The 56,384-nt window shown below is 61.2% G+C and carries 51 protein-coding genes and 1 other RNA gene (2 of these 52 only partly in view); 23 read left to right on the plus strand and 29 right to left on the minus strand.

The genetic code is table 11. The features are described 5' to 3' along the window. From KCG87_RS01535 to KCG87_RS01550, 4 genes are all read right to left on the minus strand, one after another. Positions 1–785, minus strand: the 5' portion of a protein-coding gene (locus KCG87_RS01535; protein WP_098966156.1) for a sulfonate ABC transporter substrate-binding protein. It extends 196 nt beyond the left edge of the window; only the first 785 of its 981 coding nucleotides appear in the window; it begins with the start codon at positions 783–785; its stop codon lies off the left edge, out of view. 89 nt (positions 786–874) lie between these two features. Continuing rightward, positions 875–1,468 (minus strand): NADPH-dependent FMN reductase, encoded by a 594-nt coding sequence (ssuE, locus tag KCG87_RS01540; protein WP_096797603.1) that lies wholly within the window; start codon positions 1,466–1,468, stop codon positions 875–877. A gap of 331 nt (positions 1,469–1,799) precedes the next feature. Further along, positions 1,800–2,438, minus strand: coding sequence for a peroxiredoxin (locus KCG87_RS01545; protein ID WP_007967980.1), 639 nt, complete (start codon positions 2,436–2,438; stop codon positions 1,800–1,802). A 297-nt stretch (positions 2,439–2,735) separates the two neighbouring features. Next, entirely contained in the window at positions 2,736–4,085 is a 1,350-nt protein-coding gene (locus KCG87_RS01550) for an OprD family porin (RefSeq protein WP_097089590.1), read from the minus strand. Between the two features lie 364 nt (positions 4,086–4,449). Here KCG87_RS01550 and tauA point away from each other — a divergent pair, with 364 nt between their 5' ends. After that, the gene (gene tauA / locus KCG87_RS01555; protein WP_135296798.1) at positions 4,450–5,445 is read left to right on the plus strand and encodes a taurine ABC transporter substrate-binding protein; all 996 of its coding nucleotides are present in this window, start codon (positions 4,450–4,452) and stop codon (positions 5,443–5,445) included. A gap of 122 nt (positions 5,446–5,567) precedes the next feature. Here tauA and argA read toward each other — a convergent pair whose 3' ends face one another. Both argA and argE read right to left on the minus strand, forming a co-directional pair. Next, complete coding sequence (gene argA / locus KCG87_RS01560) at positions 5,568–6,866, minus strand: amino-acid N-acetyltransferase (RefSeq protein WP_210556378.1); 1,299 nt, start codon at positions 6,864–6,866, stop codon at positions 5,568–5,570. 267 nt (positions 6,867–7,133) lie between these two features. Next, on the minus strand, positions 7,134–8,288 hold the full coding sequence (gene argE, locus KCG87_RS01565) for an acetylornithine deacetylase (protein WP_134784915.1): 1,155 nt from the start codon (positions 8,286–8,288) through the stop codon (positions 7,134–7,136). A 156-nt stretch (positions 8,289–8,444) separates the two neighbouring features. Here argE and KCG87_RS01570 point away from each other — a divergent pair, with 156 nt between their 5' ends. Continuing rightward, the gene (locus tag KCG87_RS01570; RefSeq protein WP_096796143.1) at positions 8,445–9,815 is read left to right on the plus strand and encodes a CYTH domain-containing protein; all 1,371 of its coding nucleotides are present in this window, start codon (positions 8,445–8,447) and stop codon (positions 9,813–9,815) included. A 121-nt stretch (positions 9,816–9,936) separates the two neighbouring features. Here the strand turns inward: KCG87_RS01570 and KCG87_RS01575 are convergent, their stop codons facing one another. Further along, positions 9,937–10,401 (minus strand): Lrp/AsnC family transcriptional regulator, encoded by a 465-nt coding sequence (locus KCG87_RS01575; protein WP_027610503.1) that lies wholly within the window; start codon positions 10,399–10,401, stop codon positions 9,937–9,939. Between the two features lie 126 nt (positions 10,402–10,527). Here KCG87_RS01575 and KCG87_RS01580 point away from each other — a divergent pair, with 126 nt between their 5' ends. The 3 genes from KCG87_RS01580 (at position 10,528) to KCG87_RS01590 (ending at position 13,127) form a co-directional block, all read left to right on the plus strand. After that, positions 10,528–10,866: a hypothetical protein gene (locus KCG87_RS01580; RefSeq protein ID WP_027610502.1), complete on the plus strand. Its 339-nt coding sequence runs from the start codon at positions 10,528–10,530 to the stop codon at positions 10,864–10,866. 90 nt (positions 10,867–10,956) lie between these two features. Beyond that, positions 10,957–12,741 (plus strand): GspE/PulE family protein, encoded by a 1,785-nt coding sequence (locus KCG87_RS01585; protein ID WP_210556376.1) that lies wholly within the window; start codon positions 10,957–10,959, stop codon positions 12,739–12,741. Positions 12,742–12,806: 65 nt separating this feature from the next. Further along, entirely contained in the window at positions 12,807–13,127 is a 321-nt protein-coding gene (locus KCG87_RS01590) for a DUF2388 domain-containing protein (RefSeq protein ID WP_177409030.1), read from the plus strand. Between the two features lie 186 nt (positions 13,128–13,313). On the opposite strand, the gene gcvP is transcribed toward KCG87_RS01590, so the two are convergent. After that, a complete protein-coding gene (gene gcvP, locus KCG87_RS01595) occupies positions 13,314–16,187 on the minus strand; it encodes an aminomethyl-transferring glycine dehydrogenase (RefSeq protein ID WP_210556374.1) in 2,874 nt (957 codons plus the stop codon). A 156-nt stretch (positions 16,188–16,343) separates the two neighbouring features. Here gcvP and KCG87_RS01600 point away from each other — a divergent pair, with 156 nt between their 5' ends. Continuing rightward, the gene (locus KCG87_RS01600) at positions 16,344–17,486 is read left to right on the plus strand and encodes a DegT/DnrJ/EryC1/StrS aminotransferase family protein (protein WP_098966167.1); all 1,143 of its coding nucleotides are present in this window, start codon (positions 16,344–16,346) and stop codon (positions 17,484–17,486) included. Positions 17,487–17,542: 56 nt separating this feature from the next. On the opposite strand, the gene gcvH is transcribed toward KCG87_RS01600, so the two are convergent. From gcvH to KCG87_RS01640, 8 genes are all read right to left on the minus strand, one after another. Then, positions 17,543–17,926 carry a glycine cleavage system protein GcvH gene (gene gcvH, locus KCG87_RS01605; RefSeq protein WP_098966169.1) on the minus strand — a complete coding sequence of 128 codons (384 nt, stop codon included), beginning with the start codon at positions 17,924–17,926 and terminating at the stop codon, positions 17,543–17,545. A 49-nt stretch (positions 17,927–17,975) separates the two neighbouring features. Beyond that, a complete protein-coding gene (gene gcvT / locus KCG87_RS01610) occupies positions 17,976–19,058 on the minus strand; it encodes a glycine cleavage system aminomethyltransferase GcvT (protein WP_027610497.1) in 1,083 nt (360 codons plus the stop codon). Positions 19,059–19,214: 156 nt separating this feature from the next. Beyond that, the gene (locus KCG87_RS01615; RefSeq protein WP_210556372.1) at positions 19,215–20,831 is read right to left on the minus strand and encodes an iron ABC transporter permease; all 1,617 of its coding nucleotides are present in this window, start codon (positions 20,829–20,831) and stop codon (positions 19,215–19,217) included. 244 nt (positions 20,832–21,075) lie between these two features. Then, positions 21,076–22,080 (minus strand): extracellular solute-binding protein, encoded by a 1,005-nt coding sequence (locus tag KCG87_RS01620; protein ID WP_135296801.1) that lies wholly within the window; start codon positions 22,078–22,080, stop codon positions 21,076–21,078. A gap of 220 nt (positions 22,081–22,300) precedes the next feature. Continuing rightward, positions 22,301–23,518, minus strand: a complete 1,218-nt coding sequence (locus KCG87_RS01625) for a 2-octaprenyl-3-methyl-6-methoxy-1,4-benzoquinol hydroxylase (protein ID WP_171061890.1) — start codon at positions 23,516–23,518, stop codon at positions 22,301–22,303. 109 nt (positions 23,519–23,627) lie between these two features. Then, positions 23,628–24,815 (minus strand): 2-octaprenyl-6-methoxyphenyl hydroxylase, encoded by a 1,188-nt coding sequence (gene ubiH, locus KCG87_RS01630; protein ID WP_098966175.1) that lies wholly within the window; start codon positions 24,813–24,815, stop codon positions 23,628–23,630. Continuing rightward, complete coding sequence (gene pepP, locus KCG87_RS01635; protein WP_098966177.1) at positions 24,812–26,146, minus strand: Xaa-Pro aminopeptidase; 1,335 nt, start codon at positions 26,144–26,146, stop codon at positions 24,812–24,814. The genes ubiH and pepP overlap by 4 nt, the downstream gene beginning before the upstream one ends. 27 nt (positions 26,147–26,173) lie before the next feature. Then, positions 26,174–26,734: a YecA family protein gene (locus KCG87_RS01640; RefSeq protein WP_098966178.1), complete on the minus strand. Its 561-nt coding sequence runs from the start codon at positions 26,732–26,734 to the stop codon at positions 26,174–26,176. A gap of 134 nt (positions 26,735–26,868) precedes the next feature. On the opposite strand from KCG87_RS01640, the gene KCG87_RS01645 reads away from it, so the two are divergent. From KCG87_RS01645 to KCG87_RS01660, 4 genes are all read left to right on the plus strand, one after another. Continuing rightward, the gene (locus KCG87_RS01645) at positions 26,869–27,078 is read left to right on the plus strand and encodes a TIGR02449 family protein (protein WP_103483758.1); all 210 of its coding nucleotides are present in this window, start codon (positions 26,869–26,871) and stop codon (positions 27,076–27,078) included. Next, positions 27,075–27,392: a cell division protein ZapA gene (locus KCG87_RS01650; protein WP_007967943.1), complete on the plus strand. Its 318-nt coding sequence runs from the start codon at positions 27,075–27,077 to the stop codon at positions 27,390–27,392. The genes KCG87_RS01645 and KCG87_RS01650 overlap by 4 nt, the downstream gene beginning before the upstream one ends. Before the next feature lie 30 nt (positions 27,393–27,422). Continuing rightward, positions 27,423–27,601: non-coding RNA, 6S RNA (gene ssrS, locus KCG87_RS01655), on the plus strand. Between the two features lie 80 nt (positions 27,602–27,681). Beyond that, positions 27,682–28,287 carry a 5-formyltetrahydrofolate cyclo-ligase gene (locus KCG87_RS01660; RefSeq protein WP_095137625.1) on the plus strand — a complete coding sequence of 202 codons (606 nt, stop codon included), beginning with the start codon at positions 27,682–27,684 and terminating at the stop codon, positions 28,285–28,287. 35 nt (positions 28,288–28,322) lie between these two features. Here KCG87_RS01660 and KCG87_RS01665 read toward each other — a convergent pair whose 3' ends face one another. Further along, complete coding sequence (locus KCG87_RS01665; RefSeq protein WP_003229308.1) at positions 28,323–28,478, minus strand: hypothetical protein; 156 nt, start codon at positions 28,476–28,478, stop codon at positions 28,323–28,325. A 197-nt stretch (positions 28,479–28,675) separates the two neighbouring features. Here KCG87_RS01665 and KCG87_RS01670 point away from each other — a divergent pair, with 197 nt between their 5' ends. From KCG87_RS01670 to KCG87_RS01685, 4 genes are all read left to right on the plus strand, one after another. Further along, positions 28,676–29,125: an EVE domain-containing protein gene (locus tag KCG87_RS01670; protein ID WP_210556370.1), complete on the plus strand. Its 450-nt coding sequence runs from the start codon at positions 28,676–28,678 to the stop codon at positions 29,123–29,125. 121 nt (positions 29,126–29,246) lie between these two features. Further along, complete coding sequence (locus KCG87_RS01675; RefSeq protein ID WP_210556368.1) at positions 29,247–30,212, plus strand: efflux RND transporter periplasmic adaptor subunit; 966 nt, start codon at positions 29,247–29,249, stop codon at positions 30,210–30,212. Next, positions 30,209–32,935, plus strand: coding sequence for a ribosome-associated ATPase/putative transporter RbbA (rbbA, locus tag KCG87_RS01680; protein ID WP_210556365.1), 2,727 nt, complete (start codon positions 30,209–30,211; stop codon positions 32,933–32,935). The genes KCG87_RS01675 and rbbA overlap by 4 nt, the downstream gene beginning before the upstream one ends. Continuing rightward, positions 32,935–34,053, plus strand: a complete 1,119-nt coding sequence (locus KCG87_RS01685) for an ABC transporter permease (RefSeq protein ID WP_210556363.1) — start codon at positions 32,935–32,937, stop codon at positions 34,051–34,053. The genes rbbA and KCG87_RS01685 overlap by 1 nt, the downstream gene beginning before the upstream one ends. Positions 34,054–34,069: 16 nt before the next feature. Here the strand turns inward: KCG87_RS01685 and KCG87_RS01690 are convergent, their stop codons facing one another. Then, on the minus strand, positions 34,070–34,477 hold the full coding sequence (locus KCG87_RS01690) for a flagellar basal body-associated protein FliL (protein ID WP_027610485.1): 408 nt from the start codon (positions 34,475–34,477) through the stop codon (positions 34,070–34,072). A gap of 150 nt (positions 34,478–34,627) precedes the next feature. On the opposite strand from KCG87_RS01690, the gene KCG87_RS01695 reads away from it, so the two are divergent. Then, entirely contained in the window at positions 34,628–35,605 is a 978-nt protein-coding gene (locus KCG87_RS01695) for an NADPH:quinone oxidoreductase family protein (protein WP_115985873.1), read from the plus strand. A 71-nt stretch (positions 35,606–35,676) separates the two neighbouring features. Here the strand turns inward: KCG87_RS01695 and KCG87_RS01700 are convergent, their stop codons facing one another. Then, positions 35,677–36,291 carry an energy transducer TonB gene (locus KCG87_RS01700; protein ID WP_098966189.1) on the minus strand — a complete coding sequence of 205 codons (615 nt, stop codon included), beginning with the start codon at positions 36,289–36,291 and terminating at the stop codon, positions 35,677–35,679. Positions 36,292–36,468: 177 nt separating this feature from the next. Continuing rightward, the gene (locus KCG87_RS01705) at positions 36,469–37,098 is read right to left on the minus strand and encodes a flagellar basal body-associated protein FliL (RefSeq protein WP_134784926.1); all 630 of its coding nucleotides are present in this window, start codon (positions 37,096–37,098) and stop codon (positions 36,469–36,471) included. A gap of 226 nt (positions 37,099–37,324) precedes the next feature. Here KCG87_RS01705 and glpT point away from each other — a divergent pair, with 226 nt between their 5' ends. Then, positions 37,325–38,674, plus strand: a complete 1,350-nt coding sequence (gene glpT / locus KCG87_RS01710) for a glycerol-3-phosphate transporter (protein ID WP_027610481.1) — start codon at positions 37,325–37,327, stop codon at positions 38,672–38,674. Here the strand turns inward: glpT and KCG87_RS01715 are convergent. Continuing rightward, positions 38,650–39,318, minus strand: a complete 669-nt coding sequence (locus KCG87_RS01715; protein WP_098966192.1) for a gamma-glutamylcyclotransferase — start codon at positions 39,316–39,318, stop codon at positions 38,650–38,652. The two genes, glpT and KCG87_RS01715, sit on opposite strands and share 25 nt — an antisense overlap. A 354-nt stretch (positions 39,319–39,672) precedes the next feature. On the opposite strand from KCG87_RS01715, the gene KCG87_RS01720 reads away from it, so the two are divergent. Further along, entirely contained in the window at positions 39,673–40,146 is a 474-nt protein-coding gene (locus KCG87_RS01720; RefSeq protein ID WP_139055148.1) for a sn-glycerol-3-phosphate transporter, read from the plus strand. Between the two features lie 62 nt (positions 40,147–40,208). Here KCG87_RS01720 and KCG87_RS01725 read toward each other — a convergent pair whose 3' ends face one another. The 6 genes from KCG87_RS01725 to KCG87_RS01750 all read right to left on the minus strand — a co-directional run bounded on the left by KCG87_RS01725 (position 40,209) and on the right by KCG87_RS01750 (position 47,573). Further along, complete coding sequence (locus KCG87_RS01725; protein WP_047596694.1) at positions 40,209–41,177, minus strand: CDP-6-deoxy-delta-3,4-glucoseen reductase; 969 nt, start codon at positions 41,175–41,177, stop codon at positions 40,209–40,211. Beyond that, positions 41,177–42,643: a 4-hydroxy-3-polyprenylbenzoate decarboxylase gene (gene ubiD / locus KCG87_RS01730; RefSeq protein WP_003229330.1), complete on the minus strand. Its 1,467-nt coding sequence runs from the start codon at positions 42,641–42,643 to the stop codon at positions 41,177–41,179. Before ubiD ends, KCG87_RS01725 begins: the two co-directional genes overlap by 1 nt. 69 nt (positions 42,644–42,712) lie before the next feature. After that, positions 42,713–44,713 (minus strand): acyltransferase family protein, encoded by a 2,001-nt coding sequence (locus KCG87_RS01735; RefSeq protein ID WP_210556362.1) that lies wholly within the window; start codon positions 44,711–44,713, stop codon positions 42,713–42,715. A 195-nt stretch (positions 44,714–44,908) separates the two neighbouring features. Beyond that, positions 44,909–46,168, minus strand: coding sequence for a transcription termination factor Rho (gene rho / locus KCG87_RS01740; RefSeq protein WP_003229334.1), 1,260 nt, complete (start codon positions 46,166–46,168; stop codon positions 44,909–44,911). 247 nt (positions 46,169–46,415) lie between these two features. Then, positions 46,416–46,745 carry a thioredoxin TrxA gene (gene trxA, locus KCG87_RS01745; protein ID WP_003177349.1) on the minus strand — a complete coding sequence of 110 codons (330 nt, stop codon included), beginning with the start codon at positions 46,743–46,745 and terminating at the stop codon, positions 46,416–46,418. Between the two features lie 120 nt (positions 46,746–46,865). Next, entirely contained in the window at positions 46,866–47,573 is a 708-nt protein-coding gene (locus KCG87_RS01750; protein ID WP_210556360.1) for an FCD domain-containing protein, read from the minus strand. Positions 47,574–47,829: 256 nt separating this feature from the next. On the opposite strand from KCG87_RS01750, the gene KCG87_RS01755 reads away from it, so the two are divergent. The 5 genes from KCG87_RS01755 to ppx all read left to right on the plus strand — a co-directional run bounded on the left by KCG87_RS01755 (position 47,830) and on the right by ppx (position 52,414). Beyond that, entirely contained in the window at positions 47,830–48,615 is a 786-nt protein-coding gene (locus KCG87_RS01755) for a transporter substrate-binding domain-containing protein (RefSeq protein WP_139055146.1), read from the plus strand. A gap of 22 nt (positions 48,616–48,637) precedes the next feature. Then, a complete protein-coding gene (locus KCG87_RS01760) occupies positions 48,638–49,306 on the plus strand; it encodes an amino acid ABC transporter permease (protein WP_202369147.1) in 669 nt (222 codons plus the stop codon). Further along, positions 49,303–49,953 (plus strand): amino acid ABC transporter permease, encoded by a 651-nt coding sequence (locus KCG87_RS01765; RefSeq protein WP_007968438.1) that lies wholly within the window; start codon positions 49,303–49,305, stop codon positions 49,951–49,953. Before KCG87_RS01760 ends, KCG87_RS01765 begins: the two co-directional genes overlap by 4 nt. Next, the gene (locus tag KCG87_RS01770; protein ID WP_210556358.1) at positions 49,940–50,677 is read left to right on the plus strand and encodes an amino acid ABC transporter ATP-binding protein; all 738 of its coding nucleotides are present in this window, start codon (positions 49,940–49,942) and stop codon (positions 50,675–50,677) included. Before KCG87_RS01765 ends, KCG87_RS01770 begins: the two co-directional genes overlap by 14 nt. Before the next feature lie 234 nt (positions 50,678–50,911). Then, positions 50,912–52,414: an exopolyphosphatase gene (ppx, locus tag KCG87_RS01775; RefSeq protein WP_134784933.1), complete on the plus strand. Its 1,503-nt coding sequence runs from the start codon at positions 50,912–50,914 to the stop codon at positions 52,412–52,414. A gap of 263 nt (positions 52,415–52,677) precedes the next feature. Here the strand turns inward: ppx and ppk1 are convergent, their stop codons facing one another. Together ppk1 and hemB are read right to left on the minus strand one after the other, a co-directional pair. Continuing rightward, the gene (gene ppk1, locus KCG87_RS01780) at positions 52,678–54,903 is read right to left on the minus strand and encodes a polyphosphate kinase 1 (RefSeq protein WP_041072035.1); all 2,226 of its coding nucleotides are present in this window, start codon (positions 54,901–54,903) and stop codon (positions 52,678–52,680) included. A gap of 18 nt (positions 54,904–54,921) precedes the next feature. Continuing rightward, on the minus strand, positions 54,922–55,935 hold the full coding sequence (gene hemB / locus KCG87_RS01785; protein WP_210556357.1) for a porphobilinogen synthase: 1,014 nt from the start codon (positions 55,933–55,935) through the stop codon (positions 54,922–54,924). Between the two features lie 207 nt (positions 55,936–56,142). Between hemB and KCG87_RS01790 the strand changes: the two genes are divergently transcribed. Continuing rightward, positions 56,143–56,384: the beginning of a DedA family protein gene (locus KCG87_RS01790; protein ID WP_027610469.1), read on the plus strand. The gene runs 409 nt beyond the window's last position; only the first 242 of its 651 coding nucleotides appear in the window; it begins with the start codon at positions 56,143–56,145; the stop codon falls past the right edge of the window.

Here is a 56,384-nt window from a genome sequence, read left to right on the forward strand (position 1 = left end):
GCCGGCAGGCCGAGCAGCGGCGCGACCTGCTGGGTCACGTCTTCAGGGTTGGCTTTGGACCACTCGCCGACAGCGCGCACTTCTTCGACGAGGGTCTTGATCACCTCGGGATTTTTCTGCGCGTAAGGTTTGGTCGCGAGGTAGAACTGATGGTTGTCGACGATGCCTTTACCGTCACGCAGGGTGTGCGCTTGCAGCTGTTTCTCGGCAGCTGCCTGGTACGGATCCCAGATTACCCAGGCATCGACGCTGCCACGCTCGAACGCGGCGCGAGCATCGGCCGGCGGCAGGAACACGGTCTGGATATCGGAGTATTTGAGGCCGGCATCTTCCAATGCGCGAACCAGCAGGTAGTGCACGTTGGAGCCTTTGTTCAGGGCGACTTTCTTGCCCTTGAGATCCGCTACCGATTTGATTGGCGAGTCTTTCGGTACGAGGATCGCTTCGCTGTTCGGCGCTGGCGGTTCGTAGGCGACGTAGAGCAGATCAGCGCCGGCAGCCTGAGCGAATACCGGAGGGGTTTCGCCGGTAACACCGAAGTCGATCGAGCCAACGTTCAGGCCTTCCAGCAGTTGCGGGCCGCCGGGGAATTCAGTCCATTGCACGTCCACGCCTTGTGCGGCCAGACGCTTTTCCAGAGTGCCTTTGGCCTTGAGCAGCACCAGCGTGCCGTACTTCTGATAACCGATCCGCAATGTCTCGGCTTGAGCTTGAGTAATGGCGCCGAAGGACACAGCCGCAGCAAACAGAGCGACCAGACCACGACGCAAAAATACAGTGCGCATAGCGCTCTCCTTTTTGCTGTTGGGTTTTGGCTGCACCTGCTTGGCCGTTAGCGGCTGAGTAAGGTGAGTGGAGCAAATTCGGGTAAGGCTCAAATGCTCCAGCGAGCACTCAATAAACGTTCATTCAACAGGCCCGGCTCCAGCGGTTTCGGCCGGCGAGCCATGGCACTGACAAACTGATCCAGCGCTTCATGCAGACGCTGTTCCAGCGCTGGCGCCAGTTGCGCTTGGGCGCTGCCTTCGCCGTAAGCGATCTGGCTGTCCTCGGCAAAAATCCCTTGAAGCATTTCCTGGGCCTTCAATGCCGACAGCACAGGCTTGAGCGCGTAATCGACCACCAGCATGTGGGCGATGCTGCCGCCGGTGGCCATCGGCAGAACAATCTTGTGGTTCAAGGCGCGTTCGGGCAGCAGATCGAGTACGGTCTTCAGCGCCCCGGAAAACGACGCCTTGTAGACCGGCGTGGCGATCAGCAGGCCGTCAGCGTTTTCAATCTGCGCCAGCAGGTCGAGCACCTTCGGGCTGTCGAAGCGGGCGTGGAGCAAATCTTCGGCCGGGAAGTCCCGCACCTGATAACTCACCACTTCCACCCCTTGCGCCTGCAACCAGCGTTGCGAGCGCTCAAGCAACACTCCTGAGCGGGAGCGCTGGCTAGGACTGCCACCGAGTGAGACGACCAGCATTGAGACAATTCCTTAAGCGTTACAGGCGATTCGCGGGTTGCGATCTCGCTTCGATGGAAGTGACCTTACCAGCTGATTTATATATCCATAAATCATATTTATTCATTTGGTTATGCGTTTAAGAGATATGCGATTTGCTTTGTTCCGGGCAAAAAAACAGGCCGTGAAAACGGCCTGAAATCCCCTGCTTTGTGGTTCTGGATTCTCAATTCTGTGTTGCTTGGACTGACGCCTTCGCGAGCAAGCCCGCTCCCACAGGGGAACGCATTTCAAATGTAGGAGTGAGCCTGCTCGCGATGACGGTGGTGGCTACACCGCCAATCTCACTGATTCACTTGTTCGGCTGCGGCGTCAGGCGCAGGTATGGCTTGACCGCGCGATAACCCTTGGGAAAGCGCCGCTTGATCTCTTCCTCATCCTTGAGCGACGGCACGATCACCACCTCTTCACCGTCCTGCCAGTTGGCCGGAGTTGCCACTTTGTAGTTGTCGGTGAGTTGCAGCGAATCGATCACCCGCAGGATCTCGTGGAAGTTGCGCCCGGTACTCGCCGGGTAGGTGATGGTCAGGCGAATCTTCTTGTTCGGATCGATGACGAACAGCGAACGCACGGTCAGGGTGTCGTTGGCATTCGGATGGATCAGGTCATAGAGATCGGAAACCTTGCGATCGGCGTCGGCCAGGATCGGGAAGTTGACGATCGTGTTCTGGGTTTCGTTGATGTCTTCGATCCACTTGTGGTGCGAGTCCACTGGGTCGACCGACAGCGCGATGGCTTTGACGCCGCGCTTGGCGAACTCATCCTTGAGCTTGGCGGTGAAGCCCAGCTCGGTGGTGCACACCGGGGTGAAGTCGGCCGGGTGGGAGAACAGCACGCCCCAGCTATCGCCCAGCCACTCGTGGAAACGAATCTTGCCGGCGCTGGAATCCTGTTCGAAGTCGGGGGCGATGTCGCCGAGTCTGAGGCTCATGGTGCTGCTCCTGATGAGTTGTTGGAGAACTCAACTGTAGCTCGTGATTCGCCATCATGAAAAAGAATAAATAACTAGATATTTAGCACTTAAAGGAATATTAAACATCATTCACTGGACGCTCGCCCGCATCGCGACGAACATCGCCCTCAAGGTTCGAGAAGGCCTTGAGTAGCTGCAAAAGAGGGGAATTTCGGGCCAGGCTTACGGGGGTGAGCCCTGACCCGAAAATGCAAAAGCCCCGTCCGGCGCGATGCCGGACGGGGCTTTTTTTACATCAACAGCTTGAACGCGCTATTACAGCAGCGGGATCGAGTAGCTGACGATCAGGCGGTTTTCGTCCTGGTCGCGTTGACCTGGGATGTCGTTGCGCCAGGTAGCGTTTTTCCACATGAAGCCCAGGTTCTTGGCCGGGCCTTCAGGAATAACGTAACCGATGGTCAGATCGCGTTCCCACTCGGAAGCACCGGTACCGTTCTCACGACGGTTGGAGCCAACGGTGTCGATATCATCGCCACGCAGGTAGACCAAACCGGCGGTCAAGCCAGGCAGGCCGACTTTGGCGAAGTCATACGAGTAGCGTGCTTGCCAGGTTTTCTCGCCGGCACGACCGAACTTCTGGATCTGCATGTCGGTGATGGTGTAGTTCGACGAACCGTCGCCCTGGTTCAGCCAAGGGAAGTCGGAGCTGCCGTTGGAAACCTGGTAGCCGCCACCGAAGGTGTGGCCTTCAACGGTGTACAGGAACAGGCCGCTGTACAGATTGTTGTCGATCGGGCCTTTGCCGCTGACGTTGCCGACGTAGTTACCGTTACCGAAGTAGGCTGCGGTGTTGCCATTGGCGCCGTCGTCGCTGCTGTGGAAGTAGCGGAAGTCAGACTTCAGCACGCCCGGGCCGATTGCCCAGTTGTGAACCAGACCCAGGAAATGTTGCTTGTAGAAGTCTTCCAGGTTGCCGTAGTAGTACTGGGCAGTCAGGTCCTTGGTGATTTTGTAGTCACCACCGGCGTAGTAGAACTTGTTGCTGTTGGCAACGCGAGCGTTCGCACCACCAACGGACAGGTTCTCGTTGTTGCTGGAGTTACGACCTTTCACTGCTTCGATCTGACCAGCGACCAGGGTCAGGTCCTTGATCTCGCCGGAAGTGATCTGGCCACCCTGCCAGGTTTGTGGCAGCAGACGACCGTCGTTTGTCACGATGACCGGGTTCTTCGGCTGCAGGGTACCCAGCTTCAGTTCGGTCTGGGAGATCTTGGCCTTGGCGGTCAGGCCCAGGCTCGAGAAGTTATCAACAGCTTCGCCGTTGGACTTGCTCGGGAACACAGTGCCACCGTAGGAAGTCGAGGTTGCACCGTTGGTGCCGCCGCCCGAATCCAGGCGCACGCCCAGCAGGCCGATGGCGTCGATACCGAAGCCTACGGTGCCTTGGGTGTAACCGGAGATGAAACGCAGATCGAAGCCTTGGCCCCATTCTTCGTTCTTGTTCTGCGCGCCAGCCGCTTTGGTGCCGGAGTCACGGTTGTCATTGTTGATGTAGAAGTTGCGCAAGCCCAGAGTGGCTTTGCTGTCTTCGATGAAACCGGCGGCGCCTGCCTGCTGCGCCATAACCCCTACGGCCACAGCCAGGGCCAAGGTGGACTTGTTCATGTAAAGCTCCTCTCGTTTCTAATTCTTGTGTTCCTGGCCCGGGGTCTGATGCCCTGGATCCTAAGATGCGCGATTAGCGCCAGACCGTGACTGACAAGTCAATCGTAACCTTGTGTGTCTACGACCAAGGTCTAATCGCAGTGATTTGGTCCGTGCAGAGTAAAGATTTCCTGATAAACCCAAAAAGAATTTATTCATTCTTTTTCATATCATTCGGGAATATGGCCACTATCTAGCCACCTTCGCCCGGATACAACGTATCGGCGACTAAGCTCATTCCTAAATGGTATTTGTTAGCCTTTTTTTATATCGATTAGCTTTGGCGCAACCCCAATTCGTCAAACCCTATCGAAAAGGCGACGCCATGATGGCTAAACGCGCACTATCTAGTCAATTTGTTACAGTTTGTGTGTCGACGCTGATTTGTTTTTCCGCGCAGGCTGCCAACCTCACCATCGGTTATCAAACCGGGATCGACCCCAGCAAAGTCCCCCAAGCCGACGGCACTTACGAAACAACCATCGGCCAGAAGATCGACTGGCGACGCTTCAATAGTGGCCCGGAAGTTGTGACAGCCATTGCCTCCGGCGATGTGCAGATCGGCAACCTCGGCTCCAGCCCTCTGGCCGCGGCCGCTTCACGCAATCTGCCGATCGTCGCCTTCATTGTTTCAGCGCAGATCAATGCCGCCGAGGCCTTGGTGGTGCGTAATGGCAGCGGCATCAATAGCCCGCAGGATCTGGTCGGCAAGACCATCGCCACGCCCTTCGTTTCCACGTCCCATTACAGCCTGCTCGGCGCACTCAAGCACTGGGGCCTGGACACCTCGAAAGTCAAAGTGGTGAACCTGCAACCGGCGGAAATCGCCGCAGCCTGGAAGCGTGGGGATATCGATGGCGCATTTGTCTGGTCACCTGCACTGGGCGAAATCCGCAAGACCGGCAAGACCCTGACCGATGCTGCACAAGTCGGCCAATGGGGCGCCCCGACGTTCGAAGTCTGGGTCGCGCGCAAGGACTACGCCGAGAAACATCCTGAGGTGGTAGCCAAATTTGCCAAAGTCACTTTAGACGCGTTTGCCGATTACGCCAGCCATAAAGACAGCTGGACGGCCGACTCGGCGCCGGTACAGAAAATCGCCAAATTGACCGGTGCCAACGCCGCCGACGTGCCGGAATTGCTCGCAGGTTCGGCGTTCCCTGATGCCAAGGCGCAGCAATCAACTGCACTGCTGGAAGGCGGTACGGCGAAGGCGATTGGTGAGACGGCGAAGTTTTTGAAGGAACAAGGCAAGGTCGAGACGGTGCTGCCGGACTACTCGCCGTACGTCAGTGCGAAGTTTGCAACCGAAAACAATTGAATAGGTGGTGAGGGGATTCATCCCCAATGGACTGCGCAGCAGTCCCCTGCTTTTGGTGAAGCGGGGCCGCTGCGCGGCCCATCGGGGATGAATCCCCTCACCACAAGAATCCCTCGGTATCTTCAGAGGGTCTTTTCGAAGATCTTCGAGTTGCGCTGATAGTTGTACAGCGACGCCCGCGCCGCCGGCAGGCGCTCGACACTGCTAGGTTCGAACCCGCGCTCGCGGAACCAGTGCGCCGTGCGGGTGGTGAGGACGAACAGGGTTTTCAACCCTTGCGCCCGGGCACGGGTCTCGATGCGCTCCAGCAGCTCATCGCCGCGACCACCGTGGCGATACTCCGGATTCACCGCCAGGCACGCCAGCTCACCGGCATCCGAATCGGCAATCTGGTACAACGCCGCACAGGCGATGATCATCCCTTCGCGCTCGACCACGCTGAACTGCTCGATCTCGCGCTCCAGCACTTCGCGCGAACGACGCACCAGAATCCCCTGCTCTTCCAGCGGACTGATCAAATCGAGCAAACCACCGACGTCTTCAATCGCCGCCTCGCGCACCAGTTCGAATTGCTCCTGAGCGACCAGTGTGCCGCCACCGTCGCGGGTGAACAGTTCGGTCAGCAGCGCGCCGTCTTCGGCGTAGCTGACGATATGGCTGCGCGCGACACCGCCACGGCAAGCCTCGGCAGCAGCATCCAGCAGTTCCGCCTGATAGTTATTGCCCAGACGCGCCAGATGCGCAGGCACCTGTTGCGGACGCAGTTCGCGCACCAGTTTGCTGTTCTCGTCGATCAGACCGAGGTCGGCGCCGAACAGCAGCAGCTTGTCGGCACCGAGGTCGATGGCGGCGCGGGTGGCGACGTCTTCGCAGGCGAGGTTGAAGATTTCCCCGGTCGGCGAGTAGCCCAGCGGCGACAGCAGCACGATCGAACGCTCGTCGAGCAGACGATTGATGCCTTTGCGATCGACCCGGCGCACTTCACCGGTGTGGTGATAGTCGACACCTTCAAGCACACCGATCGGCCGGGCGGTAACGAGGTTGCCGCTGGCCACCCGCAAGCGCGAGCCCTGCATCGGCGACGAGGCCATGTCCATCGACAGCCGCGCTTCGATAGCGATGCGCAGCTGACCGACCGCGTCGATCACGCACTCCAGCGTCGCCGCATCAGTGATGCGCATGCCGTGGTGGTAGTGCGGGGTCAGGCCGCGCGCAGCGAGGCGGGTTTCAATCTGTGGACGCGAACCGTGGACCAGCACTAGGCGCACGCCGAGGCTGTGCAACAGCACCAGGTCGTGGACGATGTTGCCGAAGTTCGGATGCTCAACGCCGTCGCCGGGCAGCATGACGACGAAGGTGCAGTCGCGGTGGGCATTGATGTAAGGGGACGCGTGACGAAGCCAATTGACGTATTCGGGCATGAACCTGGGCCTGTAATAAATAGCAGCCGAAAAAAGGGCGAAACGGAAAACGCACAGCGGGCTGATGGTTATCGTCGGAACAGGCTTGGCGACACGCGCGCTCTCCTCATGAATACGGGTTGGGGTGCTGGCAATTTACAGCGTTTGGTCTGACAAAACACCGTCCCCCCTGTGGGAGCGGGCTTGCTCGCGAAAGCGGTGAGTCAGTCGACATCGATGTACCTGATACAGCGCTTTCGCGAGCAAGCCCGCTCCCACAGGTGGACATCATCGTTTGTCCGGGTTCAGGCAGTAATGTTCAATCAACTGCCGCAATAGCTGCACGGTAGGCTGCAAACGTGACATTTCAAGGTATTCGCCGGGCTGGTGTGCACAGGCGATGTCGCCGGGGCCGAGCACGATGGTTTCGCAGCCAAGGCGCTGAAGATAAGGCGCTTCGGTGCCGAACGCTACTGCTTCGGCACTGTGACCGGTGAGCTTTTCGGCGATGCGCACCAATTCGGCGTCTTCGGCCTGCTCGAATGGCGGCACTTCCGGGAACAACGGCTGGTAGTCGATCTTCACCTGATGACGTTCCGCAACCGGATTGAGCTTGCGCAGAATCTCCGCACGCAGGACTTTCGGGTCCATGCCCGGCAACGGGCGCAGATCGAACTCCAGCGAACACTGGCCGCAGATGCGATTCGGATTGTCGCCGCCATGAATACAGCCGAAGTTCATGGTCGGCTGTGGAACACTGAACTGCGGGTTGTTGAATTCACGCTGCCATAGCAGACGCAAACCGCGCAGCTCGCCAATGGCATCGTGCATCGCTTCGAGGGCGCTGTGGCCGAGGCGCGGATCCGACGAATGGCCGCTCTGCCCGAGGATATCGATGCGCTCCATCATGATGCCCTTGTGCATGCGGATCGGTTTGAGCCCGGTCGGCTCGCCGATCACCGCCGCACGGCCCAGTGGCTTGCCGGCCTCGGCCAGCGCCCGGGCACCGGACATCGAGCTCTCTTCATCACAGGTGGCGAGGATCAGCAGCGGTTGCTTGAACGGCTGGTCGAGCAGCGGCTGCACGGCCTCGATGATCAGCGCGAAAAAACCCTTCATGTCGCAACTGCCCAGCCCGACCCAGCGGCCATCGACTTCGGTGAGTTTCAGCGGATCGGTCTGCCACAGCGCATCGTCGTACGGCACCGTGTCGCTGTGCCCGGCCAATACCAGACCGCCGGGGCCACTGCCAAAACTGGCGAGCAGGTTGAATTTGCCGGGGCTGACCTGCTGGATATCGCAGCTGAAGCCCAGATCCCCCAGCCAACCGGCAAGCAAATCGATCACCGCCCGGTTGGACTGATCCAGGCTCGGTTGGGTGCAACTGACCGACGGTGCGGCGATCAGTGCCGCGAACTGGTCTTGCATGGATGGCAAAGGCATCGCTGACTCCAACTCCCGATTTGAAGTCCATCATAGAGCCATCCGGCGCTCGGAATAAACCGCCGCAGGGCGTAGGAAGTTTGAGTCCTGTACACTGCACGGCCTTGGCAGCCACACATTCCCCCGGCTGCGCTCCCGATCCTGGATTTTCCGGCCATGCAGAAAGAAACCGAAATCAAACTCCGCGTCAGCCGCGAAACCCTCGCTGCCCTGCGCGAGCACCCGCTCCTGAAAAAACGCAACAAAAATGGCTGGGAACGCCGTGAGTTGATGAACCAGTACTTCGACACCCCCGAGCGCGACCTGGCTCAGGCCAAAGTCGCCCTGCGCCTGCGCAAGGACGGTGACGAAGTGATTCAGACCCTCAAGACCCGTGGTCAGAGTGTTGCCGGTCTGTCCGAGCGTAACGAGTACGACTGGAAATTGCCCAAAGCCAAGCTCGACGTGAAGAAACTCGATGGCGAATGCTGGCCCGAGTCGCTGGCCGAGCTGGACAAGAAAACCCTGAAGCCGATCTTCACCACCGATTTCGTCCGCGAGCGTGCGGAAATCGCCTGGGGTCGCGGCAAGGCCAAAGTGGTGATCGAAGCCGCGCTGGACCTCGGTCACGTGGTGGTCGGCAAACAGAAAGAAGAAATCTGCGAGCTGGAACTGGAACTGCGCGAAGGTGAGCCTGCCGCGTTGCTGGAACTGGCCGCCGAACTGGCCGAAACCCTGGCCCTGATGCCGTGCGACATCAGCAAGGCCGAACGCGGCTACCGTCTGTACGACGCCAACAGCTACTCGCTGAGCCTGCCCGCGCCGCAACTGACCCCGGAAACCCAACTCGACGACGCCTTCGCCGCGCTGGCCTGGCACTTGCTCGGCAGCAGCCAGCGTCTGGCCGAACAATATCGCTTCAACGGCCACTGGCGCCTGCTGCAGGACTGGGTCGAGAACCTCGCGGAAATGCGCGCCCTGCTCAGCAGCCTCGGCCAGGCCGCACCGCGTCCGGCCACTCACGACCTGCGCGTGGCGCTGGATGCACTGCTGGAAGACTGGCGCCCGCTGGTGCAGGTCGGCATCGAAGACGAAGACGTACGCAAGGCCGCGCCGGAGCAATTCCTCGAAGAACTGGAAGACCCACGCTGGGGCCTGTTCTCGCTGACTGTTTCGCGCTGGCTGCTGGCCCGCACCTGGGCCGCCGAGCGCAACACCCGCGGCAACCGCCAGGGCGCCGCGCAACTGCACAGCTGGCTGCCGCGCATGCTCGGCGAAGAAGCCACGTCCCTGCAACTGCAGCGCTATCAGCAGCAGCCGGAAGATCTGGCCGAGCAACTGCCGCGCATCGAACGCATCCAGGTCTGGCTGCACCATGCGCGTAACGTGCTGGAGATCGCGGAAATGGATCGCCTGTACGGCGAGCTGAACAAACTGGCGCAACTGGCCAACGAGCCGACGATCACTGACGAACTGCTCGATGCGCGCAAGCAGCAGGCGATTGCGGTTTATCAGAATCGTGCGTGGAAAATGCTGCTGCGTATGTAATGACTGTGTGGTGAGGGGATTCATCCCCGATGGACTGCGCAGCAGTCCCTGCTTTCTACTAAAGCGGGGCCGCTTCGCGACCCATCGGGGATAAATCCCCTCGCCACGGAGGCCATCCGTGCTAGACCGGGAGGCTGGTCGTCGACTTGATCTCCGACAGCGCCACAATCGAGTTCACCTCCTGAATCCCTGGCACCAGCGACAGCTTTTCGAAGAAGAATCGCTCATACGCCTCGATGTCCGCCGCGACAATGCGCAACAGAAAGTCCACCGCGCCCATCAACACATAACACTCCAGCACTTCCGGAAAACCGCGAATCGCCTCGGTGAATTCGGTGAAGTTCGAACGCCCGTGGGCGTTGAGTTTGATCTCGGCGAAGATCTGCGTGTTCAGGCCGATCTTCTTGCGATCAAGCAAGGTCACCTGACCGCGAATGATCCCCTCCTCCTTCATCCGCTGAATCCGCCGCCAGCACGGCGATTGCGACAGCCCCACCTGCTCGGCGATCTGCGCGCTGGACAGTGACGCGTCCTCTTGCAGCAGGGCGAGAATCCGCCGGTCGTAGCTGTCCAGCTCGCTATGCATAATCAATCCTCAAAATGATCATTTTGCGAATCGTTCTAGTCGAGCAATCCGCGAATCCGCTCATCTTAGACAAGAAATACCCGGCATCGAATGTAAAAATTCCTCCACTGACTCTGGAGACCGGACATGCCTCACCTCGAAGCCGTGAATACCCCTGCGCCCCGCGCCGATGTGTGGAACGTCAACAATGCCCACTGCTGTGCACGTTATCAGTTGCTCGCCGAAGCCGAGCCGGATCTGTTGGTGCGGGTGCTGAATCTGTTTGCGCTGCAATTCCTCACGCCGCAACAGGTCCACGTCGAGCGGCTCGACGATCTGCTGTCGATCGATATCGTCATTGATGGTCTGAGCTGGCATCGCGCCCAGGTGATTGCGGAAAAACTTCGTAACCTGATCAGCGTCTGCTCGGTGAACCTGCAAGACGCCGACACGGCGTGGTCTGCTTCGGCCCAGGCGGCCGGCTGACAAATCCGGCAACGGCTTTGTCGGGTAGTGGCCCAACAGTCTGCGGGGCCACGACTATCCTTTGCGCACAGTCGTTCAAAAGGAGCCCGCATGTCCGTTCAACTCGCCACTCAGGACCGCTGGCTGGATCTCAACGATGTGTTGCGTGAACTGGTCGCCCAGGGTTTTATCAGCCAGGACTCGGCGGAGCAGGCGCTCAACGCCCGCCGCCGCCACGCGACCCACGGCCAGCAACATCCGCTGGAGTTCATCGCCAGCCAGCAATTGGATGACCTCAGCCGTCCAGGCAAACATCTGGACCTGGAAAGCCTGATCCTGTGGCTGGCGCAGCAGGCCGGCCAGCCGTACATGCGCATCGACCCGTTGAAGATCAACGTAGCCGCCATCACCCCGCTGATGTCCTACGCCTTTGCCCAACGGCACAAGATTCTCGCGGTGGCGGTCGACCGCGATGCGGTGGTCGTGGCCAGCGCCCAGCCCTACGTCACCGGTTGGGAGGCTGACTTGACCCACGTGCTGAAGCTGCCGATCAAACGGGTGGTCGCCAACCCGGTGGACATCCAGCGCTTCAGCGTCGAGTTCTTCCGCCTCGCCAAATCGGTCAGCGGCGCCAACAACGCCGATCAGCAAAACGGCAACCTCGGCAACTTCGAACAACTGCTCAACCTCGGCGCCAGTGATCAGGAACCGGACGCCAACGACGCGCACATCGTCAACATCGTCGACTGGCTGTTCCAGTACGCCTTCCAGCAGCGCGCCAGCGATATCCACATCGAACCGCGCCGCGAACAGGGCACCGTGCGTTTCCGCATCGACGGCGTGCTGCACAACGTCTATCAATTCCCGCCGCAGGTGACCATGGCGATCGTCAGTCGCCTGAAAAGCCTCGGGCGGATGAACGTCGCCGAGAAGCGCAAACCCCAGGACGGCCGGGTCAAGACCAAGACCCCGGACGGTGGCGAGGTGGAGCTGCGGCTCTCAACGCTGCCCACCGCGTTTGGCGAAAAAATGGTCATGCGGATCTTCGACCCGGAAGTGCTGCTCAAGGACTTCGATCAGTTGGGCTTTTCCGCCGACGACCTGCGCCGCTGGCAGGACATGACCCGCCAGCCTAACGGCATCATTCTGGTCACCGGACCAACCGGCTCGGGCAAGACCACCACGCTGTACACCACACTGAAAAAACTGGCGACGCCGGAGATCAACCTCTGCACCATCGAAGACCCGATCGAAATGGTCGAGCCGGCGTTCAACCAGATGCAGGTGCAGCACAACATCGACCTGAGCTTCGCCGCCGGCGTGCGCGCGCTGATGCGGCAAGACCCGGACATCATCATGATCGGCGAGATCCGTGACCTGGAAACCGCAGAAATGGCGATTCAGGCGGCACTCACCGGCCACCTGGTGCTGTCGACCCTGCACACCAACGATGCCCCCAGCGCGATCAGTCGGCTATTGGAACTCGGCGTGCCGCACTATCTGATTAAAGCCACGGTGCTCGGGGTCATGGCCCAGCGTCTGGTGCGCACCCTGTGCCCGCACTGCAAGGCGCCGCTGACGCTGGAAGAGGAAGACTGGCAAACCCTGACCCGGCCCTGGCAGGCGCCGCTGCCGGGCAATGCGCAACGCGCTATCGGTTGCCTGGAGTGTCGCGACACCGGTTATCGCGGACGCGCCGGGGTCTACGAAATCATGCAGTTGAGCGATAGCCTCAAAGCGCTCATCACCCCGGACACCGACCTCACCGCCATCCGCCGGCAAGCCTTCAAGGAAGGCATGCGCAGCCTGCGCCTGTCGGGTGCGCAGAAGGTCGCGGCGGGACTGACCACCCTTGAAGAAGTGCTGCGGGTTACACCGCAGAGTGAGCAGAAATAGGCCACTACGGAACCGGATTGGCGAATCGTTATCCAACGCCGTAGTTAACCCCCAGGAGTCACTCAATCATGCGTCTCAAACTTGCTGTCGCCACCGTTGCCTTGCTGTCCCTTCCCGTTGGTTCAGCGATGGCCGACAGCTTTTGGCGTAACGTCATTTCGTCCGGCGCCACCACCGGTTCGACCTACCTGACCTTCAAGGATCACAAGCTGATCGTTGCCGCACAGGACGATGCCGGCAGCTTCGTTGCCAGCGATGGCGGCATCCGTGGGCCGTACCTGGAAGCAGCGATGCAGAAAGTCCGCGCCGACAATCCGGGCCTGCAGGCCACGGACATGGAACTGGCGAATGCGATTCTGGCGAAGAACGCAGTGGCCTCCGAGTAAGTCCGGCGCCAACAAAAATGCCGCTCGATCGAGCGGCATTTTTTTTCCTGTAATTTCGAATTCACCACACCCCCTGTGGGAGCGGGCTTGCTCGCGAAGGCGGTGGGTCAGACGCATCCATTTTTCTGACACGACGCCTTCGCGAGCAAACCCGCTCCCACTATGGCTCTGCGTGTTGCCTGAAGATCAGCGGTAATCGTCTACCGGGACGCAGGCACAAAACAGATTGCGATCCCCATAAACGTTATCCACCCGATTCACCGCCGGCCAATACTTGTGCGCCTTGGTATGCGCATCCGGGGTGATCCCCTGCTCGATGCTGTAAGGCCGCTCCCACACTCCGGTGACATCCGCCAGGGTATGCGGCGCGCGCTTGAGCGGGTTGTCTTCCGCCGGCCAGTTGCCGTTCTGCACTTCGGTGATTTCTGCGCGGATGCTCAGCATGGCGCCGATAAACCGATCGAGTTCGGCCTTGGACTCGCTCTCGGTCGGCTCGACCATCAACGTCCCTGGCACCGGGAATGACATGGTCGGCGCATGGAAGCCGTAGTCCATCAGACGCTTGGCGACATCTTCTTCGCTGATCCCGGTCTGTGCCTTCAAGGGCCGCAGGTCGAGAATGCATTCGTGAGCGACCCGCCCGTTGCGCCCGGTGTACAACACCGGGAATGCGCCGGATAAATGCTGCGCCAGATAGTTCGCGGCGAGGATCGCCACTTCGCTGGCATCCGCCAGTTGCGGCCCCATCATCGCGATGTACATCCAGCTGATCGGCAAAATGCTCGCACTGCCCCACGGCGCCGCGCTGACCGCGCCGTTCTGCGGCAGCGGGCCGTCAATCGGCACCACCGGGTGATTGGCAACGAACGGCGCCAGATGCGCGCGAATACCGATCGGCCCCATGCCCGGCCCGCCACCGCCGTGGGGAATGCAGAAAGTCTTGTGCAGGTTCATGTGCGACACGTCGGCGCCAATGTCCGCCGGCCGCGCCAGCCCAACCTGGGCATTTAGGTTGGCGCCGTCCATGTACACCTGCCCGCCGTGCTGGTGGATAACTTCGCAGATTTCGCTGATGCCCTCCTCATACACACCATGGGTCGATGGATAGGTCGCCATCAGGCACGACAACTTGTCCCCCGCCGCGGCAGCCTTGGTTTTCAGGTCGTCCAGATCGACGTTGCCGGCCTCGTCGCACTCGACGATCACCACGCGCATCCCGGCCATCTGCGCCGAGGCCGGGTTGGTGCCGTGCGCCGAGGACGGGATCAGGCAAATGTCCCGCCCGCCCTGCTGCCGGCTCTCGTGATATTTGCGAATTGCCAGCAGCCCGGCGTACTCGCCCTGAGCGCCGGAGTTGGGCTGCATGCAGATCGCATCGAACCCGGTGATCGCGCACAACCAGCGCTGCAGTTCTTCAATCATCAAGGTGTAACCGACCGCCTGTTCCCGTGGCGCGAACGGGTGCAGATTGGCGAACTGCGGCCAGGTGATCGGGATCATCTCGCTGGTGGCGTTGAGTTTCATGGTGCAGGAGCCCAGTGGGATCATCGACTGGTTGAGCGCCAGATCCTTATTCTCCAGTTGCTTGAGGTAGCGCAGCATCTCGGTTTCGCTGTGATGCGCGTTGAACACCGGGTGGCGCAGGTACGGCGTGTTGCGCTGCAGGTGGTCGGGAATGCCGGAAACCAGTGCTTCTGCGTCAATGTCGTCGACGTTCAAACTATGATCGGCACCGAGCAGCACGTCGAACAGTTTGGCCACCGTGTTTTCATCGCAAGTCTCGTCGAGGCTCAAGCCGACTCGGCCACGGCCGAGAATCCGCAGGTTGATCTGCGCAGCCTTGGCGCTATCGATGATCGCGCTCTGCGCGCCGCCAACCTCGAGCGTGAGGGTGTCGAAAAACTGTGCGTTGACCCGCGCAATACCATGGCGCTCAAGGCCCGCCGCCAGGATGCAGGTCAAGCGGTGCACGCGCTGGGCGATGCGTTTCAAGCCTTGCGGCCCGTGATACACCGCGTAGCAACTGGCGATGTTGGCCAGCAGCACCTGCGCGGTGCAGATGTTCGAGTTGGCTTTCTCGCGGCGAATATGTTGCTCACGGGTTTGCAGGGCCATGCGCAACGCGACGTTGCCACGAGCGTCTTTCGACACGCCGATGATCCGCCCCGGAATCGCCCGTTTGTACTCCTCGCGGCTGGCAAAAAACGCCGCATGCGGGCCACCGTAGCCCATCGGTACGCCAAAGCGCTGGGACGAACCGAACACCACATCCGCGCCCAGTTCACCCGGCGGTGTCAGCAGCAACAGGCTCAGCAGATCGGTGGCGACACACGCTAACGCCTGCTGCGCGTGTAACTGATCGATGACCGGACGCAGATCACGGATCTCGCCGTGAGTGTCGGGATACTGCAGCAACGCGCCGAACACCTGATGCTGGTTGAGGTTATCCACAGCGTCGATGATCAGCTCGAAGCCGAAACCTTCGGCGCGGGTTTGCACCACGGAGATGGTTTGCGGATGACAGTTCTCATCGACGAAAAACAGATTGCTCTTCGACTTCGCCACACGCTTGGCCAGCGCCATGGCTTCTGCAGCGGCGGTGGCTTCGTCGAGCAAAGAGGCGTTGGCCAGTTCAAGACCGGTGAGGTCGATGGTCAGTTGCTGAAAATTCAACAACGCTTCGAGACGGCCCTGGGCGATCTCCGGTTGATACGGGGTGTACGCGGTGTACCAGCCGGGATTTTCCAGCACGTTGCGCAGGATGACGGTCGGCGTCAGCGTGCCGTGGTAGCCCATGCCGATCAGGCTGGTCCAGACCTGATTCTGCTCGGCGTAACCGCGCAGCTTGGCCAGCGCCGCCTGCTCATCAAGGGCCGGCGGCAAGTCCAGCGCCCGATTCAGGCGAATGCCCGGCGGCACCGTCTGCTCGATCAGTTCGACCCGGCTGCCCAGACCGAGGCTGTCGAGCATCGCCTGCTGTTCGGCGGCGTCGGGGCCCAAATGGCGGCGCAGAAAGGCTTCGGGGTCGCGTAACTGGCTCAAGGATGGCAACTGGGACATGACGGGCTCTCTCTTGGCTGGCGCTCGGCGTCAATGCAACACGGTCAAACCAGCATAGCAGCCGATCCCGACGCGCACGGCTTGGCGGCAGAGGGGGTTCCGGGGCATGCTGTAGCGCCTGCATCAGGCGTCCAACTTTCGGATGATCGAATCCTCATGAGCCAACTGCCGTTCCTGCCGTTTTCCAAACCTGTCATTGATGAAGCCACGATTGCCGCCGTCGGCGATGTGCTGCGCTCCGGCTGGATCACCAGCGGGCCGAAGGTCCAGGCCTTTGAAGCACAACTGTCGGAATACTTCGGAGGGCGCCCGGTGCGCACCTTCAACTCCGGCACCTGCACCATGGAAATCGCCTTGCGCATCGCCGGCATCGGGCCGGGTGACGAAGTGATCACCACGCCGATTTCCTGGGTCGCCACCGCCAACGTGATCCTCGAAGTCGGCGCCACACCAGTGTTTGCCGACATCGATCCGGTGACCCGCAACATCGATCTGGACAAGCTCGAAGCGGCGATCACCCCACGCACCAAAGCAGTGATTCCGGTGTACCTCGCCGGCCTGCCGGTGGACATGGAACGCTTGTACGCCATCGCCCGCAAACACAACTTGCGCATTGTCGAAGACGCCGCTCAGGCCCTGGGTTCGAGCTGGAACGGCCAGCGCATCGGCGCCACCGGCGATTTCGTGTCGTTCAGCTTTCAGGCGAACAAGAACGTCACCTGCTCCGAGGGCGGCTGCCTGGTGCTGAACACCCCGGAAGAGGCGCGGCTGGCGGAGAAGTACCGCCTGCAGGGCGTGACCCGCAACGGCTTTGATGGTCTGGACGTCGATGTGCTCGGTGGCAAGTTCAACATGACCGACATCGCCGCCACCATCGGCCTCGGCCAGTTCGCCCATATCGAGGCGCTGACCGCCCATCGTCAGGAACTGGCCCGGCACTACTTCAAATGTTTTGGCGATGACTTTGAAGCGACTTATGGCGCCCAACTGCCACCGGCGGACTTCACCCAGAGCAACTGGCACCTGTTCCAGCTGGTCCTGCCGGAGCGCAAGGACGGCTTGCCGGCCCGCGCCACGTTCATGGAGCAGATGCAGGCCAAAGGCATCGGCATCGGCTATCACTACCCGCCGATCCACTTGCTGAGCCTGTACCGCGAGCGCGGGTTCAAGGAAGGCATGTTGCCAGTTGCCGAGCGCGTTGGACGCTTGATCGTGTCATTGCCGATGTTCACCACCATGACCAAGGACGACGTCGAGCGTTCGGTGGCGGCAGTGAAAGCGGTATTGCGCGACGCCTGATCAACGCCTACAAAAAAGCCCCGAGAGATCGGGGCTTTTGCAGTATTACAGTCTGCTTATTCGCCGATGGCAGCCTTGTAGGCAGCAGCGTCCAGCAGCTTGTCCAGCTCGGCCTTGTCGCTTGGCTGGAGCTTGAAGATCCATGCGGCGTACGGATCGTTGTTCAGCTCTTCCGGCGAGTCAGCCAGCGTTTCGTTGACCGCGATCACTTCACCGCCGATCGGGGAGTAGATGTCGGACGCGGCCTTCACCGACTCGACAACACCGGCAGCCTCACCGGCAGCAAACACCTTGCCGACTTCGGCCAGTTCAACGAACACCACATCGCCCAGCGCTTCCTGCGCGTGATCGCTGATGCCCACGGTAACGGTGCCGTCGGCTTCCAGGCGTGCCCATTCATGACTTTCGGCAAAACGCAGTTCGGCGGGGATATTGCTCATGCTCGGTGTCCTCAAGAAAATTGTCAGCGGTCAGGCCCGCCGGAAAAGGTCAGATCAAGGTTTTACCATGGCGCACGAAGGTCGGTTTGACCACTCGTACCGGATACCACTTGCCACGGATTTCCACTTCGGCGCGGTCGGCGGTAGCCATCGGTACACGCGCCAGGGCAATCGATTTGCTTAGCGTAGGAGAGAAACTACCACTGGTGATCTCTCCTTCGCCAACATCGGCGATACGAACCACTTGATGGGCGCGCAAAACACCGCGCTCCTCAAGCACCAGACCCACCAGTTTGTGCGCAACGCCGGCGGCTTTTTCCGCTTCCAGCGCCGAGCGACCGATGAACTGCCGCGAAGCCGGTTCCCAAGCGATGCTCCAGGCCATATTGGACGCCAGCGGCGAGACATCCTGATGAATGTCCTGGCCGTAGAGGTTCATCCCGGCTTCGACCCGCAACGTGTCGCGGGCGCCGAGGCCGATTGGCGAAATACCGGCACCGACCAGATCGTTGAAAAATCCCGGCGCCTGCTCGGCCGGCAAAGCGATTTCCAGGCCGTCTTCACCGGTATAACCGGTGCGGGCGATGAACCAGTCGCCATCGACTTCGGCTTCGAACGGTTTGAGGTGCTGGATCAGTGCGGCGCGGGACTGGGTCACCAGTTCGGCAATCTTCTGCCGGGCCTGCGGGCCTTGAATGGCGAGCATCGCCAGATCCTGACGCTCGTGCAGATGCACGTCGTAACCGGCGACCTGCGCCTGCATCCACGCCAGATCCTGGTCGCGAGTGGAGGCGTTGAACACCAGACGATAACGGTCTTCGAGGCGATAGACGATCATGTCGTCGACGATGCCGCCACGTTCGTTGAGCATCGTGCTGTAGAGCGCGCGGCCGGGGCGATGCAGGCGTTCGACGTCATTGGCCAGCAAATGCTGCAGCCAGGCCTTGGCCTGGGGGCCGTCAATGTCGATAACGGTCATATGGGAAACATCGAACACCCCGCAATCGCGGCGCACCTCGTGGTGTTCCTCGACCTGCGAGCCGTAATGCAGTGGCATGTCCCAACCGCCAAAATCGACCATCTTCGCGCCGAGGGCGAGATGCAGGTCATACAGAGGCGTACGCTGTCCCATGGGTTTCTCCTTCCGGGCGTGGCGAAGGTGCGGACAGCCGCTGTACGGGGTGAAAGCCTCGAAATAGAAGGCTTTCAGCCGATTTCAGCGAACGGGTCTGTCAGACGAACCGCACCGAATGCCGCGCATTGTAGCCGCATGATTCAGGACTGACGACTAAGTGTTTCGGTGCGCCGAGCGGCGGATCAGGCCGATGACCGGTAACAGGCCGACCAACACCAGGGTCAGCGCCGGCAGCGATGCCCGCGCCCACTCCCCTTCACTGGTCATTTCGAAGATCCGCACCGCCAGCGTGTCCCAGCCAAACGGGCGCATCAGCAGGGTCGCGGGCATTTCCTTGAGCACATCGACGAACACCAGCAACGCCGCGCTCAGTGTGCCGGGCAGCAACAGCGGCAGATACACTTTGAAAAACAGTCGCGGCCCACTGACACCCAGACTACGTGCCGCTTCGGGCAATGAAGGCCGTATACGCGCCAGACTGTTTTCCAGTGGTCCGTAGGCCACCGCGATAAAGCGCACCAGATAGGCCATCAGCAACGCCGCCAGACTGCCCAGCAGCAATGGCTTGCCGGCGCCGCCGAGCCAGCCCGACAGCGGAATCACCAGTTCGCGGTCGAGATAACTGAACGCCAGCATGATCGACACCGCCAGCACCGAACCCGGCAGCGCATAACCAAGATTGGCCAGACTGACCCCGGAACGGATTGCCCGGGTCGGCGCCAGACGTCGGGCAAACGCCAGCAACAGCGCGACGCTGACGGTGATCAACGCCGCCATGCCGCCCAGATACAGGGTGTGCAGGATCAGCCCGGCATAACGCTCATCGAGATCGAAGCGCCCGCGCTGCCAGAACCATACGAGCAGTTGCAGCAACGGAATCACGAACGCGCAGGCAAACACCAACGTGCACCAGCCGGTCGCCGCGAACGCCTTTAGCCCGCGCAGCTGATACAACGCCTTGACCCTGGGGCGCTCGTTGCTCGCCCGGTTGGCGCCACGGGCGCGCCGCTCTCCGTACAGCACCAGCATCACCACCAGCAGCAACAGGCTCGCCAGTTGTGCGGCGCTCGGCAGGCTGAAGAAGCCGTACCAGGTCTTGTAGATGGCGGTGGTGAAGGTGTCGAAGTTGAACACCGACACCGCGCCGAAATCCGCCAGCGTCTCCATCAGCGCCAGCGCCACACCGGCGCCAATCGCCGGACGCGCCATCGGCAACGCCACCCGCCAGAACGCCTGCCATGGCGATTGCCCGAGTACCCGCGCCGCCTCCATCAAGCCTTTGCCCTGCGCGAGAAACGCGGTGCGCGCCAGCAGGTAAACGTACGGATAAAACACCAGCACCAGCACCACGATCACCCCGCCGGTAGAGCGCACGCGCGGCAGGCGCAAGCCGCTGCCGAACCACTCACGCAGCAGGGTCTGCACCGGGCCGGCGAAGTCCAGCAGGCCGACGAAGACGAACGCCAGCACGTAGGCCGGGATGGCGAACGGCAGCATCAGCGCCCAGTCGAGCCAGCGCCGTCCGGGGAATTCGCAGAGGCTGGTGAGCCACGCCAGACTGACACCGAGCAGCGTCACACCGACGCCAACGCCGAGCACCAGCGTCAGGGTGTTGCCGAGCAGGCGCGGCATCTGGGTTTCCCACAGGTGCGACCAGATCTGCTGATCGATGGTCTGCCACGACAGCAGCAGGACACTCAGGGGCAACAGCACCAGCGCGGCAATGGCGAGGACGATGGGGTACCAGCGGCGTTGGGCGGGTTGGGCCACTTTTGGGACTCTGAGGGGTGGTTGGTGGTTCTGATTCAGGTGTTTCAGCTCGAGATTGCTGCCCTCACCTAACCCTCTCCCGGAGGGAGAGGGGACTGAACGTGGTGACCTTTCGATTTACGCCGACCTGATACATCGAGCCGAGCTCCGGTCTTGAAAGCCATGGAGATCGGCTCCCTCTCCCCCCGGGAGAGGGCTGGGGTGAGGGCAGCGATCTTGAGCGAACACAGCGACCGGCAAATACTCAGTTCCAACCCGCCCGATCCATCATGCGGATCGCTTCCGCCTGACGCTTGCCCGCCACTTCCACCGGCAAGGTGTCAGCGACGAACTTGCCCCACGCCGCCACTTCTTCCGAAGGTTTCACTGCCGGGTTGGCCGGGAACTCCTGGTTGACGTCGGCGAAGATTTTCTGCGCTTCAGGTGTGGTCATCCATTCGACCAGCGCCTTGGCTGCTTCCGGGTGCGGTGCATGTTGGGTCAGGCCGATACCGGACAGGTTTACATGCACGCCGCGATCGGCCTGATTCGGCCAGAACAGTTTCACCGGCAGGTCGGGCTTCTGCTTGTGCAGGCGCCCGTAGTAGTAGGTGTTGACGATGCCGACGTCGCACTGCCCGGCGTTGATCGCTTCCAGCACCGCAACGTCGTCGGAGAACACATCGGTGGACAGGTTGTTGACCCAGCCCTTGAGGATCTTCTCGGTCTTCTCGGCGCCGTGCACTTCGATCATGGTCGCGGTCAGCGACTGGTTGTAGACCTTCTTCGCCGTGCGCAGGCACAGACGCCCTTCCCAATTCTTGTCGGCCAACGCTTCGTAGGTGGTCAACTCGCCCGGTTTCACCCGTTCGGTGGAATAGGCGATGGTCCGCGCGCGCAGGCTCAGGCCGGTCCAGGCGTGGCTGGAGGAGCGGTATTGCGCGGGAATGTTGCTGTCGATGGTCTTCGAGGTGAACGGCTGGAGGATGCCCATCTGTTCGGCCTGCCAGAGGTTGCCGGCATCCACGGTGAGCAGCAGGTCGGCGGTGGCGTTTTCGCCCTCGGCCTTGATCCGCTGCATCAGCGGCGCTTCCTTGTCGGTGATGAACTTGATCTTCACCCCGGTTTTCGCGGTGTAGGCGTCGAACACCGGTTTGATCAACTCATCGATACGCGAGGAGTAGACCACCACCTCGTCGGCGGCCTGGGCGGCAGTGCTGCCGATCAGGGTCAGGGCCAGTGCGGTCAGGAGACGCTTGGGTGCCAACATGGGAGTGATCTCTCGGTCGGAAAATGTGGGCCAAATGATAAGGACTCACATTTACCAGCTCAATCGAACACTTGGGCAAGGAGTTACCAGATGTTGCACAAGCTGAAATTCATGGCGTCGGTTCTGGCCCCTTCGCGAGCAAGCCCGCTCCCACCCCTGAAATGTATTCCAATGTGGGAGCGGGCTTGCTCGCGAAGAGGCCATCAGCCTCAAACAAATCTCAGGGTTTGGCCAGTACCGGCAGATCCCCGGTCAACCCCAGCGCCTCACGCACAAACAACGCCTTGGCCTCCGGCATCTGCTCCACCAGTTTCAATCCGGCGTTGCGCAACCAGCGCACCGGCAACGGGTCAGCCTGGAACAAGCGCTCGAAGCCCTCCATCGCCGCCATCAATGCCAGGTTGTGCGGCATGCGCCGGCGCTCGTAGCGGCTCAGCACCTTCACATCCGCCAGCCGTTCGCCGCGTTCCGCCGCTTGCAACAGCACTTCAGCCAGCACCGCCGCATCGAGGAAACCCAGGTTCACACCCTGCCCGGCCAACGGGTGAATGGTGTGCGCGGCGTCGCCGATCAGTGCCAGGCCTTCGGCCACGTAGCGTTTGGCGTGGCGTTGACGCAAAGGCACGCACAGCCGTGGATCAGCACTGACGACTTCGCCCAGGCAACCTTCAAAGGCTCGCTCCAGCTCACGACAGAATGCCGCTTCATCCAGCGCCATCAGGCGTTCGGCTTCACTTGGCGTTGTCGACCAGACGATCGAGCACCAGTCCTGCTGCCCGTCACGCTCCAGCGGCAGAAACGCCAGCGGCCCGTGATCGGTGAAACGCTGCCACGCGGTCATCCGGTGCGGCTTGCTGCTGCGCACGCTGGTAACGATGGCATGGTGCAGGTAATCCCACTCGCGAGTAGCGACGCCGGTCAGACGGCGTACCGCCGAATTGGCGCCGTCCGCCGCAATCACCAGCGGCGCACGCAACTGCCGACCATCGGCCAGAGTCAGAAGCCAGTCGTCACCGGAGCGGCGCATCTGTTCCAGCCGTGCGTTGGCCAGCATGCCCAGATCGCAATCGTGCAAACGATCGAGCAAGGCATCCTGCACCACGCGGTTTTCGACGATATGGCCGAGCACTTCGGCATGCACACTGCTCGCCGAGAAATGAATCTGCCCGGTGCCGCTGCCGTCCCACACGTGCATGTCGGTGTACGGGCTGCTGCGGCGCTTGGCGATGCCGTCCCAGACGCCAAGGCGTTCGAGTATCCGCTGGCTGGCCGCCGACAAGGCGCTCACTCGCGGCTCGAACGGCGCGGCGGCGTCGAACGGTTTGACGCTCAGCGGGCTGCCGTCGAGCAGCAACACTTCCAGGCCGCTGTCCTGCAACGCCAACGCGAGGGCGCTGCCGACCATTCCGGCTCCGACAATCAGCAGATCTGCGCGCATTTCCATGCTTTAAGCCTGTCTCGCTGGCGGCATACGCCGCCCGTAAAGGGTTTTAGCCAGCGCGCCAGTTGGCGGCGCGCTGCTGAAAGTGAAAGTGCCGACCCGCCGCTCAAGCATCCGGCCGCGTCCCCAGCCCCATGGCCTGACGAGCAAACCAGCGCTTGGCCGGTGGCAACAGATCGAGACCGAGCAGGCCGATGTTGCGGCCCAGCGAGATCAGCGGCTGGGTGCTGCCGAACAGCCGGGTGACCTGATCGGAGAAGCCCACGGTGAGCTCCTGATCCAGACGCTGCCGCTCGCGATAGGCCTGCAAGGTGGCGAAGTCGCCCAGCGGTTTGTCGCTGGCGAGCAGTGCGGCAGCCAGTGCATCAGCATCCCGCAGGGACAGGTTGAAACCTTGTCCGGCAATCGGGTGCAGGCTGTGCGCGGCATTGCCGAGTACGGCCAAATGCGAGCGCACCTGCTCTTCGGCCTCGACCAGTGACAACGGATACAGATGCCGCGCGCCGACCTGTTTCAAGGTGCCGAGGCGGTAGCCGAACACGCCTTGCAGTTCGCTGAGGAAATCGCGCTCGCTGAGGTCTGCCAGGCGTTGCGCATCCATGCCCAGGCGGGTCCAGACCAGTGCGCAACGGTTGTCCGGCAGCGGCAGCAAGGCCATCGGCCCTTCGTCGGTGAAGCGCTCGAAGGCCATGCCGTTGTGTGATTCGCTCGGGGTGATGTTGGCGATCAGCGCGCTCTGGTTGTACGGACGCTTGCGCACGTTGATGCCCAGTTGTTCGCGCAGACCGGAGCGACCACCATCGGCGAGCACCGCCAGATCGCACTCGACGGTGGTTTCATCATTGAGGGTCAGGCGATAGCCGTCAGGCAGCGGCTCCATGCGCGTGACTTCCGCCGGGCAGCGCCAACTGATCACGTCTTTGTCCAGGTGCTGCCACAGGCACTGGCCGAGCCAGGCGTTTTCCACCACGTAGCCGAGTGCCGGCACGCCCTCTTCCATCGCCGACAGACGGGCGGTGGAGAAGCGGCCACGGTCGGACACGTGAATCTGTTTGATCGGCTCGGCGCGGCGGGAAATCTCCTGCCACACGCCCAGCCGTTGATAGATCTGCCGGGAACCGAAGGACAGCGCCGACGAACGTGCGTCGTAGCTCGGCTGCCAGCTGTCGCCGGGGGCGAACGGTTCGATCAGGACGATTTTCCAGCCACGCGCCTTGGCCCCGGCCTGCAAGGCCAACGCCAGGCTGGCGCCGACCAGGCCGCCACCGATGATTGCCAGATTGACTCGACTCATGCCGCGTGTGTCCGTGCTTGCGCCATCAGCGCTTCGATTTCGGCAACGGTTTTCGGTACGCCGCTGGTCAATATTTCACAACCGGTCTTGGTCACTACCACGTCATCCTCGATGCGCACGCCAATGCCGCGCCATTTCTTCGCTACGTGCTGGTTGTCCGGGGCGATGTAGATGCCCGGCTCCACGGTCAGCGCCATGCCGACCTCCAGCACCCGCCATTCGCCGCCGACTTTGTACTCGCCAACGTCATGTACATCCATGCCCAGCCAATGGCCGGCACGGTGCATGTAAAACGCTTTATAGGCTTCGGTCGCGATCAACTCATCGACCTCGCCTTGCAGGATTCCGAGCTTGACCAGGCCTGCGGTAATCACCCGTACCGTGGCTTCGTGCGCCTGGTTCCAGTTTTTGTTCGGGGCGATTTCAGCGAATGCGGCTTCCTGCGAGGCCAGCACCAGTTCGTAGATCGCTTTCTGCTCGGCGGAAAACTTGCCGTTGACCGGCCAGGTGCGGGTGATGTCGCTGGCGTAGCAGTCGATCTCGCAACCGGCGTCGATCAACACCAGATCGCCGTCCTTGAGCAGCGCGTCATTCTGCTGGTAATGCAGGATGCAGCTGTTGCGCCCGGCAGCGACGATCGAACCATAGGCCGGCATCTTCGCCCCGCCCTTGCGGAATTCGTAATCGAGTTCGGCTTCGAGGCTGTATTCGTACAGTCCCGGCCGGCTGGCCTGCATCGCGCGGATATGCGCCTGAGCGGAAATCCGTGCGGCTTCGCGCATCACCTTCACTTCTGCCGCCGATTTATACAGGCGCATGTCGTGCAGCAGGTGATCCAGGGCAACGAATTCGTTCGGTGGCTGGGCGCCGAGGTGCGCCTTGGAGCGGATCACGTTGATCCAGTCCATCAGATGGCGGTCGAACTCCGGGTTGCTTCCCATCGCCGAATACACCCGGTCGCGGCCTTCGATCAGGCCCGGCAGGATGTCGTCGATGTCGGTAATCGGGAACGCGTCGTCAGCGCCGTAATCACGGATTGCGCCTTCCTGGCCGGCGCGCAGGCCGTCCCATAACTCGCGTTCGGCATTGCGCTCGCGGCAGAACAGCACGTACTCGCCGTGCTCGCGGCCGGGCATCAGGACGATGACCGCCTGTGGCTCGGGGAAACCGCTGAGGTACTGAAAGTCGCTGTCCTGACGGTAGACGTGCTCGACGTCGCGGTTGCGGATCGCGACTGCGGCGGCGGGCAGGATCGCGATGCTGTTGGGTTCCATCTGCGCCATCAGGGCCTTGCGGCGACGGCTGTATTCCGCTTTGGGGATATGGATCATGGGCAGATGGCTTTCCCTGGCACGCGATTAATGCAGCGACGGCTTGGCGGCTGGCGGCACGTCGGCTTTCTTGGTTTCCGAGAACAGCAGCAGCGGCGCGACGCGCAGGTATTCCATGACTTCCATGTAGTCGCTTTCGCCGTCTTCGGATTCTTCCAGAGCGTCTTGCACCTGGGAGATCGCCGCCAGATCCTGCAGCACTTCGGTGGCTTCAGTGCTGAGCATGCTGCTGTCGCGGCAGTTCAGGCCGAAACCGCTGAGGAAGCCCTGGCACCATTGGCCCAGTGCGGCGGCGCGGTCGGCCAGCGGCGCGTCATCGGTCGGCAGCAGCAGAACGACGGTGACGTCGTCACCGGTCAACTCACCCTTGACCATCTCTTGCAGGCCGATCAGGGCGTTGCGGACGTTGTCCTGTGGCTCGTTTTCCAGAAGTTCGGCGGCATCGATCAGCCACTCGTCGGCGTTGAAGCCGGCACCGGCGCAGCTGCGGCCGAGCAGCAGGCCGTGCAGTTCGGCAGGCGAGACGTTGTGGCCGCTGGACGTCAGCAGGGTGGCAAAGGCTTGGTACGGGGAATTCGCAATGGTCATGGGCAGCTAGGCGCCAGACGGCGCTATGTCTAGAATGAAGGCCTTGTATCCTACATCGACAGACTCGCCAAGACTATTAAAGGCTGTCCGCCAGCCAGGCGCCTGCCGCCCATCAGATGAATTCAGTGGACACAATGGAAGACACCGACCTGCAAGCGCTGATGGCCAGACTCGAAAAGCTGATTACCCGAGTCGAGCAACTAAAGAGTCAAAACGCACTCTTACTAGCTCAGGAAAAGACCTGGCGCGAGGAACGCGCTCACCTCATTGAAAAAAACGAAATCGCCCGGCGTAAGGTCGAATCGATGATTTCGCGCCTCAAGGCCCTGGAGCAAGACTCATGAGTTCAAGCAATAGCGTTACCGTGCAGATCCTCGACAAAGAATATTCGATCATCTGCCCCCAGGAAGAACGCAGCAATCTGGTCAGCGCCGCCCGCTACCTGGACGGCAAGATGCGCGAGATCCGCAGCAGCGGCAAAGTCATCGGCGCCGACCGTATTGCGGTGATGGCTGCGCTGAACATCACCCACGACCTCTTGCACAAAGAAGAGCGCCCGGACATCCAGGCCAGCGGCTCGACCCGTGAACAGGTGCGCGACTTGCTCGATCGTGTCGATCTGGTGCTGGCCGACGATCCGGACATCAGCAAGGGCTGATTCGCCAGGCCGCTTGAGGTATACTCGCCGCACTCCCTGGGGTGCTTGCCAGTTGACGATGTCCCTGAGCCGATTTGCACTACCCTGGAGGTTGCACGTTGGGCTGGTGTGCATGTCCGCCAGACGGAAAGCCTTAAAGTCTACTGCATCCTCCACCTTGAACTTTCGGGTTCAAGGGCTAAGTTGACAGCGGTTCATCCGGGGAGCCTGATTCGAATCCGATGCCGGTTTTTGCCGGCATCGGATTTTTTATGCGTGCGTTTTCGCCCTCACCTGCCGAAGCCGAACCATGACCGAACCTGCGCTGCTGCCCCGCCCGCAACTCCGCCGCCTGCTGCGCAAGGCGCGCCGCTCACTGACTCCCGGTGAACAACGACAAGCCGCCAAAGGCCTGTTCCGCCAACTGGCGCAAGACCCGCACTTCCGCCGGGCCCGACATATTTCGCTTTATCTGCCCACCGACGGTGAAATCGACCCGCGCCTGCTGCTGCGTGAAGCCCAGCGTCGCGGCAAAGCCACGTATCTGCCGGTGCTAAGCGCCTGGCCGCGAACCAAAATGGTGTTCCAGCGAATTCGCCCCGGCGACAAGCTCAAGCCCAACCGCTTCCGCATTCTCGAACCACGAGCCAATCTGGCCCATCAGCGCAAGATCTGGACCCTGGATCTGGTGCTGTTGCCACTGGTGGGGTTTGACGATGTTGGCGGACGTCTGGGGATGGGCGGCGGATTCTACGACCGCAGTCTGGCGTACCTGGCCCGGCGCAAGAACTGGCGCAAGCCGACGTTGCTGGGCCTGGCCCATGAATGTCAGAAGGTCGAACGCCTGGCGCAGGCCAGCTGGGATGTACCGTTGCAGGGCACGGTCACCGATAAAGCGTGGTATTTCGCGGGATAGACGCCGCGCAGATCAGCGGCGTCGGGAAGGCAGTTTCAGCGTTTGAAGGCGGTCGACTGTTGGACCTGTTGCGCGACTTCAACCGGAGCATCGGTCTTGCTCGTCCACAGACTTTGCGCGTAACCGGTGGTCACGACACCAAGGCCGAACAAAATAACCAAAGTCCATAGCAAATCCGGTTTGCGTTTCATCGATTGCCCCCCTCAAGGCACATCATCACGATGACAGCAGCGGTTTCCGTTCGTAGGCCGTGCAGCAGCGTCAAGCTTTAAAGGCCGGCATTTTGCGACAACGTGAACCCGGGCGCAAACGCTGACGTCAACCGACCGTCGGTTTGTCATAAAATTGCCCGACAACCTGCCCAATCACCGCTTGAGGAGCAAAAGACATGGCCTATTGGCTGATGAAATCCGAGCCCGACGAACTCTCGATCAAAGATCTGGAGAAACTCGGCAAAGCGCGCTGGGACGGGGTTCGCAACTATCAGGCGCGCAATTTCCTGCGGGCGATGGCGGTGGGCGATGAGTTCTTTTTCTACCACTCCAGTTGCCCGGAGCCGGGTATCGCCGGAATCGGCAAAATAATCGAGGCGGCGTACCCGGATCCCACCGCACTGGAACCCGAGAGCCATTACTTCGACCCGAAGGCCACACCCGAGAAAAACGCCTGGAGTGCGATTGATGTGGCACACGTCGAGACGTTTGCCCGGGTGCTGAAGCTCGATTACCTGAAACAGCAGACTGCGCTGGCCGAAATACCGCTGGTGCAAAAAGGCAGTCGCCTGTCGGTGATGCCGGTGACGGCCGAACAGTGGGCCGCCGTGCTCGGCTTGCGCTGAGAACTTGCCGGTCACGGTTTTTACCGACAAAAGGGGCTAGGCTTGACGCTCATTTGACTGACATCAAGCGAATGGAACGCTTGAACAGTCAGACTGCAAGCCACTGCCGCAGGATGCCCCCATGTCGACGCACAGCCGTTCTTCACTTCTATACGCCGGTTCGCTCCTGGTATTACTCGCCGTCGCTGGCGGCCTCGGTTACTGGATGTCCATCAGCAGCCGCCTGGTCGAAGGACTGTCGATGGGCAACGGGCGGCTGGAAGCCACCGAAGTGCAGATCGCCAGCAAGACTCCCGGGCGCCTCGCCGAAGTACTGGTCGACGAAGGCGACAAGGTCAGCAAGGGCCAACTGCTGGCGCGTATGGACACCCGCACCCTCGAAGCCCAGCGCAATCAGGCCGAAGCCGAAGTGTTGCGCGCCCGGGAGAATCTCAACGCCGCTCAGGCCAACGTGCAATTGCGCCAGAGTGAACTGCTGCTGGCCCAGCAAGAGCTCGGGCGTTCGCAATCACTGTTCAAGCACGGTTATGTCAGCGCGCAGATCATCGATCAGCTGCAGTCACGCATCGGCACCGGTAATGCCGCCGTTGTCGCCGCCCGGGCCCAGGTGTCTGCTGTCAGTGCGGCGATTGGCGCGGCACAGGCTCAAGTCGCACAGTTGACCAGTGAAATTGACGACAGCAGTCTGCGCGCGCCGATTGATGGCGTGATCCAGCTGCGCATGGCCGAGCCCGGCGAAGTGCTGGGGGCCGGGGGCCGGGTCTTGCTGCTGATCGATCCCAACGACCAGTACATGAACCTCTATCTGTCAGCCGCGGTGGCTGGGCGCCTGGCGGTGGGCGATGACGCTCGCGTGCTGCTCGATGCCTTGCCCGATAAACCGCTGCCGGCAAAAATCAGCTTCGTCGCAGCCAAATCGCAGTTCACCCCTAAAGAGGTCGAGACCCGCGACGAGCGGCAAAAACTGGTGTTCCGCGTCAAGCTGCGCCTGGTTCAGCCCAGCGCCGTGCCGCAGGCCAAACCCGGCATGCCCGGGGCCGGCTACGTGCGGATCGCGCCCGTCGAATGGCCGGCCAATCTGCAATGAGCGGCCTTGCGGTTCAAGCGAACGGTATCGCGCACCGCTACGGCAAACAGCAAGCGCTGAGCGACATCGCCTTCAGCCTGCCCGCCGGCACCCGTTGCGGACTGATCGGCCCCGATGGCGCCGGCAAATCCAGTCTGCTGGGGTTGATTGCCGGCGTGAAGACCTTGCAGCAAGGGCAGCTGGACGTGCTCGGTGGCGCGATCGAGGATCGCCAGCATCGCGACACACTCTATGCGCGCATCGCCTTCATGCCGCAGGGGCTGGGCGGCAACTTGTACCCGGAGCTGTCGATCCGCGAGAACATCCAGTTCTTCTCGACGCTGTTCGGCCTGTCCAAGGCTGAAAGCGAGCAGCGCATGCACAGCCTGTTGCTCGCCACGGATCTGCTGAAGTTCGCCGAGCGCCCTGCCGGCAAGTTGTCCGGTGGGATGAAGCAGAAACTCGGGCTGTGCTGCGCGCTGATCCATGAACCGGATCTGCTGATCCTCGATGAGCCGACCACCGGCGTCGACCCGCTCTCGCGCCGGCGCTTCTGGGAGTTGGTCGACGATGTGCGACGCCAGCGCCCGCAACTGACGCTGCTGGTCGCCACGGCCTATATGGAAGAAGCCGAGCAGTTCGAGCATTGCCTGATGCTCGATGCCGGCAAGTTGATCGCCACCGGCCTGAGCCGCGAGCTGGCGAACGTCACCCCCAGCGGCAAACTCGATGACGCCTTCACCCATTTTCAGGGTGACAGCCAGCATGACGCTCAGCCGCTGGTGATTCCACCGCGCACCGGCAACAGCAGCGACATCGCCATCGAAGCCCACGACCTGACGCTGCGCTTCGGCGACTTCACCGCTGTGGATCACGTCAGTTTTGCCATTGGGCGTGGCGAGATTTTCGGCTTTCTTGGCTCCAACGGCTGCGGCAAGACCACCACCATGAAAGTCCTGACCGGGTTGATGCCGGCCAGTGAAGGCAGTGCGACGCTGCTCGGCAACCCGGTGAACGCCAAGGATCTGGCCACGCGCAAGCGGGTCGGCTTCATGTCGCAGAGTTTTTCGCTGTATGGCGAACTCAGTGTGCGGCAGAACCTCGAGCTGCACGCGCGGCTGTTCGACCTGCCCAAAACCGAGAGTGCACAACGCATCGAGGCATTGATTCAGCGCTTCAATCTGCTTGCGGTCGCCGACCAGCCTTCCGGGGCGTTGCCATTGGGACTGCGCCAACGTCTGTCACTGGCGGTGGCGGTGCTGCACCGCCCGGAGGTGCTGATTCTCGACGAGCCGACTTCCGGCGTCGATCCGGCAGCCCGCGATGACTTCTGGCGACTGTTGATCGAGTTGTCCCGCGAACAGGGCGTGACGATCTTCCTCTCCACGCACTTCATGAACGAAGCGCGGCGCTGCGACCGCATCTCGCTGATGCACGCGGGCAAAGTTCTCGCCTGCGACACCCCGGCGGCGCTGCAACGCCAGTTTGCCGGCGAGACGCTGGAAGCGGCCTTCGTCACTTGCCTGGAACAGGCTCAGGGCGCTCAGCCATCAGCGCCTGTGGCCGAACCGCAAATGGCGCCGCCGAGCGCAGCGACAACACCGCTGCCCCGTCACGGTTTCAGCCTCGGTCGCCTGTTGGCCGTGGCCAGTCGCGAAGGCAAGGAGCTGTTGCGCGACAAAGTGCGCATGGCGTTCGCCTTGGCCGGGGCGATTTTCATGATGGTGATCTTCGGTTACGGCATCTCGCTGGACGTGGAAAACCTCGCGTTCGCCGTGTACGACCAGGATCAGACGCCGCAGAGCCGAGCTTATCTGGAGGCGTTTCGCGGCTCCCGGTACTTCGACGAACAGCCGGCCATTCATGACCCGCAGGAACTGCACCGGCGCCTGCAACGCTCGGAAATCAAACTGGCGCTGGAGATTCCCCCCGGATTCGGCCGCGATCTGTACGCCGGGCGCCAACCCGCTGTGGCGGCGTGGCTGGATGGCGGCATGCCGTTTCGCGCCGAAACCAGCCGCAATTATGTTGAAGCCGTACACTTGGCCAATCTGCAACAACTAGCCGAGCAGAGCAGCCCGGCGCTGGCCCACCCGGCGGCCGCCAGCCTGGAAACCCGCTTTCGTTACAACCAGGACGTGGTTAGCGTCAACGCTATCGGCCCCGGGGTCATGGCGCTGATTCTGGCGTTCATTCCGGCGATGCTCACGGCGCTGGGCATCGTCCGCGAAAAGGAGCTGGGGTCGATCACCAATTTCTACGCCACGCCCCTGACCCGTCTGGAGTTTCTGCTGGGCAAACAGGCGCCGTACCTGCTGGTCAGTCTGGTCAATCTGGCGCTGCTGGTGGCGATGAATCGCTGGCTGTTCGGCGTGCCGTTCAAGGGCAGCCTGCTGACACTGGCATTCGGCGGACTGCTGTATGTGTTGGCGACCACCAGCATGGGCCTGCTGATTTCGGCATTCACCCGCACGCAAATCGCCGCGATCCTCGGCACCATGATCATCACCAGCCTGCCGACCATCCAGTTCTCCGGGCTGATCGTGCCGCGCTCGTCGCTGGAAGGTGCGGCAGCAGTGATGGGCATGCTGTTTCCGGCGGGGCACTTCCTCGACATCGCGGTGGGTACGTTCACCAAAGCGCTGGACTTGCGTCAACTGTGGCCACAGTGCCTGGCGCTGTTCGGGTTCTTTGTCGGGTTCACCGGGCTGAGCCTGATCATGCTGAAAAAGCAGGAGGCCTGATGCACAAGTTCGCGCACATCCTGCGCCTGGGACTCAAGGAACTGACCAGCCTGCGCCATGACAGCGTGTTGCTGCTGTTCCTGTTCTACGCCTTCACCGTGGCGATTTACATGCCCGCCGCCGGTTCGGTGATCGGCGTGCACAACGCCAGCGTGGCCATCGTCGACGAAGACCACAGCGCCCTCTCACGCCAATTGGCCCAGGCCCTGCAGCCGCCGGAATTCCAGACGCCGGTGCTGCTGCCTTATGCGCAACTGGATCAGGTCATGGACAGCGGTGAGTACACCTTCGTGATCAATATTCCGGCGGGCTTTCAAACCGACTTGCTCGCCGCGCGGCAACCGGCGATTCAGGTCAACGTCGATGCCACAGCGATGAGCCAGGCGTTCATGGGCGCCGGCTACATCGGCCGGATCTTCCAGCGCGAATTGCTCGACTATGCCGGTCAGGGCGGTGCAGCGGCCAAGGCACCCGTGCAACTGACTACTCGCGCCCTGTTCAACACCAATCTGGAGGGCGGCTGGTTTCTGGCGGTGATTCAGATCGTCAACAACATCACTATTCTGGCGATCATCCTCACCGGCACGGCGCTGCTGCGCGAACGCGAACACGGCACGCTCGACCATTTGCTGGTGCTGCCGCTGACGGCCCTGGAAATCATGCTGGCGAAAATCTGGAGCAACCTGCTGGTGGTGGTGTTGTGCACCTGGCTGTCGCTGGAGGTGGTGGTCAAAGGCCTGCTGGATGTGCCGTTGGCCGGCTCGATGAGCCTGTTTTTGCTGGTGACTGCGGTTTATCTGTTTGCCAGTACCGCGCTGGGCATCTTTCTGGCGACGCTGGCGCGTTCGACGCCGCAGTTCGGCCTGCTGGCGATTCCGGTGATCATCCCGATGTTGCTGCTGTCCGGCGGCAGCACGCCATTGGACAGCATGCCGCAGTGGCTGCAATGGGTCATGCAGGGCTCGCCGTCCACACACTTTGTCAGCCTCAGCGCCGCGATTCTGTTTCGCGATGCCGGGCTGAGCGTGGTCTGGCCGGACTTGCTGGCGCTGACGGCTATCGGCCTGCTGTTCTTCGTCATCGCGTTGGCGCGCTTTCGCAAAAGCCTGGCGTCCTGAACAGCGGCCAGCGTGGTTACTGAATGATCAGGTTGTTGAACAACAGATCTTCAACCACCGGCTTGCCGGTCTCGTCATTCATCACTTGCTGGGTCTGCTTCAGGGCTTCCTGACGCAGCTTTTCCTTGCCTTCGATGCTGCCCATCGCCTCGGTGGTCTGCTGAGTGAACAGCGCCACCAGTTGATTGCGAATCAGCGGCTCGTTGGCCTTGACCAGTTTGGTCGCCTCTTCGCCGGTCACACGCAGCGCCACGTCGGCCTTGTAGACCTTCAGCTTGGGCGTGCCGTCCAGCCCGTAGTTACCCACGAACGGCGGGCTCAGGGTGATGTAGTTGACCTTCGGCGCCTCGCCTTCTTTGGCTTCTTCGGCCAGCGCTGCCACAGGCAGAGACAGGGCCAGCAACAACATGATCCACGCTTTCACAATTCGCTCCTTATCCGGTTTGCGGCCTAGCATAACGACCCGCCGCGCAAGCACAAGCTTATGGCTGACTATCAGGGCCGGGCATGCTCGTTGACCCGTTGACTGACACACCTACACTTATCGGCCATCACTCCCAAAGGAATAGCCCTGATGAAAGCCGTGCTGTGCAAAGCCTTCGGCCCTGCCGAATCGCTGGTGCTGGAAGACGTCGCCAGTCCTGTCGCGAAGAAGAACGAAATCCTGCTGGAGGTGCACGCCGCCGGGGTCAACTTCCCGGACACGCTGATCATCGAGGGCAAGTATCAGTTCAAGCCGCCCTTCCCGTTTTCGCCGGGGGGCGAAGCGGCCGGCGTGGTCAGCGCCGTCGGTGAGAAAGTCAGCCACCTGAAAGTCGGCGACCGGGTCATGGCCCTGACCGGCTGGGGCAGCTTCGCCGAACAGGTCGCGGTGCCGGGTTACAACGTGCTGCCGATCCCGCCGTCGATGGATTTCAACACCGCCGCCGCGTTCAGCATGACCTACGGCACCTCGATGCACGCCCTCAAACAACGGGCCAACCTGCAACCGGGCGAGACCCTGCTGGTGCTCGGCGCCTCCGGTGGCGTCGGCCTGGCGGCGGTGGAAATCGGCAAAGCCATGGGTGCCCGGGTCATTGCCGCCGCCAGCAGCGCGGAAAAACTCGCCGTGGCCAAGGCCGCCGGTGCCGATGAACTGATCAACTACAGCGAAACCAGCCTCAAGGACGAAATCAAACGCCTCACCGACGGCCAGGGCGCCGACGTGATCTACGACCCGGTCGGCGGCGACCTGTTTGATCAGGCCATCCGCGCCATCGCCTGGAACGGCCGCCTGCTGGTGGTCGGCTTCGCCAGCGGACGCATCCCCGAGCTGCCGGTCAACCTCGCCCTGCTCAAGGGCGCCGCGGTACTCGGCGTGTTCTGGGGCTCCTTCGCCCAGCGTCAGCCGCAGGACAACGCGGCGAACTTCCAGCAGTTGTTCGGCTGGTTCGCCGAGGGCAAGTTGAAGCCGCTGGTGTCGCAGGTGTATCCGCTGAGCAACGCGGCGCAGGCGATCAACGATCTGGGGCAGCGCAAGGCGGTGGGCAAGGTGGTGGTGCAGGTGCGCTGAGTGTTTTCTGGCCGGTGACCTCTCGGAGCCGGCCTGATTCGCGCCAGGCAGCAACACAGCGTCGCTGGCTATCAAAGCAACTCGCGAACCTCTCCCGGCAGAAAACTCATGTAGCTACGCATAGGAGCTTCCCGGCAGCCTCTGACGATCATCGGTACGCGCCGGTTCATCTTGGCGATGATTGCCAGACGTTGTTCATCGGCCAACTGACTCTTGAGAATCACGTTGGAAACGTAAGCACGGGTGTAATTAAACACTTCTGCGTCGACCCAGGCGTGCTCAGGCATGTTCCTGAAACCGTCATTGATGACGCGACACTTTACTGACTTCAGCCACTGGTTGATGTCGATCGGCTGATCCCTCGCCAATCGAAAGAGCATCGGCGCCACGATGGGCTGTTCCGCAGGCCGACCGTCTTCAACCGTCCAGGGCCTGAAGCGCCACTGTGTTATGGCGTCTTTGACCGCCTCAGCCAGATCGGGGTGATCACTTTGCACGATGTCGATTGCGCTGACCGAGCCATCCGCCTTGACGATAAAGCTGACCCTGACCTCGCCTTCGACCCCTGCCCTGGACAACCTCTTCGGGTAAATCGGCTGCGGGTTGTTTTCAGGTATGAGTAACCCTTCTGCCGCCAGTGCAAGACTGAAGATCGTCAATAAAAGCCCTGCAAAAAACCACCGCATGATCGCGCCCCTTCCCTATTGAGATGCCTGTCCGGCAACAACAGAAAGTTTACGGAGCACTGTCTTTTAACTGAATGGCGCAGCTTCGCTATTGAATGCAGGACATTTCCTGATCCCGATGGGAAATCCGACGAAACCGCTGGGCAAATGACGGCAGGTAAATTTTCTGACGGACGTTTAGCCGCCGTTCGGCCCGGCAGAGTCGCCCGACAACAAGTGCTCCTGCACCTTCAGACTGCGCGACGGAATCAGCCGGCCCTTGTCATCGAAGCGCAGGACGATCAGCCAGTCGAAGACATCATCCGGCCATTTTTCCTGGCCCATCAGCGCTGTGGGGTCACCGCCGAAGGCTTTGATCAGTTTATTGATATGGCCGTGGTGCCAGGCGATTAGCACCGTCTGCGCCTGATTGCTCTTGCGCAACAGTTTGACCAGTTGATGCAGATCGCCGTTGACGTAGGGCTGCTCGATCGCAAGGTTCAAGCGCTGGGCCAACGGGGTCAGGGTCAGGCGTGAGCGCGAACTTTCCGGGGTATCGCCGGCAGCGATCAAACGCTGGGGGGTGAACGTCTGGCCGTCGAGTTTCAGCGGATTGAAATAGTCGACGTAGGCGGCGGCACGTTGCTCGCCTCGGGCATTGAGCACCGATCCTGTATCCGGTTTTTCCGCATGCCGAATGATCAGCACCGTGGCGTTGCCCAGGCCGGAATGAGAAGGATGATCGGTGACGATCAATGCCAGCAACACGACGGCAAGTCCCGCTGCCACCAAAAATCTCGGCACCAACATGCGAACCTTCAGTGACATTGCTTATCTCGGCTGATCAATCGGCTGAACGGGCCGCGAGTCTAAGTCACTCCATGTAGATAAGTGGTGAAAACGCCCTGTTCTTACAGCTGAGCGACAGGTTCGTAAAAGAACGTGCGACTTCCAACATTTTCCGCTGTTTTGCCGATGCGAACCGGTGCTATTTTCGGTAACGAAACTGTAACATTCGCATCCGCAGTCAAAACAAGAAATCTGGAGCTCTTGAATGTTTGCTTTCTTTCGTCCTGCCGCACATCAGGCTCCATTGCCTGAAGAAAAAATAGACAGTACTTACCGACGCCTGCGCTGGCAGATCTTCGCCGGTATCTTCTTTGGCTACGCGGGTTACTACCTGCTGCGCAAAAACTTCTCGCTGGCCATGCCGTACCTGATCGACGAAGGCTACAGCCGTGGCGATCTGGGTCTGGCGATGTCGGCCATCGCCATTGCCTACGGTCTGTCGAAGTTCCTGATGGGCCTGGTGTCCGACCGTTCCAACCCGCGCTACTTCCTGCCATTCGGCCTGCTGGTGTCGGCCGGGGTGATGTTCATTTTCGGTTTCGCGCCGTGGGCGACTTCCAGCGTGACCATGATGTTCATCCTGCTGTTCATCAACGGCTGGGCCCAGGGCATGGGCTGGCCGCCGAGCGGACGCACCATGGTGCACTGGTGGTCGCAGAAGGAACGTGGCGGCGTGGTTTCGGTGTGGAACGTGGCGCATAACGTCGGTGGCGGTCTGATCGGCCCGCTGTTCCTGATCGGCATGGGCCTGTTCAATGACTGGCACGCAGCCTTCTACGTTCCGGCAGCGGTGGCGCTGGGCGTGGCGGTGTTTGCCTTCATCACCATGCGTGACACCCCGCAATCTGTCGGCCTGCCGCCGATCGAGAAGTACAAGAACGATTACCCGGAAGGCTACGACGCCAGCCACGAAGACGAATTCAGCGCCAAGGAAATTTTCGTCAAATACGTGCTGCGCAACAAAATGCTCTGGTACATCGCCATGGCCAACGTGTTCGTTTACCTGCTGCGCTACGGCGTACTGGATTGGGCGCCGACCTACCTGAAAGAAGCCAAAGGTTTCACCGTGGATAAAACCTCGTGGGCCTATTTCTTCTACGAGTGGGCGGGCATTCCGGGCACGCTGCTGTGCGGCTGGATGTCGGACAAGATCTTCCGTGGCAATCGTGGCCTGACCGGCATGGTGTTCATGGCGCTGGTGACCGTGGCGACGCTGGTGTACTGGCTGAACCCGGCCGGCAACCCGACGGTGGACATGATCGCGCTGTTCTCGATCGGCTTCCTGATCTATGGCCCGGTGATGCTGATCGGCCTGCAGGCGCTGGAACTGGCACCGAAGAAAGCCGCCGGCACGGCTGCGGGCTTCACCGGTCTGTTCGGTTACCTGGGTGGTTCGGTCGCGGCGAGTGCGGCGATGGGCTACACCGTTGACCACTTCGGCTGGAACGGTGGTTTTGTCCTGCTGGTGGGCGCTTGCCTGCTGTCGATGGCCTTCCTGGCGCCGACCCTATGGCACAAGCAAGTCGCCAGTCAGAGCCGCGAAGCCGTCGCCTGATCGGCTTTTGACTGACAGCGCTTGAGCCGCGCCTCCAGATTTCGATCCGGCATGGCGTGGCTGCGCAGGGCGTGGGCGGTCTGCTCGACATAATCGCGAGTGGTGCCGTAACGCCCGCAAGCGCTTTCGAACACCTGACTCAGCACGTGATCCGGCAAGTTGCCGGCATAGCTGGGCAGGTGTCGCTCCAAAACAAACCCTAACGCCTGAACCTGACTGCCATCTTCGAGCCGGCAGTTCAGCCAGTGCGGGCGATAGGACGGGAACGGCATCTCGCGTTTCCACAGCGCGTACAGCGCAGCGTCGAGATTCTCTTCCGGCAGCCGATAGGCGAAGCCGCTGCATGAACCGCCGCGATCCAGACCAAATACCAGCCCGGGCATTTCCGGCGTCCCCCGATGCTCGTGCGACCACAAATACAGGCCGCGGTGGTAGCCATGGACGCGCCCGCGCACCCGCTCCACCGCCGTACATTCCGGGCGCCAGATCAGCGACCCGTAGGCGAACAGCCACACCGGCCCGCCCTTGTGGCGCGCCATGGTCGATTGCATGGAAGCGAGAAGTTGTTCGTGAGTGAGCTGCGGCCCCAGATCGAGCCGCGGAGGATAAGCCAGATTCAGAAAAGCAGATTCTATGGCTGTCATGACGGAAGTGTTCGGCCCCGCAAGTATTACAAGATGTAAGCGCAATTCGTTCGTTAGAACATATAGCAGTAAATCTAAAACGAAAAGTGCTAAAGGATGTATGACCTGCTCGATAGCGCTAAATCGGGTGTATCAGTCAACGCTATGCGGTTTTATATAGCCTAATACCATTGCCGAAATATCTTAAATACCCGAATGAAATATGCATAAGCCTTCGCTTGTTCAGGATTGGTTCAAGAAAGCGCAGGAATCTTCCTACTAAAATGTCGGACTTTCTTTCTTCTCCGTCGCTGAACGCCTACGTATAACGGCCTTCCTCTGGCGCAAGCCATCCCGTTTAACTGAGGCTGCACTATGAAAATCCCAAGACTTCTGGCCGCGTTGCTGATGGCTCAGGCCGGCCATGCATTGGCCGAGGACAATGCGCAAGGCAAAGGCTTCTGGTATGCCCAGACCAGTGTCTACACCCGACATTACTCGCCCGACCCCGAGCACAATAATCATCAGGACTTGATCGGCATCGAACGCAATCAGGCGTCCGGCTGGGTATTTGGCGGGGCAACTTTCCGTAACTCGTTCCGCCAGCGCTCGAACTACGCCTATGTCGGCAAGCGCTATGACAGCAGCGAATATCCGCTGTATCTGAAACTCACGGGTGGGCTGTTGCAGGGTTATCGCGGTGATTACAAGGACAAGATTCCTTTGAACCGCTACGGCGTTGCGCCGGTGATCATTCCGTCCGTCGGGACTCACTACGGCCCATTGGCCGCCGAGCTGGTATTTCTCGGCGCCAATGCGGCGATGGTGACTAGCGGCGTGCGCTTCTAGAAGCGCGGCTCAGGCGCGGGACGCAAGAGCTCGGCTCAAGAGCGCGGCTCAATTCGCGCGGCTCAAGAGCGCGGCGCATACGCAAATACATCGGCGCGCATCTGGTGCGCATCCATCCCGGCTTCCACCAGCGCATCCAGAGTCCCGTAGACCATCGCCGGCGAGCCGCTGGCGTATACATGCAGGGACTTCAGATCGGCGAAGTCTTCACACACGGCCTGGTGCAACATCCCGCAGCGCCCTTCCCAACCGCACTGGTCGCTGACGACTTTGTGCAGGAACAGATTGGGCAGCTTCAGCCATTCGTCCCAATGCTCGATGTCGTAGAAATCTTCCGGACGGCGTACGCCCCAGTACAGATGCACCGGGTGTTTGAAGCCGTTGGCGCGGCAGTGTTCGATCAGGCTGTGGATCTGGCCCATGCCGGTGCCGGCGGCGATCAACACCAGTGGCCCGTCAGGCAACTCGGCGAGGTGAGTGTCACCGAATGGCAGCTCGACGCGCACCATCGCGTTGCGTTGCAACTGCTCGATCAGACTTAGTGCACTGGCCTCACGGGCCAGCACGTGGATTTCCAGATCGCGCCCGCCGTGCGGCGCCGAGGCCATGGAGAACGCCGACTTCTCGCCGTTTTCACGCTCGATCATCAGGTACTGCCCGGCGTGATAACGCGGCGGCTTGCCGGCCGGCGCACGCAGGCGCACGCGCCAGGTGTCGCCACCGACATCCCGGCATTCGATGACCTGACACGACAGGCTGCGCACCGGCAGTTCTCCCAGCGCGAGCACGCCATCCCACAGCAGGACGCAGTCTTCCAGCGGCTCGGCTATGCAAGTGTAGAACTCGCCGTGGTCGTGCACCTTGCCGGCCTGCTCGACCCGGCCTTCCACCAGCAGCGCCGCACATACGTGGCAATTGCCGTTGCGGCAGCTTTGCGGGCATTCATAGCCCAGGCGCCGCGCACCATCGAGAATCCGCTCGCCGGGCCGTATCTCAAGCACCGCTCCGGAGGGCTGCAGGGTTACACGCATCAATCTATTCCTAACTGATTCCAGATGGCATCGATCCGCTGGGTGACGGCGTCGTCCTTGACGATTACGCGGCCCCACTCGCGAGTGGTTTCGCCCGGCCACTTGTGGGTGGCATCCAGGCCCATTTTCGAGCCCAGGCCGGACACCGGCGAGGCGAAGTCGAGGTAGTCGATCGGCGTGTTGTCGATCATCACCGTGTCGCGCTTGGGGTCCATGCGCGTGGTGATGGCCCAGATCACGTCGTTCCAGTCCCGGGCGTTGATATCGTCGTCAGTGACGATAACGAACTTGGTGTACATGAACTGTCGCAAAAACGACCATACACCGAGCATCACGCGCTTGGCATGCCCCGGATACGACTTCTTCATCGTCACCACGGCCATGCGGTACGAGCAGCCTTCGGGCGGCAGATAGAAATCGGTGATTTCCGGGAACTGCTTCTGCAGGATCGGCACGAACACTTCGTTCAGCGCCACGCCGAGGATCGCCGGCTCATCCGGTGGACGGCCGGTGTAGGTGCTGTGATAGATCGGCTTGATCCGGTGGGTAATGCGCTCGACGGTGAACACCGGGAAGCTGTCGACTTCGTTGTAGTAACCGGTGTGGTCGCCGTACGGGCCTTCGTCGGCCATTTCGCCCGGATGAATCACCCCTTCGAGGATGATCTCGGCAGTGGCCGGCACTTGCAGGTCGTTGCCACGGCACTTGACGAGCTCGGTGCGGTTACCGCGCAACAGGCCGGCGAAAGCGTATTCGGAGAGACTGTCCGGCACCGGCGTCACGGCGCCGAGGATGGTCGCAGGGTCGGCGCCCAGCGCCACGGAGACCGGGAACGGCTGGCCCGGGTGCTTCTCGCACCACTCACGGAAGTCCAGCGCACCGCCACGGTGGCTGAGCCAGCGCATGATCACCTTGTTGCGGCCGATCACTTGCTGACGGTAGATGCCGAGGTTCTGGCGATCCTTGTTCGGGCCTTTGGTGACGGTCAGGCCCCAAGTGATCAGCGGGCCGACGTCGCCGGGCCAGCAGGTCTGCACCGGCAGCATCGCCAGGTCGACGTCGTCGCCTTCGATGACCACTTCCTGGCACACCGCGTCTTTGACGACTTTCGGCGCCATCGAGATGATCTTGCGGAAGATCGGCAGTTTCGACCACGCGTCCTTCAAGCCCTTCGGTGGCTCCGGCTCCTTGAGGAAAGCCAGCAGCTTGCCGATCTCGCGCAGTTCGCTGACCGACTCGGCGCCCATGCCCATGGCCACCCGCTCCGGGGTGCCAAACAGGTTGCCGAGCACCGGGATGTCGTAGCCGGTCGGCTTCTCGAACAGCAGCGCCGGGCCCTTGGCCCGCAGTGTGCGGTCGCACACCTCGGTCATCTCCAGCACCGGCGAGACGGGAATCTGGATGCGTTTCAACTCTCCGCGCTGCTCAAGCTGCTGCACGAAATCCCGAAGATCCTTGAATTTCATTGACGATGGCACCCTCAAAATAGGCGTACATCCTACCTGCTATGCAGCCCTGTGGCAGCCTGTCGCTGCTTACTTGGCTGCATTCGTCTGTGCTTGTCCACGGTTTTCCCGGGCCTGCAGGCCGATAAACAGCGGCTCAAGGATCGGCGCCACAAACCGCGCACCGACTTCGGACAGGTGATTGTCATCGGTGTACAGCGAATACCCACCGAGTTCGGCGTGACACAGGCCGTTTTCATCACACAGTCGCGGCGCCGGATCGACCACGCGCACTGCCGGATCATTCTGCGCCAACTGCGCGAACAACTGACTGATGAACAGCTGACGCTTGTGGTGCGCCTCGACGGCCAGTCCGACGTCATCCACCGGACGATCGAGCATCGCCAGCCGCGTCAGTCGATACGGCGGGCTGAACGCCTGCAACGGCGCCTCTTTCACCAGCCATACGCGATGCCCGGCTGCCCGCAATTGTGCGACGCGAGTGCGCAGGCCTGCGGCAAAACGCTGCTCGGCCTCGGCGCGATCGTAACGACCGTCTGGCGTTCTCAAGACATGCCCGAGATCACCCTTGGCATCGCCGTACAGGTACAGGCTCCAGCGGGCGACCAGCACCACATCGCTGATCGCCTGGTTTTTCAGCCCCTGCTCGACCCGCTTGTTGAAGCGTGCACAAACCCCGTCATGCTCCAGCCCATCGACCGGAATGCACCCTGGAGAACTGGCCAGAATCACGCTGACACCGTGAGCTTTGGCACCGTCATCGAACACCGGGATCAGCGCCGTGGCATGGCTGTCGCCCCAGACCAGCGCGCGGGTCGGCAGATCCGCCACGCCGTAATGGCAGAACAGCTTGTCGTCCGGGGTCTTGTCATCCGCCAGACATGCCATCAGCTCCGGCCGCCATTCGCGGCCTTTGGCGTATTGCAGCGCCTGCTCGGACAGGCGCCATGGCAAGCCATCGGTCCAGCGCAGTGATTGCCCGGCCAGACCGAGCACCAGGATCCCGCAGAAACCGGCCAGCAGAATCTGCCGACGACCGGCGAGCAAGCGCCGTTCACGGAACGGCGTTTCAACGAACTTCCACGACAGATAACCCAGCACCAGGGTCAGCAGAATCAACCCGGCCGTGTCGAGCGCGCCCGGCTCATCGACACTGGCGTAGCTGGAAAACACGAATACCGGCCAGTGCCACAAATACCAGGAATAGGAGATCAGCCCGAGGCCGACCATCACCCGACTGCTCAACAATTGACCAACCAGCGTTTCGCGATGACCGTTGGCCAGAATCAGCAGCACCACGCCCAGCACCGGCAGCAACGCGGTGACACCCGGGAACGGCGTCGACTTGTCATAGGCAAACACCGCCAGCAGGATCAACCCCATGCCGAGCAGGCTCAAGGCCTGGGCGGCCAGCGGCTTCAAGCGCCAGGCGTGTTTCGGCGCAACCGCCAGCATCGCCCCGGCCAGCAACTCCCAGGCGCGCATCGGCAGCAGGAAGAAGGCTTTCTCCGGATGATGCTGGATCGCCCACACACTCAGCCCGAACGACACCAGCAGCACGCCGAACAGCGCCAACCGCCAATGTTTCAGACGGCTCGAGAGCAACGTCAGCAGCAGCGGGAAGAAGATGTAGAACTGCTCCTCCACCGCCAGTGACCACGTGTGCAACAGCGGTTTCAGGTCAGAGGCAACGTCGAAGTAGCCGTCCTGACGCATGAACAGGATGTTCGAGACGAACGTCACCTGATAGCGCACCGAACGCCCCAGCTCTTCGTAGTCCTTGGGCGCCAGCAGGAACCAGCCCACCGCCAGCACCGCAATGATCATCGCGAACAGCGCCGGCAGAATCCGCCGCGCACGCCGCGCCCAGAACTCGACGAAGCTGAAACGGCCAGCCTGACGCTGATTCCAGATGATCGAGGTGATGAGGTAGCCGGAAATCACGAAGAACACGTCCACGCCGACAAAACCGCCGGTAAACCCCGGGACGCCAAAATGGAACAGCACCACGGCGATCACCGCGACTGCTCGCAGGCCGTCGATATCCCTTCGATAAGCGAGTGTGCTCATAAAATCTTTAATGCCAATCAGGTGGTTGTTTTTTGTACAGCTCGAGCCTTATTCACAGAGGCTCCAAGCGCTGTTTGTGGGTTGCCCGATCACAGACCTTACCAGATCAGGAACCTCCCATTGCCGGGGTAAATTTCATGCAAAAAAAAGGCGCCCCCCAAAGGGGCGCCCTTTTTATCGGTTCAACCGGCGATGTTACTTGCGCTTCATCGACAGGAAGAACTCGTCGTTGGTCTTGGTCGTTTTCAGCTTGTCGACCAGGAACTCGATGGCAGCCACTTCGTCCATCGGGTGCAGCAGCTTGCGCAGGATCCACATGCGCTGCAGTTCGTCGTCGGCGGTCAGCAACTCTTCGCGGCGGGTGCCGGAACGGTTGATGTTGATGGCCGGGAACACACGCTTCTCGGCGATCTTGCGATCCAGAGGCAGTTCCATGTTGCCGGTACCCTTGAACTCTTCGTAGATCACTTCGTCCATCTTCGAGCCGGTTTCAACCAGCGCCGTGGCGATAATGGTCAGCGAGCCGCCTTCTTCGATGTTGCGCGCAGCACCGAAGAAACGCTTCGGTTTCTCCAGGGCGTGAGCATCGACACCACCGGTCAGCACCTTGCCGGAGCTCGGGATCACGGTGTTGTAGGCACGGGCCAGACGGGTGATGGAGTCGAGCAGGATCACCACGTCCTTCTTGTGTTCGACCAGGCGCTTGGCCTTCTCGATCACCATTTCGGCAACCTGCACGTGGCGGGTCGGCGGCTCGTCGAAGGTCGAGGCGACCACTTCGCCGCGCACGGTGCGCTGCATTTCGGTCACTTCTTCCGGACGTTCGTCGATCAACAGCACGATCAGGTGAACTTCAGGGTTGTTACGGGCGATGTTCGCCGCGATGTTCTGCAGCATGATCGTCTTACCGGCTTTCGGCGGTGCAACGATCAGACCACGCTGGCCTTTGCCGATCGGGGCGCACAGGTCGATCACACGACCGGTCAAGTCTTCGGTGGAACCGTTGCCGGCTTCCATCTTCATGCGCACGGTCGGGAACAGCGGGGTCAGGTTCTCGAAGAGAATCTTGTTCTTCGCGTTCTCCGGACGATCGAAGTTGATCGTGTCGACCTTGAGCAGAGCGAAATAACGCTCGCCTTCCTTCGGAGGGCGGATCTTGCCAACGATGGTGTCACCGGTGCGCAAGTTGAAACGACGGATCTGGCTCGGCGAGACGTAGATATCGTCCGGGCCGGCGAGGTAGGAAGCGTCAGCGGAGCGCAGGAAGCCGAAGCCGTCCTGGAGAATCTCCAGCACGCCATCACCGGAGATTTCCTCGCCGCTTTTCGCGTGCTTTTTCAGCAGGGAGAAAATCACGTCCTGCTTGCGCGAACGGGCCATATTTTCTATGCCCATCTGTTCGGCCAATTCGAGCAGTTCGGTAATCGGCTTTTGCTTGAGTTCAGTCAGATTCATATAGGAATGACGTAATCATTTATGGAGGGGGGAAATTAAGCTTTTGGCTTAATGAGGCCGCGCCGCGGAGAAGGCGACAGGATCGCGAACTTGTTCGAAAAGGAGTGCGTCGGCGACGGCTAGCAGGGGGCAGTGGAGAAACCAGTGCGGGGCCGAATGTACCACCTGAGTTTCGGAGCGTCTAGCCCTGAATACGCAAAAAGCCCCGCAAATTGCGAGGCTTTTTTTCGGCGATTTACTGCGACGCTTAGATGTTGGCGTCGAGGAAAGCAGCCAGTTGCGACTTCGACAGGGCGCCGACTTTGGTCGCTTCAACGTTGCCGTTCTTGAACAGCATCAGCGTCGGGATACCACGCACGCCGTGCTTGGCCGGGGTTTCCTGGTTTTCGTCAATGTTCAGTTTGGCGATGGTCAGCTTGCCTTTGTAAGTCTCGGCAATCTCGTCCAGAACCGGAGCGATCATTTTGCAAGGGCCGCACCATTCAGCCCAGTAGTCGACCAGTACAGCGCCTTCGGCCTTGAGTACGTCGGCTTCGAAGCTGGCGTCGCTAACGTGTTTGATAAGATCGCTGCTCATGGAATTCTCCAGGTTGTAAGCAAAAAAACGTGGCCCATCATAGCCGCCCTTCCCTTGTTCAGGAAGCCGCAGTTGATTGAGTCTTGCTATGGCACTCGATGAGTTTGGGTATAGCCCAAGTCACGCCGTGGCGGGGGCAATGAAGGAAATTCCGGTGCGCAGGGCCGCATTGCGCACGTGCTCCTGCATGGCCTTCTGGGCCGCAGCGGACGCCCGGCGCGCGAGGGCACGAAGGATCTTGCGGTGCTCCTGCCAGGTTTCCATCGCCCGTTCGGCGCGGATGAACGGTAGCTTCTGGCTCTCCAGAAAGATCTCGGCGCTGGCGGTGAGGATGCTCAGCATCGCCTGATTGCCGCTGGCCAGCAGAATACGCCGATGGAATTCGAAGTCGAGTTTCGCCGCGGCCTCGAAGTCGCCAGCCTTCAATTGCTCGCGCATCGCCGCAACGTTGTCCTCAAGCGCATCCAGGTCAAACGTGCTCAAGGTCACCGCCGCCAGCCCGGCGGAAAACCCCTCCAGCGCATAGCGCAACTGAAAGATGTCCAGTGGCGAGGCCTGCGCTGCGAACGGCCAGCCCGGCGCATTGTCACCCTGCGCAATGTCCACCGGTGCCTGCACGAACACGCCTTTGCCCGGCTGAATACTGACCACGCCCAGCGCACTGAGCGACGACAACGCCTCGCGCAACGACGCCCGACTGACCCCCAGTTGCACCGCCAGATCCCGTTGCGACGGCAACGCATCGCCCGCACCAAAACCCTGCTCGGTGATCAGTTTGCGTATGGCTTGCAGCGCCACTTCGGGTACGGCGCGGGAGATCGAGTTCATGGTTTTTCAGACGAGCCAGGCCAAGGTGCGGCTAGTTGTAAAGCTATTCGCCGGATCCGGCAAGTCGTGCCCCAGCGGGGTTCGGCGCCCGCTGCCGGTGCGCCATCGGGGTGCGAAAAACAACCTGACTGTTCAGACCAGTAAGACCGAACAAACCCGGCAAACCCGCGGCCTGCCGGGGATAAATCCGGGTATTGGCACGGCCCGTGCTCTGTCCGATCGCAGAAATCACTTCCCGTCGATCCGGAGATTTGCCATGACCCTGCGTTACCGAGCCCTCCTCGCCGCTCTGTTTTCCAGCCTGATGCTGAGCCAGATCCCCGCCCACGCCGATGGCCTGGAAGACGTGGTCAAACGCGGCACACTGAAAGTTGCCGTGCCTCAGGACTTCCCGCCATTCGGCTCGGTCGGCCCGGACATGAAACCCCGTGGCCTGGATATCGACACGGCAAAACTGCTGGCCGAGCAACTCAAGGTCAAACTCGAGCTGACCCCGGTCAACAGCACCAACCGCATCCCGTTCCTCACCACCGGCAAGGTCGACCTGGTGATCTCCAGCCTCGGCAAGAACCCGGAGCGTGAGAAAGTCATCGACTTCTCCCACGCCTACGCGCCTTTCTACCTCGCGGTGTTCGGCCCGCCTGATGCCGCCGTCACTACGCTCGACGACCTCAAGGGCAAAACCATCAGCGTCACCCGTGGCGCGATCGAAGACATCGAGCTGACCAAGGTCGCCCCCGAAGGCGTGACCATCAAGCGCTTCGAGGACAATAACTCGACCATCGCCGCCTACCTCGCCGGCCAGGTCGATCTGATCGCCAGCGGCAACGTGGTGATGGTGGCGATCAGCGAGAAGAACCCGAAACGCGTGCCGGCGCTGAAAGTGAAGCTCAAGGATTCGCCGGTCTACGTCGGCGTGAACAAGAACGAGCCCGCGCTGCTGGGCAAGGTCAACGAGATCCTCGCCACCGCCAAGGCCGACGGCGCGCTGGAGAAAAACTCGCAGACCTGGCTCAAAGAGCCGCTGCCGGCCGACCTCTGATCGGTCGCGCGGGAGACAATCGATGGCTTATCAGTTCGATTTCATGCCGGTGGTGCAAAACACCGACCTGCTGCTGCGCGGCGCGCTGTTCACCCTGGAGCTGACGGCGATTGGCGCGCTGTTCGGGGTCGGCGTGGGCATCGTCGGCGCGCTGGTGCGGGCGTGGAACATCCGCCCGTTCTCGGCACTCTTCGGCGTCTACGTCGAGTTGATCCGCAACACGCCATTTCTGGTGCAACTGTTCTTCATCTTCTTCGGCCTGCCATCCCTCGGGGTGCAGATTTCCGAGTGGCAGGCGGCGGTGCTGGCGATGGTGATCAACCTCGGCGCGTATTCGACCGAGATCATCCGCGCCGGCATCCAGGCGATTCCGCGCGGACAACTGGAAGCCGCTGCCGCACTGGCGATGAGCCGTTTCGAAGCGTTCCGCCATGTGGTCCTGCTGCCGGCGCTGGGCAAGGTCTGGCCGGCCCTGAGCAGCCAGATCATCATCGTCATGCTCGGTTCGGCGGTGTGTTCGCAGATCGCCACCGAGGAGCTGAGCTTCGCCGCCAACTTCATTCAGTCGCGCAACTTCCGCGCCTTTGAAACCTATGCGCTGACCACGCTGATCTACCTGTGCATGGCGCTGCTGATCCGCCAGTTGCTGAACTGGATCGGCCGCCGCTATATCGCGAGGAGCAGCCGATGAGCGATTTCACCTTCTGGGACATCCTGCGCAACCTGCTCACCGGCCTGCAATGGACGCTGGCGCTGTCACTGGTGGCATTCATCGGAGGCGGGATCGTCGGGCTGCTGATTCTGGTGATGCGCATCTCGAAAAACCCGTTGCCGAGCAATATCGCCCGCACCTGGATCGAGCTGTTCCAGGGCACACCGCTGCTGATGCAGCTGTTTCTGGTGTTCTTCGGCGTGGCGCTGGCCGGAATCGAGATCTCGCCGTGGATGGCGGCGGCGATTGCCCTGACATTGTTCACCAGCGCCTATCTGGCGGAGATCTGGCGCGGTTGCGTCGAAGCGATCCCCAATGGCCAGTGGGAAGCCTCGTCGAGCCTGGCGCTGAATCCGCTGGAGCAGTTGCGCTACGTGATCCTGCCGCAGGCGCTGCGCATCGCCGTGGCGCCGACCGTGGGCTTCTCGGTGCAGGTGGTCAAGGGCACGGCGGTGACCTCGATCATCGGTTTCACCGAGCTGACCAAGACCGGCGGCATGCTCGCCAACGCCACCTTCGAACCGTTCATGGTCTACGGCCTCGTTGCCCTCGGCTACTTCCTGCTCTGCTACCCCTTGTCGCTCAGTGCGCGCTACCTGGAAAGGAGACTGCATGCCTCTGCTTAGAATTTCCGCCCTGCATAAATACTACGGCGATCACCACGTACTCAAAGGCATCGACCTGAGCGTCGAGGAAGGCCAGGTGGTGGCGATCATCGGCCGCAGCGGCTCGGGCAAATCGACCCTGCTGCGCACCCTCAATGGCCTGGAATCGATCAACGACGGGGTGATCGAAGTCGACGGCGAATACCTCGACGCCGCCCGCGCCGACCTGCGCAGCCTGCGGCAGAAAGTCGGCATGGTGTTCCAGCAGTTCAACCTGTTCCCGCACCTGACCGTCGGCGAAAACGTGATGCTCGCGCCGCAAGTGGTGCAGAAAGTACCGAAGGCCAAGGCGGCCGAACTGGCGCGCAAGATGCTCGAACGCGTCGGGCTGGGGGAGAAGTTCGACGCCTTCCCGGATCGGTTGTCCGGCGGACAGCAACAGCGCGTGGCGATTGCCCGGGCACTGGCGATGTCGCCGAAAGTGTTGCTGTGCGACGAGATCACCTCGGCGCTGGACCCGGAGCTGGTCAATGAAGTGCTCGCCGTGGTGCGCCAACTGGCCAAGGAAGGCATGACGCTGATCATGGTCACCCACGAAATGCGCTTTGCCCGGGAAGTCGGTGACAAACTGGTGTTCATGCACCATGGCAAGGTGCATGAAGTGGGGGATCCGAAGGTGTTGTTTGCCAATCCGCAGACGGCGGAGCTGGCGAATTTCATTGGTACCGTTGAAGCGATAGCCTGATAACGCTTCAGCGCCTGAGCGGACGCCTTCGCGAGCAAGCTCGCTCCCACAAGGTTCTCTGCTGCAGCACAAGGGTGTGCTCGCCGCAAAACCTGTGGGAGCGAGCCTGCTCGCGAATGGCCGCGCCGCGGTCTCAAGCTTTTATGCGCAGGATCAACGGTTTGAGCCATGCGCGTTGGCGTCAGCGTTTGATCGTGGCACGATGGCGGGGTTATCGACCGAGACCCCCTGACCATGCCGCAATCCAAAGCCAAGAATCTGTCCCTGATCGCCGCAATCGACCTGGGCTCCAACAGCTTCCACATGGTCGTGGCCAAGGCCCAGAACGGTGAAATCCGCATCCTGGAGCGCCTCGGAGAGAAAGTGCAGCTCGCCGCCGGTATCGACGATGAGCGCCATCTCAACGAAGAATCGATGCAGCGCGGCCTCGACTGCCTCAAGCGCTTTGCCCAACTGATCAACGGCATGCCACTGGGCGCCGTGCGGATCGTCGGCACCAACGCCCTGCGCGAAGCGCGCAATCGCCTGGAATTCATCCACCGCGCCGAAGAAATCCTCGGTCACCCGGTGGAAGTCATCTCCGGCCGTGAAGAAGCGCGGCTGATTTATCTGGGCGTTTCGCACACCCTCGCCGACACCCCGGGCAAGCGTCTGGTGGCCGACATCGGCGGCGGCAGTACTGAATTCATCATCGGGCAGCGTTTTGAACCGCTGCTGCGCGAAAGCCTGCAAATGGGCTGCGTCAGCTTCACTCAGCGTTATTTCAAGGACGGCAAGATCACCCCGGCCCGTTACGCCCAGGCGTACACCGCGGCGCGGCTGGAGATCATGAGCATCGAGCACGCCCTGCACCGCCTGACCTGGGATGAAGCCATCGGCTCCTCGGGCACCATCCGCGCCATCGGCCTGGCGCTGAAGGCCGGCGGGCATGGCACCGGCGAAGTGAATGCCGAAGGCCTGGCCTGGCTCAAGCGTCGTCTGTTCAAACTGGGTGACGTCGACAAGATCGACTTCGAAGGCATCAAGCCTGACCGTCGGGCAATCTTCCCGGCTGGCCTGGCGATTCTCGAAGCGATCTTCGACGCCCTCGAACTGCAACGCATGGATCATTGCGAAGGCGCACTGCGTGAAGGCGTGCTCTACGACCTGCTCGGCCGCCATCACCACGAAGACGTGCGCGAACGCACCCTGACTTCGCTGATGGAGCGCTATCACGTCGATCTGGAACAAGCCGCGCGAGTTGAACGCAAAGCCCTGCACGCCTTCGATCAGGTCGCCGCGGACTGGGAGCTGGATGACGGTATCTGGCGCGAACTGCTCGGCTGGGCAGCGAAAGTCCACGAAGTCGGCCTCGACATCGCGCACTACCACTACCACAAGCACGGCGCCTACCTGATCGAACACTCTGACCTCGCCGGTTTCTCCCGCGAAGACCAGCAAATGCTCGCCCTGCTGGTGCGCGGCCATCGCCGCAACATCCCCAAGGACAAGTTCGCCGAGTTCGGTGACGACGGCGACAAGCTGATCCGCCTGTGCGTGCTGCTGCGCTTCGCGATCCTGTTCCACCACATCCGTGGCACCCAGGCGATGCCACAAGTGACGCTGCATGCCAAAGGCAACAATCTCGACGTGGAATTCCCGGAGAACTGGCTGGATGAGAATCAGCTGACTCAGGCGGATTTCGGGCTTGAGGCGGAGTGGCTGACGCGGGTGGGGATTGTTCTGACCGTGCATTGAGTAACGGGCAGGCACAAAAAAGGCGATCCTTCGGGATCGCCTTTTTATTGGGTGTTTGGCTTGGTTCAAAAGGGGTGCTTGAGATCGATCCCCCTCACCCCAGCCCTCTCCCCCAAGGGGGCGAGGGGGAAAGGGAGCCGATTTATGGGCCTTTCAAATCCTGAGTTCGACTCGAAATCTCAGGTCGATGTACCTCGAACATCCAACTCGGTCAGTCCCCTCTCCCTCCGGGAGAGGGTTAGGGTGAGGGCGCTTTTAAGCTGTTAGCTGCTCACCGGCAGAATCGGGCTGCCCAGGCGTTCCAGCAAGGTCGCCTGCGCGCTGCGCGGGTTCTGGTTGCCGGTTGGCGTGTTGCGGATGTAACGGCCATCCGACTGCAGGCTCCAGCTGTGGGTGTTGTCGGTCAGGTACAGCTCCAGCTCTTTCTTCACGCGAGTCAGCAGCTTCTTGCCTTCCACCGGGAAGCAAGTCTCGACGCGCTTGTCGAGGTTGCGCTCCATCCAGTCGGCGCTGGAGAGGAACATCTGCTCCTCGCCGCCGTTGAGGAAGTAGAACACTCGGGTGTGTTCAAGGAAGCGACCGATGATCGAGCGCACATGGATGTTGTGCGAAACCCCGGCAATGCCCGGACGCAGGCAGCACATGCCACGCACCACCAGATCAATGCGCACGCCGGACTGGCTGGCCTTGTACAGCGCACGAATGATCTTCGGATCGGTCAGCGAGTTGAACTTGGCGATGATGTGCGCCGGTTTGCCTTCGACGGCGAACTGGGTTTCCCGGGCAATCATGTCGAGCATGCCCTTCTTCAGAGTGAACGGCGCATGCAGCAGCTTCTTCATGCGCAGGGTTTTACCCATGCCGATCAACTGGCTGAACAATTTGCCGACGTCTTCGCACAAGGCGTCGTCGGAGGTCAGCAGGCTGTAGTCGGTGTACAGACGCGCATTGCCGGCGTGATAGTTACCGGTGCCGAGGTGCGCGTAACGCACGATTTCACCGGCTTCGCGACGCAGGATCAGCATCATCTTGGCGTGGGTCTTGAAGCCGACCACGCCGTAAATCACCACCGCACCGGCCGCTTGCAGACGGCTGGCCAGTTGCAGGTTGGACTCCTCGTCGAAGCGAGCGCGCAGTTCGATAACCGCGGTCACTTCCTTGCCGTTACGCGCGGCGTCTACCAGCGCATCGACGATTTCCGAGTTGGCGCCGGAGCGGTACAGGGTCTGGCGCACGGCCAATACATGCGGGTCTTTCGCCGCCTGGCGCAGCAGGTCGACCACCGGAGTGAACGACTCGAACGGGTGCAGCAGCAGGATGTCCTGCTTGCTCACCACGCTGAAAATGTTCTCGCTGTTCTGCAGCAGCTTAGGGATCTGCGGGGTGAACGGCGTGTATTGCAGCTCCGGGTGGCTGTCCAGACCGGTGATGCTGAACAGCCGGGTCAGGTTGACCGGGCCGTTGACCTGATACAGCTCGGTCTCGCTCAGGTTGAACTGCTTGAGCAGATAGTCCGAGAGGTGTTTCGGGCAAGTGTCGGCGACTTCCAGGCGCACCGCATCACCGTAGCGCCGCGAGAACAGCTCGCCACGCAGGGCGCGCGCCAGGTCTTCGACGTCTTCGGAGTCGAGCGCCAGGTCGGCGTTTCGGGTCAGGCGGAACTGGTAGCAACCCTTCACCTTCATGCCCTGGAACAGGTCATCGGCGTGGGCGTGGATCATCGACGACAGGAACACATAGTTGTCGCCCGGGCCGCCGACTTCTTCCGGAACCTTGATGATCCGTGGCAGCAGGCGCGGTGCCGGGATGATCGCCAGACCGGAATCGCGACCGAAGGCGTCGATGCCTTCCAGTTCGACGATGAAGTTCAGGCTCTTGTTCACCAGCAACGGGAACGGGTGCGTCGGGTCGAGGCCGATCGGGGTGATGATCGGTGCGATCTCGTCGCGGAAATAACGGCGCACCCAGGTCTTGATCTTGGTCGTCCAGTGACGACGACGGATAAAGCGCACCTGATGCTTTTCCAGCTCCGGCAGCAGGATGTCGTTGAGGATCGCGTACTGGCGGTCAACGTGACCGTGCACCAGCTCGCTGATCCGCGCCAGCGCCTGATGCGGTTGCAAACCGTCGGCACCGGCCTGTTCCCGGGCGAAGGTGATCTGCTTTTTCAGGCCGGCGACGCGGATTTCAAAGAATTCGTCGAGGTTGCTGGAGAAGATCAGCAGGAACTTCAGCCGCTCCAGCAACGGATAGGACTCGTCCAGCGCCTGTTCCAGCACGCGGATGTTGAACTGCAGTTGCGAGAGCTCGCGATGGATATACAGGCTGCTGTCATCCAGGCCCGGGATTGCAATCACTGGCGCCGCCGCGACGGCTTCGGTAACCGGCGCGGGTGGCGCAGGCTCGAGTTCCGGCGGGGTTTCGGTGATTTGCTCCACCACCGGTTGAGCTTCTTTTACTGCAACTTCAGTGAGTCCTTCGGTATTCATCGAATGTTCCTGGGAGGGCTATTTCTGCTCTCGTAACAATTGAGCGGCGCGGACAGCAAAGTAAGTCAGGATGCCATCAGCGCCGGCACGTTTAAAGGCGGTCAGTGATTCAAGAATTACCGCCTCGCTCAACCAGCCATTCTGGATCGCCGCCATGTGCATGGCGTATTCGCCGCTAACCTGATAGACGAAGGTCGGCACTTTGAAGGCATCTTTTACCCGCAAAAGAATGTCCAGGTACGGCATGCCGGGTTTGACCATGACCATGTCCGCGCCTTCAGACAAGTCCGCGCCGACTTCGTGCAGCGCTTCGTCGCTGTTGGCCGGGTCCATCTGATACGAGGCCTTGTTGGCCTTGCCCAGATTCGCCGCCGACCCCACGGCATCGCGGAACGGCCCGTAATAGGCGCTGGCGTACTTGGCCGAGTAGGCCATGATCCGCACGTTGACGTGACCGGCCAGCTCCAGCGCCTCGCGGATCGCCTGAATCCGACCGTCCATCATGTCCGACGGCGCCACGACCTGAGCGCCGGCTTCGGCGTGGGACAAAGCCTGTTTGACCAGTGCGTCGACGGTGATGTCGTTCTGCACGTAGCCTTCTTCGTCGAGAATGCCGTCCTGCCCGTGGGTGGTGAACGGATCGAGGGCGACGTCAGTGATCACGCCCAATTCCGGGAAACGCGCACGCAACGCGCGCGTGGCGCGCTGGGCAATGCCCTCGGGGTTCCAGGCTTCGGCAGCATCAAGGGATTTCAGTTCGACAGGCGTGACCGGGAACAACGCCAGCGCCGGGATCCCCAGCCCGACCCATTGCGCCGCTTCTTCAAGCAGCAGGTCGATGCTCAGACGTTCGACACCGGGCATCGAGGCCACGGCCTCGCGACGGTTTTCACCCTCAAGCACGAACACCGGCAGAATCAGGTCATCGACCGTCAGCACGTTTTCCCGCACCAGCCGACGCGAAAAATCATCACGACGATTGCGACGCAGGCGAGTGGCGGGAAACAGACGATTGGCAGGGGTAAAGCTCACGGCGGACTCCTGAGCCCGCGCAAACGGGCGAGCGTGACAGTTATAGACGGCCATTATGACCAACAGATTACAGTTGTGCGTACCCCGTGACATGTAGCCGCATTCCATTGTTGGCGTAGGAATTGTTCACGTCGAGACACATTTCGACACTTTCATGAATGTGTCCGAAGGGTTAGGCTGCGCGTTCATTTCGCCAGCACCCAGACAATGCTCCAACAATTTCTGCATGACTTTGGCTACTTTGCCTTGTTCCTCGGCACGTTCTTCGAAGGCGAAACCATCCTGGTGCTCGCAGGCTTCCTCGCGTTCCGTGGATACATGGACATCAACCTGGTGGTGGTCGTGGCGTTCTTCGGCAGCTATGCCGGCGATCAGCTGTGGTACTTCCTGGGGCGCAAGCACGGGCGCAAATTGCTCGCACGCAAACCGCGCTGGCAGATGATGGGCGA

Origin of the sequence: Pseudomonas sp. MWU347 (genome assembly GCF_017947305.1) — a bacterium.
GTDB lineage: Bacteria > Pseudomonadota > Gammaproteobacteria > Pseudomonadales > Pseudomonadaceae > Aquipseudomonas > Aquipseudomonas putida_A.

What these genes read in the sequence shown, in the direction of transcription:
- ssuE (WP_096797603.1), bottom strand. Translation starts at nt 1,468, where the DNA reads ATGCTGGTCGTCTCACTCGGTGGCAGTCCTAGCCAGCGCTCCCGCTCA.
- KCG87_RS01545 (WP_007967980.1), bottom strand. Translation starts at nt 2,438, where the DNA reads ATGAGCCTCAGACTCGGCGACATCGCCCCCGACTTCGAACAGGATTCC.
- KCG87_RS01550 (WP_097089590.1), bottom strand. Translation starts at nt 4,085, where the DNA reads ATGAACAAGTCCACCTTGGCCCTGGCTGTGGCCGTAGGGGTTATGGCG.
- tauA (WP_135296798.1), top strand. Translation starts at nt 4,450, where the DNA reads ATGATGGCTAAACGCGCACTATCTAGTCAATTTGTTACAGTTTGTGTG.
- argA (WP_210556378.1), bottom strand. Translation starts at nt 6,866, where the DNA reads ATGCCCGAATACGTCAATTGGCTTCGTCACGCGTCCCCTTACATCAAT.
- argE (WP_134784915.1), bottom strand. Translation starts at nt 8,288, where the DNA reads ATGCCTTTGCCATCCATGCAAGACCAGTTCGCGGCACTGATCGCCGCA.
- KCG87_RS01570 (WP_096796143.1), top strand. Translation starts at nt 8,445, where the DNA reads ATGCAGAAAGAAACCGAAATCAAACTCCGCGTCAGCCGCGAAACCCTC.
- KCG87_RS01575 (WP_027610503.1), bottom strand. Translation starts at nt 10,401, where the DNA reads ATGCATAGCGAGCTGGACAGCTACGACCGGCGGATTCTCGCCCTGCTG.
- KCG87_RS01580 (WP_027610502.1), top strand. Translation starts at nt 10,528, where the DNA reads ATGCCTCACCTCGAAGCCGTGAATACCCCTGCGCCCCGCGCCGATGTG.
- KCG87_RS01585 (WP_210556376.1), top strand. Translation starts at nt 10,957, where the DNA reads ATGTCCGTTCAACTCGCCACTCAGGACCGCTGGCTGGATCTCAACGAT.
- gcvP (WP_210556374.1), bottom strand. Translation starts at nt 16,187, where the DNA reads ATGTCCCAGTTGCCATCCTTGAGCCAGTTACGCGACCCCGAAGCCTTT.
- KCG87_RS01600 (WP_098966167.1), top strand. Translation starts at nt 16,344, where the DNA reads ATGAGCCAACTGCCGTTCCTGCCGTTTTCCAAACCTGTCATTGATGAA.
- gcvH (WP_098966169.1), bottom strand. Translation starts at nt 17,926, where the DNA reads ATGAGCAATATCCCCGCCGAACTGCGTTTTGCCGAAAGTCATGAATGG.
- gcvT (WP_027610497.1), bottom strand. Translation starts at nt 19,058, where the DNA reads ATGGGACAGCGTACGCCTCTGTATGACCTGCATCTCGCCCTCGGCGCG.
- KCG87_RS01620 (WP_135296801.1), bottom strand. Translation starts at nt 22,080, where the DNA reads ATGTTGGCACCCAAGCGTCTCCTGACCGCACTGGCCCTGACCCTGATC.
- KCG87_RS01625 (WP_171061890.1), bottom strand. Translation starts at nt 23,518, where the DNA reads ATGCGCGCAGATCTGCTGATTGTCGGAGCCGGAATGGTCGGCAGCGCC.
- ubiH (WP_098966175.1), bottom strand. Translation starts at nt 24,815, where the DNA reads ATGAGTCGAGTCAATCTGGCAATCATCGGTGGCGGCCTGGTCGGCGCC.
- pepP (WP_098966177.1), bottom strand. Translation starts at nt 26,146, where the DNA reads ATGATCCATATCCCCAAAGCGGAATACAGCCGTCGCCGCAAGGCCCTG.
- KCG87_RS01640 (WP_098966178.1), bottom strand. Translation starts at nt 26,734, where the DNA reads ATGACCATTGCGAATTCCCCGTACCAAGCCTTTGCCACCCTGCTGACG.
- KCG87_RS01645 (WP_103483758.1), top strand. Translation starts at nt 26,869, where the DNA reads ATGGAAGACACCGACCTGCAAGCGCTGATGGCCAGACTCGAAAAGCTG.
- KCG87_RS01650 (WP_007967943.1), top strand. Translation starts at nt 27,075, where the DNA reads ATGAGTTCAAGCAATAGCGTTACCGTGCAGATCCTCGACAAAGAATAT.
- KCG87_RS01660 (WP_095137625.1), top strand. Translation starts at nt 27,682, where the DNA reads ATGACCGAACCTGCGCTGCTGCCCCGCCCGCAACTCCGCCGCCTGCTG.
- KCG87_RS01665 (WP_003229308.1), bottom strand. Translation starts at nt 28,478, where the DNA reads ATGAAACGCAAACCGGATTTGCTATGGACTTTGGTTATTTTGTTCGGC.
- KCG87_RS01670 (WP_210556370.1), top strand. Translation starts at nt 28,676, where the DNA reads ATGGCCTATTGGCTGATGAAATCCGAGCCCGACGAACTCTCGATCAAA.
- KCG87_RS01675 (WP_210556368.1), top strand. Translation starts at nt 29,247, where the DNA reads ATGTCGACGCACAGCCGTTCTTCACTTCTATACGCCGGTTCGCTCCTG.
- rbbA (WP_210556365.1), top strand. Translation starts at nt 30,209, where the DNA reads ATGAGCGGCCTTGCGGTTCAAGCGAACGGTATCGCGCACCGCTACGGC.
- KCG87_RS01685 (WP_210556363.1), top strand. Translation starts at nt 32,935, where the DNA reads ATGCACAAGTTCGCGCACATCCTGCGCCTGGGACTCAAGGAACTGACC.
- KCG87_RS01695 (WP_115985873.1), top strand. Translation starts at nt 34,628, where the DNA reads ATGAAAGCCGTGCTGTGCAAAGCCTTCGGCCCTGCCGAATCGCTGGTG.
- KCG87_RS01700 (WP_098966189.1), bottom strand. Translation starts at nt 36,291, where the DNA reads ATGCGGTGGTTTTTTGCAGGGCTTTTATTGACGATCTTCAGTCTTGCA.
- KCG87_RS01705 (WP_134784926.1), bottom strand. Translation starts at nt 37,098, where the DNA reads ATGTCACTGAAGGTTCGCATGTTGGTGCCGAGATTTTTGGTGGCAGCG.
- glpT (WP_027610481.1), top strand. Translation starts at nt 37,325, where the DNA reads ATGTTTGCTTTCTTTCGTCCTGCCGCACATCAGGCTCCATTGCCTGAA.
- KCG87_RS01715 (WP_098966192.1), bottom strand. Translation starts at nt 39,318, where the DNA reads ATGACAGCCATAGAATCTGCTTTTCTGAATCTGGCTTATCCTCCGCGG.
- KCG87_RS01720 (WP_139055148.1), top strand. Translation starts at nt 39,673, where the DNA reads ATGAAAATCCCAAGACTTCTGGCCGCGTTGCTGATGGCTCAGGCCGGC.
- KCG87_RS01725 (WP_047596694.1), bottom strand. Translation starts at nt 41,177, where the DNA reads ATGCGTGTAACCCTGCAGCCCTCCGGAGCGGTGCTTGAGATACGGCCC.
- ubiD (WP_003229330.1), bottom strand. Translation starts at nt 42,643, where the DNA reads ATGAAATTCAAGGATCTTCGGGATTTCGTGCAGCAGCTTGAGCAGCGC.
- KCG87_RS01735 (WP_210556362.1), bottom strand. Translation starts at nt 44,713, where the DNA reads ATGAGCACACTCGCTTATCGAAGGGATATCGACGGCCTGCGAGCAGTC.
- rho (WP_003229334.1), bottom strand. Translation starts at nt 46,168, where the DNA reads ATGAATCTGACTGAACTCAAGCAAAAGCCGATTACCGAACTGCTCGAA.
- trxA (WP_003177349.1), bottom strand. Translation starts at nt 46,745, where the DNA reads ATGAGCAGCGATCTTATCAAACACGTTAGCGACGCCAGCTTCGAAGCC.
- KCG87_RS01750 (WP_210556360.1), bottom strand. Translation starts at nt 47,573, where the DNA reads ATGAACTCGATCTCCCGCGCCGTACCCGAAGTGGCGCTGCAAGCCATA.
- KCG87_RS01755 (WP_139055146.1), top strand. Translation starts at nt 47,830, where the DNA reads ATGACCCTGCGTTACCGAGCCCTCCTCGCCGCTCTGTTTTCCAGCCTG.
- KCG87_RS01760 (WP_202369147.1), top strand. Translation starts at nt 48,638, where the DNA reads ATGGCTTATCAGTTCGATTTCATGCCGGTGGTGCAAAACACCGACCTG.
- KCG87_RS01765 (WP_007968438.1), top strand. Translation starts at nt 49,303, where the DNA reads ATGAGCGATTTCACCTTCTGGGACATCCTGCGCAACCTGCTCACCGGC.
- KCG87_RS01770 (WP_210556358.1), top strand. Translation starts at nt 49,940, where the DNA reads ATGCCTCTGCTTAGAATTTCCGCCCTGCATAAATACTACGGCGATCAC.
- ppx (WP_134784933.1), top strand. Translation starts at nt 50,912, where the DNA reads ATGCCGCAATCCAAAGCCAAGAATCTGTCCCTGATCGCCGCAATCGAC.
- ppk1 (WP_041072035.1), bottom strand. Translation starts at nt 54,903, where the DNA reads ATGAATACCGAAGGACTCACTGAAGTTGCAGTAAAAGAAGCTCAACCG.